Below are 57,671 nucleotides of genomic sequence, written 5' to 3'. Positions count from 1 at the left end.
GTGCAGGATGCTCGGTGGTCGGTAGATAACTGCCGACCAACTCGGCATGAGTTAGTGAATCGAGCAAAACGTGCAGCAAGCGTAAATATTCTGGATCGTGTTCAGCAAATGGATGCTGACGAATATGTTCAAGCAGCGCAGAGACCAAGGGCGCGGACAGTAAGATACCTGCTTGTTGCGGCATGTTGTGACAGAGTGATTCATGCACGTACAGGGTGCAATGGGTCACGTCATTGCGATTGATACCACTATGTTGTAAATGCGGTGGCAACCAGATTCCATAAGGTGGTGGGGTTAAATAATGAATTTGCTCAATATTGACTTCTAAAACACCGTCGAAGGCATAGATAAATTCACCCCATGCATGGGCATGTTTGGGATAAAAAGTCTCCGCAGGTGCATTGCGGATTTGTAGCCATAATGGGGCAGGAATCTCGTTGTAGGTCGGGATGGCCTGAAAATCTTGAATCCTGTGTGCTGATTTTTTCATATCATGAGAATTGCCTGAAAACACGCATCTATTGTCGTATTTTCACTATATCATGAAAATCCGACAGCCTTATATTGATGCTCAAGTCATAAAATCAGGAACGCGCAATGGATGAGCGTAAAGCATTAGATGCAACCGCATCGGGTCTGATGATCGTACTGTGTATGATTTGGGGACTGCAACAGGTCATTTTAAAAATGGCAGCGCCTGACATTTCTCCCTTAATGCAGATCGCGTTGCGTTCAGGGCTGGCTGCACTGCTGTTATTACCACTGTTATATTTGGATAAAAGCAGTCAGCTCTTCAATCGCCAGAATTTAAAAGCGGGTTTAGTGGTTGCTTTTCTATTTTCTTTGGAATTCTTTTTATTGGCACAGGCCTTACAGCTGACCTCGGCTTCGCATGCCGTGGTACTGCTGTATACTGCCCCGATTTTTGTGGCCTTGGGCTTACATTGGAGGCTTCCTTCGGAGCGTCTCAGTCTGTTGCAATGGACAGGTATCGGGATTGCATTTTTTGGGATTGCCGTGACTTTTCTACGTGCAAATTCAGGCGTATCGATTGTGGATCAACAGATGTTGTGGGGTGACTTACTGGCTTTGGCTGGAGGGATTGCCTGGGCAGCCACCACCATTACCGTCCGTTTATCTTCACTGGCACAAGCCGCAGTGACACAAACGTTGTTTTATCAATTGGCGGGTAGTTTTGTATTGTTGTTTGGCCTGGCGCTTGTTCTGGGGCAAGCGCCCATTCACTTTAGCCCACTGGTGATAGGCAGTCTGGCCTTCCATACTTTGGTGGTTTCTTTTGCCAGTTTCTTGGCATGGTTCTGGTTATTAAGGAATTACTTAGCATCACGGCTGGGCGTCTTTTCCTTCCTCACACCCCTGTTTGGGATGGCTTTTGGTGTCTGGTTGTTGGGTGAAAAAATTGAGCTGAATTTCATTATCGGCTCAGCTCTGGTCTTGCTCGGCATTGTCGTCGTGAGTTTACAAGGTTGGTTAAAGAAATAAAAAAGGCCTCTTAAGAGGCCTTTTTGCTTACTTTTGTTCAAACAGCGTGGAAAGTGGAATCGACAGTTTGGCAGCTAAATAATCATTGCTTTCAATCAGAGAAGGGCCAATCCGTTCCATCCATTCATCATCTTGATGGATATGTTCAACATCGGGACGTAAAGGCAGTGGATAAGGCAGGGCAGTGAAGAAACTCCAGAAATCCACCTGAGCCAGATTACGAACCAGGACATATTCGTCCTTGTCTGTTCGCATAATTAAATTTTGAGCTTCGAGCTGTAGGATATATGAAGGTAAACGGCCTAGCTCGCCACGACCAATGATTCCTAAAAGCTCTTTTTCACTGACACTTTTTCCGATTTGTTGTTTCTTATAAAACAATTCCAGAATATCCAGCAGCATTAAAATAGGATGACGTTTTTGTTCTTTGCCCGAATGAAAAGCGGTCAGGGCATAACTGATTTCGACACCCAATAAAATAATGTTCCAAGATAAGTAAATCCACAGCAGGAAAATAGGCACTGCGGCAAAGGCGCCATAGACGATTTCGTAGCTGGTAAAATTACTCATCACCCAACCAAAAAAACGCTTCAAAATTTCGAAGATGGTCGCACTAAAGCAGGCCGCAATCAGGGCTGAAAGTACAGGAACAATACGATTGGGAATGGTCCAATATAAAATGAAGAAACCGATAATGGTTAATAAAAATGAAATCAGCCACAGAATAAAAGAACCATCGAGTTGATAACCCGCAAAATTATTACTGAGTACATTGATTGAGGCGACCGTGGAGGACAGTACAAAGGCACTGCCTAAAACAATCGGTCCTAATGAAATGATGGTCCAGTAACGCATAAAACCGACCAGACCCGTTCGGGTCTCCTTCACTCGCCAAATCCGGTTAAATACATTCTCAATTGAAGTCAGCATCAGCACGGTGGTGACAAACAGGAACAGCACACCAATAATGGTCAGGTTACTGGATTTTTCGGTAAAGGCATTTAAAGCCTTGTCAAAAGCGATGGTACTTTTCGGTAAGAAATTACTATAAATCAATTGTTGTAGTTGCTGTCTGGCAGGCTCCAAAGCTCTAATCGAGGAGATAATCACTAAAAAAACGGTCAGCATCGGCACGACGGCAAACAGCGTGGTATAGGTCAATCCTCCCGCTTGTTCACGGCAGCGATCTGCCTCAAAACGGCGTAACACAAATACAATAAATTGAAACCATGTTTTTTCTAAAAAAGGCAGTTTTTTTAGATAACGATTTAGGGTCATGGGTTCTATCCTAGTTATTTTTAATAAAAATCCTGTGTTATCACAGGATTTACTACAGCTCAAAAAGTAAAAAATGTCGTATAGTGTCCTTTTTAACAAAATTCTTGAAAGTGATGCAACCTTACGTTCTTGTTCTTTATTACAGTAAATACGGTGCAACCAAGCAAATGGCGCATCTGATTGCCAATGGAATTGAAGCGGCAGGTGTGACTGCACGCATCCGAACTGTGCCGAATTTGGCCACCGTGGTCACAGAGGCCGCAGCGAGTATTCCAGCCGATGGCGATATTTATTGCACTTTAGAAGATCTTAGTCATTGTTCAGGCTTGGCTTTGGGTTCGCCAACACGATTTGGCAATATGGCCAGTGAGATGAAGTATTTTTGGGATCAAACCACCAGCTTATGGTTGAATGGTGCTTTGCATAACAAACCTGCCTGTGTATTTACTTCATCCGGCTCAATGCATGGTGGTCAGGAAAGTACGTTACTTAGTATGTTACCTCCCTTGTTCCATCATGGCATGATGATCATGGGCTTACCAAACTCAATACCTGCTTTGTCGAATACCAAAACAGGTGGTACGCCGTATGGGGCCAGTCATGTCAGTGGGCCGCGTCATGACCAAAGTTTGAGTCAAGATGAGAAGATCTTGTGTGAAGCACAAGGCAAGCGTTTAGGTGATGTCGTGCAAGCATTGGCTGGAAAGTTTTAATGTTGCGAAAGTGGTATCGTTGTCCGATGGAGACCAGTTTCCAGAACAGCAGATGATCAGTTGGATAGGGAATTGGAGCTAAAGCAGGATTCAACAGCTGTATTTCCCCGGTACGTTGCTTTTCCGAGCTTAAGATTGCATAGACATAATCTACGAGATCAACTGCGCTAAATATCTGTTTATACGCATCTTGTAATTCAGTGTTTTGCTTGGCGAAACAAACCTGAGATGCTGCTTCTTGATGGATAAAAACCAACCGAGACTTTTTTCTAGGGCAAGGATGATGTCCTTATTCAGCGTTAACGGTGCAAGAGAGAGAATGAGATCAGAACTTTTAACCTAAGATTGGCTTTGATTATGCTCAGGCAGGCGTGCTTATCCTGATAGAGACAAGATCGATATATGCTTTATCTTGGTTTATAAATTTACTGATTGCCATAATAAAAAAGGGAGCTATTGCTCCCATTTTTATTATTTCTTTAACTGCCAGTCATAGATATTTTTACGGTAAGCGTACCAGATCATCCACAGACCAATAATAATCATTGGGAAACTGAGAATCTGACCTTTGGTCATCCAGCCAAATAAGATATAGCCTTGGTCTGCATCAGGTTCGCGGAAGAATTCCATAAAGAAGCGTGCGACCCCATAACCGACGAGGAATAAGGCTGAAACGGCCATGCGTGGGCGAGGCTTAGAACTGAACCACCACAGTACAATAAATAGAATCAAGCCTTCACAAAGGGCTTGATAGATTTGTGACGGATGGCGTACCAATGCCAATGGGTCCGTTGGAAAAATCATCCCGAATGGATAGCTTGGATCTTGTACTGGGCGACCATACAGTTCTCCCCCGATAAAGTTACCAAAGCGGCCAAACATCAAGCCTGTTGGTACACAGGGTGCGATAAAGTCCAAGGTTTGGAACCAGGTTTTTTGGTATTTTTTACACCAAAATAACATCGCAATCATGACACCGAGGAAGCCGCCGTGGAAGCTCATACCACCAGTCCAGACTTGGAATAACCACAGTGGATTTTCTAAGAATTTACCAAATTCGTAGAACAACACATAACCAACACGTCCGCCAAGCACAACGCCCAATGCGCCATAGAAGACCAGATCTGACACCATGTCGGCTGTCCAGCCATCACGTTGTTTAGCGCGATACGATGCTAAGCCCCATGCACAGAGAAAAGCCAACAGATACATGAGTCCGTACCAGTGCACTTTGACTGGTCCTAAGCTCAGTGCAACTGGATCAATATTTGGATAGGTCAGCATCGCTGCTCCTCAATTTTATATTTTGAGCAGATTGTAGCGGAATGATATGAAAAATGTTGTACATTCAATGTGAAAGATCAAGGTCCCAAAAGGCGGGAGAAAAGGATTTATGTGTATTGTCGCTTTTGCATGGCAGGTGCTGGATGAGATGCCTCTATGTTTAATTTCAAATCGTGATGAGTTTTACCATCGACCAAGTTCTGCCTTGCATGCATGGGAAAATAGCAGCATTGTGGCAGGACAGGATTTGCAATCAGGGGGGACTTGGATGGGGGTGACGGCTTCTGGTCGCTGGGCGATTGTGACCAATTTTCGCAATGGCCGGGAGCAGAAAGCTTATGCCACTTCTCGTGGGTATTTGATTCAATCCTTTTTAGAAAGTGACTTGGCGCCGATTCGATTTGCCTGGCAACTGGAAAAACAGCAACAGGACTATGCGGGCTTTAACTTGTTTGTGGGGGATCGAACACAAGCGGTATATATGAGTAACCGTGGTGAAGCGCCGCAACTGCTCGCCAATGGCGTGTATGTGGTATCCAATGGCCTCATGTCTGAAGATTGGGAGAAAACCCGACATTTACGTCAGCGTTTTACCCAAGAATTTTTACCGATGTTGCAGCAAACACAAATGACTGAATCCGCAATCGATGCCGCCGCTTGGGATATTTTGGAGGATGAACGAAAGGTGATTCCAGATTTGTTACCCGATACGGGAATCAATACAGAAATGGAAGAATTATTGTCCTCTACTTTCATTCAGAGTCCAGTCTATGGAACACGCTGTTCAAATTTTTTAAGACTTAGCCCGACACAGTGGCATTGGCTGGAAAAATCCCAGCAAGGGCCGTCACGAGGTGCAATTGTTGATCTTCAGTTAAAATTAGCGCCTTGAATTGATATGTTATAACATAATTTCAATATAAAACAACAAGATGAAATAATACTGTCATCAAGGTGACATAAAAGGGTCACCCAGCATTGTTAAGGTGTAGCCAATCGAGTTACGTCCAAACAAATAGATCTGGGGATATTTTATGTTCTTATCAAAGATGAGCTTTTCCAAAAAGCTCTTGGCGGTCAGTTTAATGGCAGTTCTGTCAGCTGGCATGACTGCGTGTAACGACAGTGATAAAAACGACAAAACGGAAGTACCTACAACACCAAAAGCTAAAAATGTGATTTTCTTTTTGGGTGATGGTATGGGGATTACCACTTTAACGGCATCACGAATTTATTCTGTTGGGGAAGATGGTGATCTGACCATTGATACACTGCCAGAAACTGCTTTTGTACGCACTTTTTCGGAAGATGGTCAGGTGACTGATAGCGCGCCGTCTATGGCGGCTTATATGACTGGCGTGAAAATGAAAAATGAAGTCATTTCCATGCAGACCGGAACGATCGCATCTGCACCAAAAGCAGATGGAACCAGTACCTGTGATGATGTTGCAGAGAATAAAGGCAAAAAACCTGTTGAAACCTTACTTGAACTTGCCAAAGCGCAGGGGATGGGCACAGGTGTCGTGACTACCACGCGTATTACCCATGCAACGCCAGCCACAACCTATGCCCATGTTTGCCATCGTGATGCAGAGAATGATATTGCGGCACAGCTTGTTCCCGCAGGTAAAGGGACCGGATGGGGCGCTTATAACAGCAAGCTTAAAGATGGTGTAGATGTAGTATTAGGTGGTGGTTTACGTCAGTTTAAACCGACGACTGTTGCAGGCGGTAAACGTGCTGACGGCCGAGACCTAGTAAAAGAAATGCAAGATCAAGGTTATAACTTTGTTTCAAGTGGTACTGACCTTGCAAAAATTGATCCAAGCAAAACTAAAAAATTATTGGGTCTCTTTAATGCCAGCCATATGAATTATGACTTGGATCGTACCAATAAGAAGATTGATGAACCTAGCTTAGCGGATATGACTACCAAGGCGATTGATGTCCTACAGGCAAAAAACAAAAGTTTCTTCTTGATGGTTGAGGGTGGCCGTATTGACCATGCACTACATGACACCAATGCGAAACGTGCGTTGCAGGATACGGTTGCTTTTGACAATGCGATTAAGGCAGCGATTGATAAAATTAAACTGACCGATCCAGAGCTAAAAAATACCTTGATCGTGGTGACTGCTGACCATGACCATACCATGGTCTTGAATGGTTATGCGAAACGTACAGGTAAATATGTAAAAGGTGCTGAGACCAGTGTCTTGGGCCTAGTGAAGAACTATAACAAAGCGGGATTCTCAACCGATGTCAACGGCAATCCATATCCGATCATTGGCTTTGGTACAGGTAAAAAACGTTTAGATAATGACCGTATTGAAGCGCGTGGTGTTTTAGCTGATAACGATAGTTGTAATCCAGCTGCAGGCCCAGCAGGTAAATATACCGATAGCCGTGGAACGGATATTGATAAAGAGGGTTGGTGTACGGGTACAGCTTCAGATGATTTCCAGCAAGAAGCAGTGGTGCAGACTGGTTTCGCTGATAGTGAAACGCACGGCGGTACCGATGTATTCCTTGGCGCGATTGGTGTGGGGTCAGACAACTTCCACGGCAGTCTAGAAAATATCGAAGTATTTAATTTAGTTCGCAAAGCCATTGGCCTAGATAAATAACAACAGACTGGAGAATGATGATGTTAAAACAATTTAAATTAGGTCAGTTGGGTATGAAAGCATCTGCTTTAACTGTTGCACTCTTGGCTGCAAGTACAGGTGTACAGGCGGCGGGTGAAGCTAAAAATATCATTTTCTTTTTAGGTGATGGTATGGGGCCAACTACGGTCACGGCAAGCCGTATTTATGGCTATGGTGAATCTGGCAAATTAACCATGGACACCTTGCGCCGTACCGTACGCATCAAGACCTATTCTGAAGATGGTCAAACCACAGATAGTGCGCCGTCAATGGCAGCCTATATGACAGGGAAAAAAACCCGTAATGAAGTGATTGGCATGACACCGGGAACTGTTGCTGTTGAGCCAAGCTCAGGTACGGCACCGGATGGAACGAAAGTGTCGAATGCCGTGAATAACTGCCCAACGCCTGGTTCGAGTGTAGCAGCAGGCAGTCCTGCCGAGACGATTCTTGAATTGGCCAAGGCCAATGGCAAAAAGGTAGGGGCGATTACCACCACAGAATTAACCCATGCAACCCCAGCTGCAACTTTTGCTCATGTGTGTAACCGTAATGCGCAATTTGAGATTGCGCGTCAAGTGATTCCTGGTGGTGCAGGATATAACCCTAAACTGCTTGATGGTGTAGATGTGCTCATGGGCGGGGGACGTAACCACTTTACCCCATATAACGCGACTGACAATAAAAAGGGTCGTATTGACGGGCGTAATTTGCTGGATGAGCTAAAAGCGAAAAATTATACCGTCGGTGCAACCAAAGCAGACATGGATGCTGCACCACTGAATAAAAAATATATCGGTCTTTATTCGGCAACTTCACATCTGGAATACGATTTGGATCGCCCTAGAACGGCACCGAATCAACCAAGTTTGGCTGAAATGACCGCGAAATCGATTGATTTATTGCAGGCACAAGATACCGCAGGCAAAGGCTTCTTCTTGATGGTTGAAGGTGGACGTATTGACCATGCATTACATGGAACCAACGCCAAACGTGCCTTGCAGGATACTATTGCCTTTGATAATGCGATCAAGACCGCACTGGATAAAATCAAGAAAACTGATCCTGAGTTAAAAAATACCTTAATCGTCGTCACGGCTGACCATGACCATACCATGACGTTTAATGGTTATACCGCACGTACTGGCAAAACCACGGCGACGAATCCAGGTATCTTGGGTTTAAGTTATAGTTATCAAGAGGCAAAAGCATCAGATACGCGTAGCCGCGTGTTAGAGGATGGCAAGAAACATGCCCCTAACTTTGATGCGAAAGGCAAGACCTCAACCACTTTAGTGTTTGGTAATGGTGGTGGGCCACGTCCAACCTCACGCATCGATATTACGGACAATGAGGCAGCAGCCGATGATTATTTACAAGAGGTTGGGGTAAAACTTGGTAGTCCTGGCTCTGAAACACATGGTGGTGGAGATGTCTTATTGTTTGCTGAAGGTGCAGGTTCACAAGTCTTTAAAGGGACGAGAGAAAATGCATGGGTATTTAGCAAATTAAAAGAAGCATTTGGCTTTAAATAAACCTTTTATTGAAGTTTTTCATCATATTGCAAGAAACCTCAGTCACTATGACTGAGGTTTTTTTATGTAGGAAATAACATGCGTCTTGTGATTAGTTCGGTCTTACTCTGTTTGGGGATGACTTGTTTGCATGCGGCACCCTTATTAAGCGCCAGTATTATGCGTGAGACGCAAACCATTGGGAATGATGGTGTGACACGTACCAGTGTGTTTCAGGAGCGTATGTATCGTAATACACAGAATATCTGGATTGAGCGTGTATTGCCTAAACATCATCAACATGGTCAGGAGAAAGGTGGCCATAAACATTTAGATTTGGCTGAAGCAGCGCAGCATTATTTTATTGATCATAAAAAACAGCCAAAACTCAATTTAGTGTTAATGGAAGATAAAACAGTTGTGCATTTACAGGATGCCGATGTTGATATGTTAGGCTTAAGTAATTGCTGGTCATGCGTTTATTCATTGATCGACCCTAAAAGTCTAAAAGCAATGACAGTGAAGAAAAAGGATGCAAACACGACATGGTATGAGACTCAGAATAAGAAAAATAAAATGAGTATTGAATGGGATAATCGCAATAACATTGCCAAACGTGTTGAAGTGCGTAGTCTGGATGGTTTGCGTTATGACATCTTAAAAGCCAATATTCAACAGGTGAATATTGCCGAACCTTGGAAAACATATAGTAAGTTTACAACGAAGGACTATTCCGATTTTGGGGATTAACTGAACTAAAATTGCATGTTTGAATTTAGCCCCTTCTTAAAGGGGCTTTATCATAATAAGACGCATCAAAATAGATTTAGCCAAGTAATCAGTATAAATGAGCCAGATCACTCCAATATAATCAGTCGAACATTGCGATATTGCTTATTTGTGTCCGAACGGATCATGATGAATTGATCTAGACATACAAAAGCCGACATGATGTCGGCTTTTGTATTTTCAATGCTTGCTTATTTCGTTGTTGTAGCTTTCTTTTCTACGGAAGGTGCAATTGGATCTGCAGTAATATAACCCACGGCAGCAGCAAAACGGTCTTTGTAGTTTGCACGGACTAAAGGATCAAGCGTTTTTTGTACTTTGTCGTGTAATGGAGATTCCCAGTCACCCGGGTGCTGGAAGTTGCTCATGATATAAGTCCAACCATTCACCGCATCTACAGCATGTAGACCTGTTGATTCAGCACCAGCAGGTGTGGATAAGATACGGCTTAATTGTTTGGTATCGACATGATAAGCCCATAAGAAGTTATTGATGTGCATGCCACTATCTTCACCAATGAAGAGGGTACGTAAATTTTCAGAGAACTTGATGTTATCTGGGTTGGCAATTTTATCTGCATTGGCAAGGTTACCTAGGGCATCAGCAGTGGCAAGGTCTTCACCAACCAAAGCCACTGGAGCTTCCATGTGTACCGAAACCCATTCACTATTAATCAACTGGTTTTTTTGATCAACTTGGCTACCTTTTAAGGTGTGAGCATACACGGCACCTGCTTTCGGACCTTGGACTTGGATATCAGTGGTTTTGTCAATCATAGAAGACTGAACATAAGACATTGCAGAATAAGCAATTTTATCCTTAATGTTGACCGTTGTACCTTCCATTTTGGTAAATCCCATACTTGCACCGACTAACGCTGCATAACGATGGGTTTCAAGGAATGCAGCCTCGCGTTCTTTACCTGCAACTAATTTCACCCAGTTATCTTTGCCACTGAAGCGAATCTTGGTATAGCTTGCATCTTTAGGATCAGCAGTTTTGACATCCATAAGATCAGAAATTTTATATTGATCAGCCCAGCCTTTTACTTCATCGCTTGTTGCATGACCAAGATTGATCCAGCTGATATCCCCCGCACCTGGGCCTACGCCAGATGTTTGCTTCCATTTAGCAACATAGAGCGTGCCTGCAGATAAATCTTTTTCTTTATCTGCAACGAACATAAACAAGCCGCCATTGGTTGCATCATCACCCATTAACGCCGTGCGATTATCTGGCATGACTTGTACCAGCTCATGTGAAATACGACCTAAACAGTAATGTTTTTTAATTGAACCCGTACCATCGGTATTAACCGTCACTTCTGGTAAATGACCGTAGTGGTAAGGATTGCCTTTATTGCTGTCGCCAAATAGGTTTTGACTGAATACAGGTAGATAGCTTGCTGCAACGTTATTTGCATCAGGCTCGTATTCTTCACTCGAAAGATGTGTTCCCCATGGCGATAAGCTGGCACCACAAGTAATCCATAAGCCATTGACCTTGGAGGTATCCACATTGTGATATTTCACCAAAGATAAATGACCTGTTTTAGGGTCTTGATCCAGAGTTAAAATGGCGATGGGGGAAGGTAAAAGACCATACATAGATTTTAGATTTTGATCACGAGTAGTGTATTCAAATTGCACCACATGGAAAACAGGATTTCCTGTAACACCTAAGGCTTTCTTATCTGCATCAGTAAAATCTTTACCTGTCGCTTGTTTAAAGCTGATCAACGAACTTCCATCTGGACAGTCTGAAAAGAATTGGCGTTCTTGCCCTGCTTTTGATTTATCGATAATCGGTTGGTTATTGATATCAACATAACCTCCAGCAAGAATTTTGCCGCCTTTGCCATCTGTTACCAAGTCCCCTGTGGTGAAGAACGGCTTATAAGCAAGGGTGTAATCGGTTTTTGAACCATCATCCCAATTGATACTGAGCGTTGAGGCAACGCTGGTCGTTGCCATTGCGGCAGGGTCAGTTAGATTAGGTGCTGCCATGGGGGTAAATGTTGCATTTTTAAATTTGGCAGCCAGAGGTGCAAGGGTGGCAGAGTCATTATTGTCATCATTGCAGCCGGTTAAAACGGCGGCGGTACTCATTGCTCCGAGGGGTAAAAAGGGAGCGCCTGCGAACCATTTTAAAATATCACGACGACTTGGCTGATGGGTATTGGCTGTCATAGTAAATCCATTTCTTTAATATAGGGCAAATAAATCCTGATCGATTCTATGAAGCAGAGATGACATTTTTTTGACAGTTTTAATGCAATTTTAAGAAAGTTAATTTTTATAAATAATTAAAAAATATGAAATTAAATAAAAAAATCCCTGAGGTTTTTCAGGGAGCTGTAGCCAGTTTTCAGTCAGTTACTTTTCTTTTTTCCAGTATTTTTCCGAACAGTAAACCCAGTTCAAACAACATCCACATAGGGACTGCCAGCATAATCATCGACAAGGCATCGGGTGGCGTGACAAACATGGCCAAAAAGAAACAGCCCACAATAATGAAGCGGCGTTTTTCAACCAGACTCTGGGTACTCACCACACCAATTAAAATCAGGACGAGGGTAATAATCGGGATTTCAAAGGTAAAGCCAAACACCAAAAACAGCTTTAAACAGAAGCTTAAATAACTATTGATGTCAGTCATCGGTGCTACAGTTTCAGGGGAAACACTAATAAAGAAATGTAGAATTGCAGGCAGTGTAATAAAATAAGCAAATGCCACGCCTAAATAGAACAGCACAATACTGCCGAATAAGAGCGGAATGGCCAGATGACGTTCTTTTTCATACAGTGCAGGTTTGATGAAAGACCAGATCTGATAAATGATATAGGGCATTGCCAGCATAAATGCGACGAATAGATTCAGCTTAAACGGTGCCATAAATGTAGCAGTGACATCGGTTGCAATCATGGTTGATGTTGCGGGTAACTGCTGTCTTAACGGTTCAGAGAGCCATTGATAAGTGGTATTTCTAAATGGCAATAAGCAGAAAAAAAGAAGAATCGTTACCCCAACAATCTTAAACAGATATTGTCGCAGCACAATTAAATGCTGCATCACCGGCATCTGTTGCAGGGATTCTTCAGTACTGGCTGAGGTTGATGGTAATTGGCTCATACGGCAATCTTTAATTCTGTATCAAACTTTGGTGCCGATAAGGGCAACTCAAGCTTATGAGGTAAATACTTTTGATAGCTAATACTAAACGGTACAATATGTTGCGTTGAACAAGGGCTATAAGTCACGGGTGACTGAGTCTTGGTTTCTGCAACTTCTATCTCTGATGTTGGTGTACCTTTTAGCGCATCGAGTTGTTGTTGCATCCTGCGTTCGAGCTCAGTAATTTTATCAATTTCTTTTTGCATTTCTTCACGGAACTCAGAAAGGCGGAGTTCTCGATCAATTTCGTTCTGAATGTTGTTGATAAATTTTTTAATTTTTCCATACCATTTTGCTACGAACCGTGCAGCTTCTGGTAATTTATCCGGGCCAAGCACCAGCAATGCAATCACTGCAAAGCAAAATATCTCGGTCATTCCCAAATTCAGCATAGTCGTGCTCGCTTAGCCTTTTACTGAGTTTTCAGTATTTTTAACTTGAGCATCAATGGTGCGAGGTTCATTTAAAGGAGCAGTTGTTTCTTCTTCTTTCATGGACTTTTTGAAGTCTTTTACTGCACCACCCACATCTTTACCCAAGTTTTTAAGCTTCGATGTACCAAAAAGTAAAATCACGACAATTGCAAAAATCAGTACATGCCAAATTGATAAGCCAGCCATTCTTCTATTCCTATAAAACTTTGCTATATCTCAACAGTTGGGCATGACAAAGATGTGACACTTGTATTGCAGTTTTAAGACAAAGCAGCTGTTTTCCTGTAAATAGTGCTAGCATAAGCAGCGTATAAATAAGTGATCAAAACTAGATTGATATGACTTTTATCCTCCCAATAGGTGCCTTGTTTTTCGGGTTTTTGATCGCTCAATTCAAAGTCTCAGAACAGACCAAAAAAATCTTGTCTGCTTTATTGGCGCGGTTATTTATTCCTGTCGTGATTATTTACAATATGGTGTTCTATCAGGCAGGTAGCTTTGCACTTATTCTATTTAGTTTCATTTCATCGATCTTGCTGTTTTACTTATTTGCGTATTTCTCTAAAGACCGTTTGCAGGCACTTTGTTTGAGTTATAGCAATATTGGTTGGCTTGGTTTTCCATTCGCCATAGCCTTATTTGGCGAGCAAGTCAGTGCAGCGATGATTGCACTGTATATTGGCGGATCTTTATTTGGCAATATTTGGGCGGTGACTGCCGTTTCAAAAGAATCATCAAACGCCTCTATGATTTTCCAGAAAGTTTTAAAATCACCGCCAGTCTTGGCCTTGTTGGCAGCATTGATTTTATGGCTATGTGGTATTCAACGTTTACAGGGGAATCTTGTTCTAGAAGGGCTGTATGATGTTGCCAAATTTGGGATGAGCTTTGCGGGCATGTGTATTTTAGGGATGTGGCTCCGATATACACGGGTACATCGGGCTGACTTATGGCTCAGTACGCGCACACTGATGCTGAAATTATTGTGTGGTCTGGTTATTTGTAGCGTGACTTATTATTGCATTGAGATTCCACAGATTAACTTCTTGATACCTGTGCTGTTCCTTTTATTTTGTCTGCCGCCTGCCGCTAATATTGTTGCTTTGGAAACGCATTACCAAGGTACAGGCATTTCAGCCCGTTATATTGCTGCAGGAACTATCGTAAGCTGTGTGGTGATTGTGATCTATGGTCTATTGCTGCATATAAAAAGTGCCCTCATATAGGAGAGCACTTTAGGGTTTTAAACCAAACTGGCTTTAAATAGCTGCATCGCTTGACCACGATGGCTGATCTTATTTTTCTCAGCTTTGCTGAGTTCAGCACTCGAAACATTGAGTTCTGGCAGCCAAAATAAAGGGTCATAACCAAAACCGTTTTCACCACGTGCAGCGGCTAAAATCTCACCCTTCCAAATACCTTGGAAAATTTGTGGCAAAGGGTCTTCTGCATGGGTGACCAATGCCAAAACACAAACAAACATGCCTTCAATGGTTTCACCTTCTTTACGCAAAGGTGCAAGATCAGCCAACAGCTTTTGATTATTGGCAGCATCATTGCCATGTTCGCCTGCATAACGTGCTGAGTAAATCCCAGGTGCACCACCTAAGATCGGGACACATAGTCCAGAATCATCTGCCAGTGCAGGTTTACCTGAAAGTTTAGATGCATGACGTGCTTTGATAATGGCATTTTCAACAAAGCTAAGACCATCTTCAATCGCATCTTCAATATCGAGTTTGCCTTGCGGAATAATCTCGACAGGTAGATTCAGTTGTTGAAACAGATGTTCAAATTCAACAACTTTGCCTTTGTTGTTACTTGCAAGGACAAGACTGCCTTGGTTGAGCCATGCTTGGGTAGACATGCTGAAAATCTCAATATTTTAAATCAGATGAATTGTACTCGATTTGGTGGTCTAAGTCGGTTGTATATCTTTGTGATTAAACACCGATAATAGTAAGTCCATCAACATCTTGTTCTAATAGTTTGCTGAAGAAACGTATAAGATCATCCATCATTTTGATCACTTCCACTTTATATTTTGGATATTTTTTCTTAAAAATTTTTGTTTCTTGTTTAAATAAAAGACGAACATTATCGTTATAGCGTAAATATTTTTTAGCTTCTAAGTAAACTTTATATGTATCAAGTTTTGCAATCACTTGCACTATTTCTGCTGCATCAAGATATGTATTTTCCCAGTGTGACCAAGGCTTTTTATCCCCTAAAAATAAGTGTTCAACTAAAGAAAATGCGATCTCATCAATGACAATTGAATGATCACAATTCGGATTTCGTTGCAAATCATAGGGAATGATCTGCATGTTAAGACCAGCATAAATTCCATTTGAATAGGATGTAACGGTAAAAGAAAATTTCATGCTAAAGTTTTTTCAAAATCAGTGTGTGGAAATTCCAGAATTTAATTTTTCCGTGAGCATTTGGATGTTCTGTTCTGGTTTCTTGATTCAATAAAATTTCATAATCTTCAATGAACAGTTGTTCAATTTGCTGGCGATTAAATCCTTGCATGGTCTGAGGCCGTTGTAATAACCAAGCATCATCTTGACCTAAAAGTTGTATTAATAAAATCCCGCCTTGCGGCAAGGCATGTTTCATCTTTGCGAGTACATGATCAATTTGGTTAGGGGCGCAAAAGAACAGACTGAATAGGGCAATGATAATACTGGCTGATGGAAACGGATAATTTTCAAAAACATGATTTGAGAAAAAGAATTTAGGATGATTTTTAAATCGATACTGACATACCCGTTGTGCTGCTTCAGAGGGATCAAAGGCATAAACCCGATAGTCATGTTTCAGTAAGAAGGCTGCTTCATTGCCTGCGCCACATCCACAATCAATGGCAACACGAGGGAGGGTCGCATCAACATACTGGAGTGCATATTCCAAGATCGGACGATGTGATTGATCTTGGGTGAGTTCCGCAAATATCTGAGACATGAGTACTAAAAAATGAACAATTTAAAATAAATAACAGCTTAAGATCTCTTTGTAAAAGTAGAAATTGAACTACATTTAAATCAATTTGGAATAAAGCCAATAAAAAACCGACTCTCACAAGTCGGTTTTTATATCATCCAATAGATCTAAATCAGATTATTGCGCTTGAATCCATTTATCAGCACGGTCACGTGCAGTACGGATCTGATCTTGAGTCAAGTTTGCAGCCAATGCGGTTTTCTTCCCTTCAGATAGGCTGATGACTTTAGTATCCAGCATGCCATCACGGGTAGATAACTCATACCATTGATAAGCGCCAACAAAGTTTTTCTTTTGCTCTTCCATCATTGCAAGATTGAAGCTGGCACGGTTATCGCCGTTGCTTGCTGCTTTCTCGAAATATTTACGCGCTAAAGCTTCGTCTTTTTTGGTACCAATACCATCGGCATACATACGACCGACATTCAACTGCGCTGCAGATAAGCCTTGATCTGCTGCTGCCTTGAATAAAGAGAATGCTTGTTTCTCATCTTTAGCAACGTCTTTACCAAATTGGTAGCGGGTTGCTAAATAAAACTGTGCCCCAGCTTGACCAGATCTTGCTGCGCTTTGTAATTCACCGATACTCATGACTGAATATCGCGCTGCCTGTGTTGCCACAGATTGTGGTTGAGCAACATAGTCAGCGTGCGCTTGTATACTGATCAGACCAAATAAAAATGTGCTGATTAATGTCTTTTTCATAGAGCGCTCACTCGATAAATTGCGACTTCACCAAATAGGTTCGGCATATGCTTACTCAGCACACTACCTTGTTGGTCACCATTAACGGCAAGTCGATTAATAATTTTAATCCGATTCTCAGCACATAAGGCTTCAAAGTCACGGAAAGTACATAAATGAATATTCGGGGTGTTATACCACATATATGGCAAAGCTTCCGAAACAGGCATTTTCCCTTTCAAGGCAAGAAAAGAACGTGTCTTCCAATGCGCAAAGTTTGGAAAAGTAATAATGGCCTGTTTGCCGACACGCACCATATCACGAAGTAATACATCGGGGGCATCTACAGCTTGCAAAGCTTGTGCCATGACCACAGAGTCAAAAGACTGGTCGGCAAAACGGCTTAAACCGAGGTTTAAGTCCTGTTGGATAATATTTAACCCCCGACTGATGGCAATTGCAATCTTTTCTTGATCAATTTCTAGCCCATAGGCACGAATATTGTGCTGTTTACTCATATGAGCCAGCAGTTCACCATCACCACAGCCTAAGTCTAACACGCTAGAGTTCGGGTTGATCCATTTTTCAGCGAGTCGTTGATCTATACGCATTAGTGCTGCTCCTGCGATGTCGATTGCAACTGTTGTTCTCCACCTAAAAATGCGCGTAGGGTTTTCACATACAGTGGAATAGGGAAGAGGAAGGAGTCATGACCTTGTTCAGCATCAATATCTAAGTAGCTGACAGGCTTATGATTATCAATCAAAGCATCCACCAGTTCCTGTGAGCGACTCGGACTAAAACGCCAGTCTGTGGTAAATGAAATCACCAAAAATTGGCACTTCGGTTGACTCATGGCTTTCGTTAAAGAATGTTCATATTCACGTGAAGGGTCAAAATAATCCAAGGCCTTGGTCATAATCAAGTAAGTATTTGCATCGAAATTGCGACTAAATTGTTCACCTTGGTAACGCAAATAGCTTTCCACTTGGAATTCGACATCAAAGCCATACATAAATTTGCCCGATTTTAAATCGCGACCAAATTTTTGTTTCATGGCTTCTTCAGACAGGTAGGTGATATGACCGACCATCCGTGCCAGAATCAAACCGCGTTTGGGATAGCTGTCATTTTCAAGATAACGGCCATGATGGAAATCAGGATCGGAAAGAATTGATTGGCGCGCAACTTCGTTGAAGGCAATATTTTGTGCGGAAAGCTTGGGTGCACTGGCGATAATGGCACATTTTTTTAAGCGGTCTGGATAATCCAGTGACCATTGTAGTGCCTGCATTCCCCCCAAAGAGCCGCCAATCACTGAATACCAAACTTTAATCCCTAAACGATCTGACAGCATGGCTTGGGTTTTGACCCAATCGCGAACTGTGACCAATGGAAAGTCTGGGCCATAAGGACGATTTTCATTTTCAGGATTGGGTGAGGTTGGTCCCGTTGAACCGCTGCAACCCCCGATATTATTTAAGGAAACGACAAAGAAGTGATTGGTATCAATCGCTTTTCCTGGTCCAATACAACTGTCCCACCAACCTGCTTTTTTGTCATCATCATGATGGTAGCCTGCCGCATGGTGATGTCCTGACAATGCATGACAAATCAGAATGGCATTGGATTGATCTGCATTGAGTGTTCCATAGGTTTCAACCATTAAATCGAAACGCGGCAATACTCGGCCACATTCAAGTTCTAAAGGTTGTTCAAACTGAAACTTTTGTGGTGTGACTAAACCCACTGAATCCGATGGAAAAGACACTGGAATGATTCGCCCTATAATAAATCATTAATAATAAAAGGATACCAATTCAGGTATCCTTTCCAAAGTCATTTTTTCTGATATTACAACTCAGCTTTACTGACGATTATATGATATTTCACTGATCTAAACCGCGGCAGCAACCACTTGATCTGTGGTCAAGACGCCTTGTTCAATCAAACGGTTGGTACAGGCAATAATGGCCTCGATTGATGACGTCACGATGTTGTCATGCACACCGGCACCGAATGCACTCTTACCTGTGCCTTTGACTTGAAGCTCAATCAAGGCAAGGGCTTTGGCATTGGCACCAGAACTGATGCTGCGCTCTTCATAGTTCACCACATCAATTGGTAACTGCAAGGCATTGAGCATGGCTGAAATTGGGCCATTACCTTCACCACGGAGGCGTTGAATTTCGCCGTCGATTTCAACGTCTAATTCAATGATTTGTGTACCATTAATATCCGACAATTGATAATGTTTGGTGTGATAATGACTGTTTTTCACATCCACATAAGTCTTTTCAAATAATGACCAGATTTCATGTGCACTAATTTCAGTCCCGTTTTCATCAGTATGTTGTTGTACGATCTGACTGAATTCGATTTGGACACGGCGTGGCAAGGCAACGTTGTAGTTCGATTCCAATAAGTAAGCGATACCACCTTTGCCTGACTGGCTATTGACACGGATGACCGCATCATAGTCACGACCCAAGTCTTTCGGATCGATTGGCAAGTAAGGCATATCCCAGATCTCTTCGTTTTTCTGGAATTCAAAGCCTTTTTTAATTGCATCCTGGTGCGAACCAGAGAATGCAGTAAAGACCAAGTCACCTGCATATGGATGACGAGGGTGTACTGGTAAACCTGTACATTCTTCGACGGTGGCAATCACTTCGTTGATATTTGAGAAGTCTAAGTTTGGTGCAACACCTTGGGTATACATGTTCAAGGCAATTGCAGCAACGTCGACATTACCTGTACGCTCACCATTCCCAAACACACAACCTTCAACACGGTCAGCACCCGCCATGATCGCCAATTCAGAGGCTGCAATACCACAGCCACGGTCATTGTGGCAGTGAACTGAGATAATCACGCCATCACGACGCGCCAAGTTACGGTGCATCCATTCGATTTGATCGGCATAGACATTTGGTGTAGACACTTCGACCGTTGCAGGCAAGTTCAAAATGACTTTATTGGTCGGTGACGCTTCCCAGATTTCCGTGACAGCATCGCAGACCTCTTTGGCAACCTCTAATTCAGTTGCAGAGAAACATTCTGGACTGTATTGGAAAATCCAGTCGGTTGCCGGGTATTGTGCTGCATATTCTTTGACTTTTGTTGCGGCATTAATCGCAAGTTGTTTTGAGCCATTGGCATCGACATTCAAGACTTTCTTACGGAAAGTAGGCGAGTTTGAGTTGTAGATATGCACAATGGCACGTTCTGCACCAACTAATGCTTCAAAAGTACGTTCGATCAAGTGATCACGTGCTTGAACCAAAACCTCGATGTAAACATCTTTAGGGATCAAATTTTCTTCAATCAACTTACGGGTAAAATCAAAGTCGATTTGTGAGGCAGAAGGGAAGCCAATTTCAATATGTTTAAAGCCGATTTTAACCAACATGTGGAACATTTTTAATTTTTGATCCATATTCATCGGTTCAAAAATCGCTTGGTTACCATCACGAAGGTCGGTACTCATCCAGATCGGTGCTTGATTGATTTCATTATTCGGCCACTGGCGATCGGGTAAATCCACGCGCTGGTACATACGGCGGTATTTTTTGCTTGGGTCAGCCAACATCATGAGAGAACTCCTTGTCGTAGCCATGGTTGCTGATTCAAATTTAAGGCAACATGCTACAGATATATATGGTGTCTAAAAGAAATAATTTAAAGAGAAGGTGCAGATTGGGCGCCTAAAAGTAGAGGCGAAAAAATTATATGCGCGCGAGGCGCAGCATCAGGAGAAGTGCAGCGAGATGTGTTGTATGAGACGGGTGGGTAAAGCCGCAATTTGTTTTCATCATCTACCATCATTCATATTTGTCATTTAATTTTGCAGTTATCTTAATCATCTAACTAGACTCAGTCTAGGTGAAAATACAGACGACTGCAAAGGGCTGTAAAATATTTTAATTTGAATGAATGGAAAATATTTCCCTGTTTTTTGCACTATTTTGTGGAACAGGGGAAATATTTTTCGTTAATTTTATTAATATTGGAAAATAATGTGAGGATCGACTCTAAATGTGACGAGAACTGTTAAATTATAACTCAGCCCATTTACGCATGAGATTATGATAAAGATTGGTGAGTTTAATCACTTCTGCATGAGTGTCACCGAGTTGCATACGTAGATTTTGAATCGTTTGATCTAAGGTGAACAGCATATTCCGATCAGCGTCATCACGCACCATACTTTGCACCCAAAAGAAGGAAGCAGTTCGGCAGCCGCTACGAATCGCAGTGACTTCATGCAGACTTGATGACGGATAAAGTACCATATCACCCGCAGGTAATTTGGCTTCATGGTAGCCATAAGTATCTTCAATGACTAACTCACCCCCTTCATACTCATCCGGTTCAGATAAAAATAGAGTACAGGAGAGGTCTGTACGTAAACGCTCTTTAGTACCACGAATGCGACGGATTGAATTATCGACATGGAAACCAAAAGATTCCTGATTTTCATAACGATTGAAAAGAGGAGGGATAATATCTAGGGGGAGAGCTGCTGAAAGGAAGAGAGGGTGTTTCCCCAATTCCTCTAAAATAATATTACTCAGATGGTGGGTTAAAGGGTGATCTTCAGGCAGTTGCTGATTATTTTTTACTGTGGCAGACAGGGTGCCTGCGGTAACTTTGCCATTGGCCCATTCGATTTTATCCATTTCTTCGCGAAAGTACTGAATTTGTTCTTTGCTTAATACATTTGGAATATGATGGATCACAATGATTACCTTTATAAAAACAATGAATGATAAAAAATAGCCTCATTATTATGAGGCTATTTTTGCAATAAAATCCATAATTAAATTATGGGTTTTATTGGTGAGATTAGTACTTAAAGTTTACAGAGAGTACCGCACTGCGGCCTTCAGCCTCTGATGCATAGTGTGATGCATAAGCTTTGGTGAAGTAGCGTTTATCAGATAAGTTGTTGATGTTTAATTGTAGGTCAACATTTTTATCTACATTATAACGAGCCATTGCATCGTAGCGAACATAGCCTGGAACCCATTTGGTATTCGCTGCATCACCATACACTCTATCCATAGCCACTGCACCAGCGCCTAAAGTAAGCTGTGGCAAGACTTTATAGGTTGTCCAAAGTGTTGCTGAGTTTTTTGCAACGTTTTGAACTCGGTTACCATTGGTTGGGCTTGGTTGATAATCTGGTGCAGTTGCAGTTCCCTTATTAACAAAGCCAGCATCTACGATTTCACTGTCTAGATAGGTATAACCAGCTGATACAGCCCATTTATCTGTGAGGTTACCATTCGCACCAAGCTCAATACCATCCACACGCGTTTTACCAATGTTTCTTGTGAAACCATCCGTATCTAAGGCACGTGTATTATCTTTCTGTGTACGGAAAATAGCAGCGGTTAAATTTAATTTATTATTTAATAAATCCCATTTAGTACCAATTTCGTATGTTTTCACTTCTTCAGGTTTTAAGTTGTTGATTGCACGTGACTGTTCATCCGTAGTGCTTCGCCCTGGAACGCTAATACCCTCTGAACCATCACCAGCATCCACACCGACAGGGTTGGCAGAAGTTGCATAGCTGATATAAACAGCACCATTCTCAGCTGGTTTGAAAGTAAGGCCAGCCTGATAGTTGAAGAAATCATTGCTTGAACTATATTTTGTCCCAGCTTTGACAAGTGTCGCACCTGAACCCGAATCTTGATTGTATTTCATATCAGTTTCGAATTTGTCCCAACGAACACCCAGATCAAGTAACCATTGTGGGGTGATCGTGATGTTGTCCAGCACATAAACCGATTGAGTTTTTGAGGTAATATTGGTGACATTCGGATTTGCTTTGATATTGCCTAACCATGCATCACCCGAATTAGGATTGTTTAGGCTAGTACACCAGCCATTTGAATTTGGTAATGAACAAGCATTGTTTGCACCACTTCCTCCAATTTTTGAAGTATTTGGATCGGTAACAATATTGGTTCCACGATCTGAATCTTGCTTAGAATATTCAACGCCAGTATTGAAACTATGTTTAAGTGAACCCGTATCAAACTTACCAGTTAATGCAAGTTGATCCGTAAAGGTATCCGTATTGGTTAAATTGGTATTGACTCGACGCCAAACTTGACCATTTACAATATTGCCTTGGCTGTCATCTGGTTGAGTCCATAAATAATCGTTTTTAGATTTGCTATAGACGGCTGTGTTACGAAGCGTCAAATTTTCGCTTAAATCATGTTCTAACTTGATGGTACCAATCTGATTTTCTTGTTTTTGGAAATCACGATCTTTCCAACCATAATAAGTACCCTGTTTAACATCTACAGGTTTTCCCGCAGTTGTTTTCTTAGTCGTATCATATTGATATGGGATACCAGAATCTGGCTCATCATTTGTTTTTAAGTAGTAATAGCTCAAAGTCCCACGAGTGGCAGAATCTAAACCGAAGCTAATACTTGGTGCGATACCTGCACGTTTATATTCAGCCCCATCATGTTGGCCCGCTTTTTCATTTTGGTGACCCATCACAACGACACGAGCTGCAACACCATTACCAAAATCTTTATTACCATCTAAAGTAATACGAGCGTAATTGTCTGTACCCCCAGAAATAGAGCCTTCTAAAGCATCACCTTTTTTAGCGACTTTAGAAATCATGTTGATGCTACCGCCAGATGTACCTGCACCACCTAAAGCAGATGCTGAACCTTTGGTCACTTCTACTTGTTCGATGGCGAACATTTCGCGGTTTTGAGAGGTTGAGCTACGAATGCCATCTACATACATTGAACTTTCAGAGTTATAACCGCGAATGAATGGACGGTCACCATTTGGGTTACCACCTTCACCCGCACCGAGGGTAATGCCTGGAACAGTACGTAAAGCATCACTTAAGGTTGTAACTTGCGTGTCTTCAATCAATTGTTTTGAAATCACAGAAACCGATTTTGGTGTATCCAGAAGCGGGGCAACAAATTTGCTGTTTGCAGATTTATCTACTTTGAGACTTTGTTCTTGTTCAGCTTGAGCATGAATTGTTGGGAGTTGCACTGCTTGGTCTTGTGCAATAGCAGGTACTGCAATCACAGAAAGTGAAGATGCAATTGCAGAAGAAACGAGTTTCTTCCGTGATTTAATAAAAGACATTTGGATAAATCCTGTTACAGACCTTAATGGTTTTGTAAATAATAATGATTTCTATTTTTATTGCAGCGATTCTTAATTTGTTTTTGCTATTAAAAAATAGATTGTAATTTGTAAAAAGAATGGTGAAGATGATTAAGTTATACGTAAATATTTGATTTTATTTTTATATTAGAAAAAATTCTTATTTTTTAAATTTTTATGGTTATTTTGGATGGATCGTGAATTGATTGTAAAACTATATCTTTTGATTGTTGTGTTTGGGTGAATTTTCTTCATTTAGAAATATAAAAAAGGGCTTTCACGAATGAAAGCTCTAGAGCCGATTGATTAGAAACGATAGGTTCCTTTAATTGCAAAAGAGCGACCTGGTGCAACGGTTGAGAAAACACCAACATGAGACGCATCATAAATGCGTTCATTGCTTAGATTGTTGATATTCATTTGTAGGCCAAGCTCAGGCATAACTTGATAACTTGCAAAAGCATCAAAACGAGTGTGTTCTGGTAAGTAATAAGTATTGCTGTCATTTACATAGCGTTTACCAACATAGGTCGCGCCACCGCCTAAACGCAACTTATCGGTCACCGCATAGGTTGTCCATAAGTTTGCATTATGTTTTGCAATAAATTTCATCTGATTGCCATTATCAGGGTTGCTGACATAGTCAGAGCCTTGTTTAACAAAACCGCCATCCAGTAATTCGCTATCTAAATAGCTATAGCCAGCTGAAATATCCCAAAGTGGCGTGATTTGGCCAATCGTGCTGAGCTCGACACCACGTACACGGTTTTCGCCATCAATGGTTACAAAGCCATGAGGGTCTGTGGTTCTTGCATTGGTTTTACGCGTTTCAAACAAGGCAGCATTGACGGCTAAACGTTGGTTTAAAAGCTCCCATTTTGTACCCAGTTCAATACTACGACTTTTTTCAGGATCAATATTGTCAGCTAAACGGTTACCACTCGATACGCCATCCGCACCACCAGCTTGACCTAGATTATCACCACTTGGGTTTAGTGAGGTGGCAAAGTTTGCATAGACGCGACCATTGGGTGCAACTCTGTAAACACTACCAACTTGATAACTAAACATGTTTTCTGAAACAGTATCTTTAAAGTTGGTCGACTCATAGTCATCGAAACGTAAGCCAAGATTCAAGTCCAGTTTATCGTTTAGACTCACTGTATCAGTAACATAGATCCCCGTATTTTCGATTTCACCATCTTTCTTTTTAGCTGCATAGGTGATGTGGAAATTTGGGTGGGTGTTACGGCTTGGATTGTAAAAATCAATAATTTCTTTGCCAGCACCGGTAACGGTCATGGCTTTACTGCCAATGCGCTCTTTACTGTAATCGACGCCCGTTACAAGATTATGTTGAATTCCCCAAGTATTGAATTTCGCTTGTAGGTTTAACTGTCCACTATTGACATGGCTGGTCCGATAAGAGGTACGATCATTTTGCTCATAGGTCAGACCAGAACCTTCCGTTTTACAGGCAGCACCGCTGATTGCACTATCACAGCCAAAACTTAAGCGAGTAAAGAAATAGTCTTGAATGGTTTCTAAATCACGGGCAAGAAAGTTCAACTTTAAGTTTTCATTAAAGTCATGTTCTAAGCGTAAGTCGAAGCTTTCAGAGGTGTAATTTCTAAAATCAATGTCTGGGCGACCAAAATTGGTCTCAAATGGCATGCTTTCAATTGGGGTTTTACGATTAGGGTTTTTGGCATTGCTGAAGGGTAATCCCATATCAGGCGTGTCGTTAAACTCTAAACGGCTATAGCCTGCAGTGAAGCGGGTAGGGGTATTGAGGCCAATGGTAATTGATGGTGCAACACCCCAACGATCAACTTCAACATTATCACGGCGGGCAACTTCACCTTGATCCAGCATGGCATTAAGGCGCACTGCAATATTGTCATTTATTGCAACATTATTATCTGTGGTAAAGCGATATTTGGTGTGACCTTTACCTGAGTTCTGGTATTCAGAGGTAACTGTCGATTCAGTTTTATCTTTTGGTTTCTTGGTGATCAGGTTAATTGTGCCGCCCGTAGAGCCACGACCCGTATAAACTGAACCTGGTCCTTTAGTCACTTCAACGCTTTCTAGGTTAAAGACCTCATGTGAACCACGTGCATAATCTCGCATACCGTCAATCAGAATATCTGTACTGGCTTCATAACCACGAATAAATGGGCGATCTCCCATCGGTGTGCCACCCTCACCTGAACCCAAGGTAATTCCTGGTGTGGTACGTAATACATCTTGTAGCGAGCTTGCACCACGCTCATCAATTTCTTCTTTTGAAATAATATTAATGGTACGGGCTGTATCTAAAAGCGGGGTGGTAATTTTGGAATTACTGGATTCCTTAACGTAGTAAGACGTGTGTTCAGCTTTTGTTTTAATGGTTTCGAGTGTGTGTACGACTTCTTCGTTGGCCATTGCAAAAGGCGTTGCTGTCATGCCAATGAGTGATGCAACTGCTAATTTGTTCTGTTTTTTCCTACTCTTAATATAACCCATACCCATTTACGCCCTATTTTAACCAGAATCAAAAAAAAGGAAAATAATAATGATAAAGTTTATCATTTACAATAAAAATAATTATTTTTTAAGGTTGTTTTAAGAAAACTATGATTTTGGCTAAAATGAGAAATATATGTGCTTTTTTAGCATCCGATTTTGTATATCCAGAAAGTTGTCATATAATGTGGCACTTTAAAAATTGTTATTACTAACTAATATCGAGGAAGCCATGCAAGTAACGACTGAAGCGGTTTCGGGCGTTGCCCGTCGTTTAAATGTTTCTGTACCGACGAGCCGTGTTAACGAGCAGTTTGAAGCTCGCTTACAACGCACTGCCAAAACTGTGAAGATCAACGGCTTCCGTCCAGGTAAAGTGCCTTTGAATGTTGTTCGCCGTGAATATGGTGCGAGCATTTATCAAGAAGTTGTGAATGACATCATTCGTGACACTGTATTTGAAGCAATTCAACAAGAAAAAATCAATGCGGTCGGTATGCCGAACATTGAGAAAGTTGAAAACAAAGATGATGCTTTAGTTTTTGAAGCGACTGTTGAAGTTTATCCAGAAGTAGAAGTGAAAGCTTTTGCTGATCTAGAAGTTGAACGTAAATCATCAGAAATCAACGACAAAGACGTTGATGTAATGATCGAAAACTTGCAAAAACAACGTCAAACTTGGGCTGTAACTAAAGGTATGGCGAAGAAAGACATGCAAGTAACTTTCGACTTCGAAGGGACTGTTGATGGTGAGAAGTTTGAAGGCGGCGCTGCTGAAGACTTTAAACTGGTACTTGGTTCAGGTCGTATGATCCCAGGTTTTGAAGACGGTATCGTTGGTATGAAAGCTGGCGAAGAGAAAGTGATTGATGTCACTTTCCCTGAAGATTACCAAGCTGAAAACTTAGCGGGTAAAGCGGCTCAATTCAAAATCACTGTGAAGCAAGTTGAAAAAGCAAAACTTCCTGAGATTGATGCTGAATTCTTAAAAATCTTCGGTTTGACTGAAGAGGAAGGCCTAGACAAGTTAAAAGCTGACGTTCGTAAGAATATGGAACGTGAAGTTCGCAACGGTCTTCGTAACCAAGTTAAACAAGCTGCATTTGATGCGCTTGTTGCTGCAAACGAAATTGAAGTGCCAGCTTCAATGGTTGCTCAAGAAGTTGACCGTCAACGTCAACAAATGATCCAGCAGTTCACGCAACAGTTTGGTGCTCAAGGTGCAGGTGCATTTGACAGCAGCATGCTTCCAGATGAATTGTTCAAAGAACAAGCTGAAAAATCAGTTAAGCTTGGTGTATTGGTCAGCAAAGTATTGGCTGACGCTAAACTTGAAGTGGATCAAGCACGTGTTGATGCTTATATCGATGACATGGCTTCTTCTTATGAAGACCCAACAGAAGTTGTTGAATACTTCAAAAATGACAAACAACAACGTGCTCAAATCGAAGCAGTTGTGTTAGAAGATCAAGTGGTTGATCACATCTTAGCTTCGGCTAAAGTAAAAGATGTTGCGATCAGCTATGAAGACTTATTAAAAGAGCAACAAGCTCGTCGTGGCTAAGCTTTTAAAAGTTGATTAAAGAAAAAGGCGCTTAATGCGCCTTTTTCTTTAGAAGAAGATCGCGTGCCTTCATATCTTTTGTGAGATGCAAAAGCATTCATGTCAGCTCTTTAAACCCTCTGTTATGAAAGTGTTAATTTAATTCGAAATTGCCAGATTTTAGTCTAAATAATCGAATATTTCAGATTGAACCTTTTGCAATTTCATTGATTATCCCTCATATTGTTGGCATAGATCGAGTCACAATAATTTAGGAATAAGTAAACGTATGTATGTTCCAACAATTGAAAATGCTTTAGTTCCTGTTGTCGTTGAACAATCCTCTCGTGGTGAGCGTTCATTTGATATTTATTCACGTCTATTACGTGAGCGTGTTATTTTTCTAACGGGTGAAGTTGAAGATAACATGGCGAACTTAATCGTTGCGCAGATGTTATTCTTAGAAGCAGAAAATCCAGAAAAAGATATCCATCTCTATATTAACTCACCGGGTGGTTCTGTGACTGCGGGTATGGCGATTTATGACACCATGCAGTTTATCAAACCTGATGTTGTAACTTATTGCATGGGACAAGCAGCATCAATGGGTGCATTCTTATTGAATGCAGGTGCAAAAGGCAAACGTTACTGTCTGGAAAATGCACGTGTCATGATTCACCAGCCACTTGGTGGTTTCCGTGGTCAGGCGTCTGATATTGAAATTCACGCACGTGAAATTCTGTTTATCAAAGAGCGTTTAAATCGTTTGATGGCTGAACACAGTGGCCAAGATTATGAAACGGTTGCACGTGACACAGATCGTGACAATTTTATGACTGCTCAAGCAGCCAAAGAATATGGTTTAGTTGACCAGGTACTAAGCAAACGTCCGTAATTTTTAGGGCCTAAGTTTAAGATTTAAGTTGTGGAGTAAATATGTCCGAACATCCTCAAGGACAAAAACATTGTTCATTTTGTGGTAAAACGCAATCTGAAGTTGGAAAGCTGATTGCAGGTGAGGACGCATATATTTGTAATGAGTGTGTAGATGTCTGCTTGGACTTGGTTCAAACCAGTCAACAAGTGGAAGCAGGGGATTGGGCAACCAAAGCCTTGCCGAAACCACATGAAATACGTGCTGCCTTAGACCAATATGTGATTGGGCAAGATGTTGCGAAGAAAACCTTATCGGTTGCAGTATATAACCATTATAAACGTTTGAAAGTGGGTCAGTCGACTCATGGGCATCAAGAGATTGAAATTGCGAAAAGTAATATTTTGCTGATCGGGCCTACGGGTTCAGGTAAAACATTATTGGCGCAAACATTGGCTCGTTTGCTCGATGTTCCCTTTGCGATGGCAGATGCCACCACTTTAACCGAAGCAGGTTATGTCGGTGAAGATGTTGAAAACATCGTGCAAAAGTTATTGCAAAAAGCGGATTACGATGTAGAGAAAGCACAAAAAGGCATTATCTACATTGATGAGATTGATAAGATTACCCGTAAATCTGAAAATCCATCGATTACCCGTGATGTGTCAGGTGAAGGCGTACAACAAGCCTTATTGAAAATGATTGAAGGTACGGTTGCGTCTATTCCACCACAAGGTGGTCGTAAGCACCCACAGCAAGAATTTATCCAAATCGATACGGCCAATATCCTGTTTATTTGTGGTGGTGCGTTCTCTGGTCTGGAAAAAATTGTCCAACAGCGTCAAGAGAAAGGTGGGATTGGTTTTACTGCAGATGTGAAAAATAAAGATGACAGCAAAAAAGTCTCTGAATTATTCCGTCAGGTTGAAGCAACAGACTTGGTTAAATTCGGTTTGATTCCAGAATTTATTGGTCGTTTGCCTGTGATTGCGACATTAGAGGAACTGGATGAAGAAGCCTTGATGCAGATTTTGACAGAACCGAAAAATGCATTAACACGTCAGTATCAATATCTGTTTACCATGGAAAATGTAGATCTGGTCTTTGATGAGTCTGCGTTACGTGCCGTGGCCAAAAAAGCACTTGACCGTAATACAGGGGCACGTGGTTTACGTTCAATTCTGGAAAATGTATTGCTGGAAACCATGTATGACTTACCAAGTCGTACCGATGTTGGAACTGTGATTGTGGATGCAGCTGTGATTAACGGAACAGCGAAACCAACATTTAAAGCAGAGCGGTTACCGCAGGTTGGGACGCCAGAAGTGATTGAAAAGAAGGATTTGAAGGTAGTTGATTCTAAATCGGCTTAATTCACATTCATCTAAAAAAGCATGAAAGGCTTAGCTTTTCATGCTTTTTTTATTTGCAATTGAACGTTGAGGTGTTAATCTTAAAAAATTGAAAAAATCCGCATAGTTTTGCGCAGTTAAAAATAAATCCAAGAAAACGCCTTGAGGGATGTCATGCGTTATTTAATATTGTCATTATGTTGTGCAGGGGTGTTGGCTGGCTGTCAAAGTCATAAAACAGTTGAAGAAAAACCAACCGCACTGACTGCAACACTACCATCTGTTGATACAGCAAAAGAACCAGGCCTATTGGATCAATATCATGTTGGTGGTTTCAGCGCTGGTGGTTGGGTCAATCAAAAGTTAGGCCAATATTACGCACCAGTCAAACCACAAAATGAACAAGCAGCGATCGTTTATCTGTATCGTCCCGATACCCGTTGGAATCGTCAGGAAATTGCCGCAGCAAATTTATTTGTTAATGGCTATCGTATCCCCAGTCTGTTACATAACCACTATTATTGGCTGGAACTTCCTGCAGGTACCTATCGTCTGAGTGTAAGTCGTCCACTGGTGGGACTGCATTTTCAAAAGCCAAAATATTTAGACTTTACTGTGGATGCTGCACAAACCTATTTCATTAAATATGATGAAGAAAATAAGATTTCACGCAGTGAGCACACGGGCCCTTTTATGATTACACCAGAAAAAGTGGCCCATCAGGAAATTGCATTTACCCGTTTAAAATCATCGAGCTATAACTTCGTGGCACAAGATGCATCAGGTAAGGTGCGTTCCAAACCACAAGAATTAAAGCCAGCCAGATATGATGAGAAATCAGAAGTACATTTGGTGAAACCGTTTAAACTCTGGAATCCTTTGACTTGGTAATCACCATCAAGAAAACAGCAGTTTATTCCGCTTGAATTAAGGGTTGAAGGATAGTGAGGAACTGCGCTTTCAATTGTGAGCTTTGCTCTGGATCGCTTAAGGTTTTTTGACTGATGTTGCTCATATATTGAAAAATATTGGTGCTAATCAGCAACGTTTTTTGATTGATGGATTGGCCTTCGGGTGTTTTTAAAAACTTTAAATACGCCTGTACTTCTTTTTCGCTCAAGGCATCGGCATAAATTTTCTCAATTGCCTGTAGGGTTTCCGGACGAGCAAATACTTTGGAGCTGGTCTCTTTGAGAAGTTGGCTCAGTTCTAAAACCGCGAGATGCTCTTGAGTTGTGGTGAGTTTTTCTTTTCCCAATACCCGCAATAAAATAGTTTCAGCTTCAAGGTCAAGCGTTGGTTGCATTTCATCAAGTGACGTATTTAGCACATGTTCAAGGTCACTGAGTTGAACCAGTTCTTTGACCGATTTGCTTTGAGCGGGGGATGCAAATGTATTTTGTATGCCTGCGAGAAGGCAAAGTCCAATCACTAAGCTGAACATCGATTTATTCATCTCTATATCGCCTTATTCTTCTCATCTTTTTTATAATCTAGCAGAAGCTTTAGGCAAAAAAATAGCCGAATACGATGATTCGGCTATTTGAATTGTATGAATATTATGACGCAGCAGCATCAACCACTGGAATCTTGCCAATCTTGGCTTGCCAGATTTTTGGTGCAGTGGCATGGATTGAAGTACCATTTACATCCACCGCAACGGAAACAGGCATATCTTCAACCACGAATTTGTAGATGGCTTCCATACCTAAATCAGCAAAGGCCACGACTTCCGCTTCACGAACTGCTTTAGACACGAGGTAAGCCGCACCACCAACAGCCATCAAGTACGTTGCCTGATTGTCTTTGATTGCTTCAATTGCCGCAGGACCACGATCCGCTTTACCAATCATACCGAACAAGCCAGTTGCTTCTAACACTTGGCGAGTGAACTTATCCATACGGGTTGCAGTGGTTGGGCCAGCAGGACCAACGACTTCATCACCCACAGGATCAACGGGGCCAACGTAGTAAATAAATTTACCTTTTAAGTCGACTGGAAGTTCTTCGCCATTGTTTAACATGTCAACCATACGCTTATGCGCAGCATCACGACCTGTATAAATGGTACCGTTCAATAATAAGGTATCGCCTGGTTTCCAAGCATTCATTTCTTCTTGAGTAATGGTATCGAGGTTGACACGCTTCGATTGTGAAGAATCCCAAGTCACGGCAGGGTAGTCTTCAAGTTTTGGTGCTTGAATATGTGCAACACCTGAACCGTCTAACTGGAAGTGTGCGTGACGAGTCGCGGCACAGTTCGGAATCATACCGACGGGTTTACCTGCTGCGTGGCATGGGTAATCCTTGATTTTAATATCAAGGACTGTAGTTAAACCACCAAGACCTTGTGCACCAATACCCAATGCATTGACTTTCTCGAAGATCTCGATACGGAGTTCTTCCATCTTGCTTTGTGGGCCACGACGAAGTAATTCGTCCATGTTGATTTCTTCCATGAGTGCTTCTTTTGCAAGCATCATGGCTTTTTCAGCAGTACCACCAATCCCGATACCGAGCATACCTGGTGGACACCAGCCTGCACCCATAGTTGGAACAGTTTTAAGTACCCAGTCCACAATTGAATCAGATGGGTTGAGCATTGCAAGTTTAGATTTATTCTCTGAACCGCCACCCTTCGCTGCAACGGTAATATCAACTTTATTACCAGGAACGAGTTTGTAATGAATCACGGCAGGGGTATTGTCTTTGGTATTCTTACGACCAAAAGCTGGATCTGCTAAAACTGAGGCACGCAGTACGTTTGAGTTTTCTAGGTAACCTTGGCGTACACCTTCGTTGACTGCATCATCCAGACTCATGCTTAAATCAAATTTAACATCTAAGCCGACTTCAAGGAAAACGTTAACGATCCCTGTATCCTGACAGATTGGTCGGTGACCTTCAGCACACATACGTGAGTTGATAAGGATCTGGGCAATAGCGTCTTTTGCAGCTTTATTTTCTTCACGATCGTAAGCACGGCTCATCGCTTGGATGAAGTCTTGTGGGTGATAGTAAGAAATAAACTGCAGGGCATCCTTGATTGATGTAATCAAGTCATCTTGTTTGATGATCGTTGTCATATCAAATTTCTCTTGAGCGGGCGATTAGCTGGCGGGCTAAATTATATGACAAAAAGCAATGAATGTGGGAGTTTTAGCTTAGATTTGGCGAAAGGTCTAAAGCGAATTTGAGCTTAAGAAATATTCGAAAAACAACACGGTCTGGATTTTAGTTTTTCCTGATGTGTGAAGGTGAATAGCCAAACTGCTTTTTAAAGCGATGGCTGAAATGACTGCTGGAGCTAAAGCCAAATTGTACGGCAATCTCAGTCAAATTGGCTGTACTCAGTTCAAGTGCTTGATGGGCTTGCTTAAGACGGCGCTGCATCACGTATTGGTGTGGTGGCATCTGCATCGATTGTTTAAACATATGCGCAAAATGATATTCGCTGAGTTGCGCTTGTTGCGCCAGATCAGACAAGGTCAAACTCAAATGGAGATGTTGATCAATCCATTCCAAGAGCTGTTTCAGTACATATGGGGACAATCCACCTTTAACCTCAGGTGCTTGCCATTGTGCATGACTATAATTCTTGATCAGATGATTGAGTAATAGCGTGGTCGCCGTACTCATCTGTAAATGATTTTCACGATGTTGCCAAGCACCATTGAGTAAGAAGTGCCGGTAGATCATGGAAATGTGCGGGTCAGCCACAAAAATTTGCGGATTTAATATGATCTGGCTGGGCTCGCGATCCCAGACTTGTTCTGCGACGCGGTGTAGATGTTGTTCGGTATAGTAAAGATGCACAAAGGTCAGTGGATCACGCAAATCCCAAGTGGATTCAAAATCTTGTGGCATCAGGCACATACGATCTGGCCCACCACCATTGTGCCAGCCTTGAGCCGTCTTTTGGTAGCTTTCGTAGCCTCCTTGAATATACATGCTCAAGGTATGATGATTACTACAGACGCTGACACGGTCTTGGTTATTTTGCCACATGGCGAGCTGCATACCCGAACCCAGTTCTACCGAGTCGAGCAATTGTGCTTTATATTGCTGTAATTGATCTAGAATCTGATATTTCATCTTCTATATGCAGTGCCGAATATTCTCCAGTTTAGTGTAGAACTTTCAGCCAGCTTTGTCATCTGCTCAACAAATTCATCTAAAAAACGCAAGGTGATGACAATCACCGCAAGATTATGCAAGCAGAGAGAGGGCTCAAACTCGCAAAATAGCCGCTATAGAGATTGAGTTTGGTTTTAAGAATATGAATGCGCTGTTATATGCGTTGGTTGTGGTGATCTGGGGAACCACATGGATTGCAATTACCCTGCAACAGCAAAGTGGAATTTCGGCCAGTGTGGCGGTGTTTTGGCGCTTTTTTATTTCTGCCATGGTGTTGTTTGCTTTTATTGTATTGAGTCGGAAGTTACAAAAACTGACAGGCAAAGATCATCTGTTTTGTATGTTGCAGGCTTGCTGTATTTTTGGCTTTAACTTCGTCTGTTTTTATTATGCGGTGCAATATATCAGTAGTGGCTTGGAAGCGGTGATTTTCTCCATGGCGGTGATTTTCAATACCATCAACGCCAGATTATTCTTTGCCCAGCAGGTGTCGACGCGTTTTTATCCTGCTGCTTTACTTGGTGTACTTGGGATTATTGCCTTGTTCTGGCATGACGTGGTGGGAACGACTTTAAATAGTCATACTCTGCTCGGTATCGGGCTGTGTATTCTAGGCACTTATGGTTTCTCTTTGGGCAATATGATCAGTACTCGCCATCAAAAGCATGGCTTGGATATTTTTACCACCAATGCTTATGCCATGTTGTATGGCTCATTGCTGATGGCGTTGATTTCATGGTTTAGACAGGATGAGTTTTTGCCGAGTATGCCATTCAGTGCAATCAGTGCTTTATTGTATCTCGCCATTTTTGGTTCTGTGATCGGTTTTACTGCGTATTTCTATTTGGTCGGACGGATTGGTGCAGGCAAAGCGGCCTATAGTACCTTGTTATTTCCTTTGGTCGCTTTAGTGATTTCAACAGTATGGGAAGGCTATCACTGGCAAATGAATGCGGTGATCGGCGTGATTTTGATTTTATGTGGTAATGCGATTTTCTTTGTGAAAGGGCCGCAAACCAAGAAAATTCAAACATTAAATAAGCCAGAGTCTTGTTAAAATTTTGTTGCATGGCTTTAAAATGAATGACTTATAATAGGCAATCAAATGGTACAGGAACATCTAGCGCAGCATATTATTGCACTTTATCAGAAGCATGCTTGTGAATGGATTGAACGACGGGGCAAGGTTCTTTCTGAGAAAGTCTGGCTCGATCGTTTTCTCAGCCTGCTACCAAACTCGGCGCATATTTGGGATTTGGGCTGCGGTTCAGCGCAGCCGATCGCTGCGTATTTTATTGCACAAGGCTGTCAGGTAACGGGTGTAGATGCTTCCGAACATATGATTGAAACAGCACGGCAATCTTTCCCAAAGCATGTTTGGCTGCAGCAAGATTTTCGGGAGTATCTTCCTGAACAAAAATTTCAGGGCATTTTTGCGTGGGATAGTTTCTTTCACTTAACCCAAGACGATCAACGCAACATGTTTAAGCGTTTTGCTGAATATGCACAATCAGGTACGGCTTTAATGTTTAGCAGTGGCCCTGCACAGGGGGAGGCGATTGGTGAACTCGGTGGAGAACCGCTATACCATGCCAGTCTCTCAGCAGAGGAATATCAAACCTTGCTGCAAGACAATGGGTTTAAGTTAATTAAAATGATTGCTGACGATATTGAGTGTACAGGACATACCATTTGGTTAGCTCAATACCTCGAATAAAAAAGCCCTTTCAATGAAAAGGGCTTTTTTAACTTTAATCAAAGCGCAGGTTTAATATCATTGTGCCTGAATCGCAGTCAGGGCAATGGTAAATACAATATCATCGACCAAAGCACCGCGAGACAAATCATTCACCGGTTTATTTAAACCTTGTAGCATTGGACCGACACTGACCACATTAGCAGCACGCTGCACCGCTTTATAGGTGGTGTTACCTGTATTTAAATCCGGGAAGATAAATACATTGGCACGCCCAGCCACTTGAGAATCAGGGGCTTTTTGGCGACCAACACTTTCAACTGAAGCGGCATCGTATTGTAATGGGCCATCAATCAGTAAATCAGGGCGGCGTTGCTGTGCAATTTTAGTCGCTTCAGCAACCTTCTCAACATCGGCGCCAGCACCTGAGGTTCCAGTCGAATAACTGATCATGGCGATACGCGGATCTAGACCAAAGGCTTTAGCTGAATCCGCAGACTGAATCGCAATCTCGGCAAGCTGTTCAGCATTTGGATCAGGATTGATCGCACAGTCACCATAAACATAGACTTCATCAGGCAGTAGCATAAAGAAGATGGATGACACCAGTGAGTAATTTGGTGCAGTCTTGATCAGTTGAAATGCAGGACGTACGGTATTGGCGGTGGTATGAATGGCACCTGAAACCAGACCATCGACCTGATCCAGAGCCAACATCATGGTGCCCAGCACCACGGTATCTTGCAGTTGCGCTTTGGCTTGTAGTGCATCCAGTTTACCTTTACGTAACTCGACCATGGGTTCGATATATTGATCACGAATGGTATCTGGATCAATGATCTGTAAATCATCTGGTAACTGGATACCCCGTGCTTTTGCTACCTCAGCGACTGATTCCGGTTTTGCCAATAAAATACATTGTGCAATGCCACGAGTTTGACAAATCACAGCCGCTTGTACCGTGCGTGGCTCATCCCCTTCAGGCAGGACGATACGTTTTTTGGCTGAAATGGATTTTTGTACCAATTCATAGCGGAATGCTGAAGGCGAGAGACGTGGATGTAGATTATTTTGGGTATGTTGATCAAGCCAGTTATTGTCAATATGGCTGGAAACAAAACGCGTCACTTGCTCCGCGCGTTCAGTATCATCAATAGGAATTTCATTTCCAAAGCGCTGTAATAGCTGTGCGGTTTCCAAGGTGTCGAAAGGGGTATGTAAGATCGGCAAACCTTGCTTAATCGCACTTTGGCAAAATTCCAGTACATTATTTGGGGGCGCTGTTTGCTCGGTTAAAACCAAACCCGCCAAGGGCGTACCATTGCTACTGGCAAGACTGGCTGCCAGAATCGCATCCGTTCTTTGTGAGGCACTAATAATCAGTTCACCGGCAACGAATTTATGCAGTTCGGATTCAATATTTGATGCAATCAAACTGGTGTGCAAAATACGACGTTGTTTGGCTTCACCTTGATGTAACCACGTGCCATTGATGATCGAAGCAATGTCCAGACTACGTGGCACGCTCAGAATATTACTAAACGGAACCAGGCCGATAATTGGCAGTTCATCGGTTCCCATATAGCGGTTATAGCGTTGTAATTCTAGCGCAAAGGTTTCAATATGCTGGTCTAAACGTAGACTTGGATCAAGTGTCACTGGAATTTCAGCTGTTCCCTCAGGTAGACCTTTTGTCCGCATGAATAATACGCCTGTGGTGCGGGCTGAAGCGGCACCGCCGAATTGACGTAAATGTGCATCGACTTTTTCTGCTGTTTTACGTGGGTCTGCTAAATCTGCAGTGCTGACCAAGACCACTTGTGCATCCAGTGCTTGTGCAAGTGCGGCATTGATTTCACTGACAAAATGATCTTGCCCATTGGGTACCAGACCTTCAACGATAATGACATCATGATCGGCAGCGATTTGACGATGTAGGGCCACGGCCTCTTCAAGCAACTCATCGGTTTCACCTAGGGCAATCAGTTGTGTGAGTCGTTCATAGCTGATCGGTTCAACAGAAGGATGTTGAAATAAATGACGATACAGTGTGGTGGTGCGGTCTACTTTGGTATCTGCAATCTGAGAACATGGTTTTAAGAAACCCGCATTAATCCCTTTACAATCCAGCGCGTAGATCATACCTAAACAAGCTGAGGTTAAACCAACGCCTTCACCTGTGGGGATGAGTAAAATTGTATTCATAATGACCTTAAATATATCTAATCGGTTGATTAAGCAATTTTTTCAACTACTTGGCGGGTTTCCTTGGCAATACGGCCTTCTTCGTCGGTTGGAATCACCCAGATTTGTGGACCTGTACCATCGTCGATACGACCTTCACTACCGCGAGCCAAAGCATTATTTTTTTCTTTGCTAAATTGCAAACCAAAGTGCACTAAATAAGCCAAAGTCTTTTCACGGACATAAGCCGAGTTTTCACCAATACCACCTGTAAAGACTAAACCATCTAAACGTGGTAGACCGCAACTTAAAGCCGATAAAGATTTGGCCAAACGATAACAGAATACTTCAATGGCAAGGGTTGCACCTTCATGACCCTTTCCAGAAGCTTCAACCAAGGTGCGCATATCATTGGATAGACCTGACAAGCCCAGTAAACCACTTTCTTTATTGAGCATGCTGTCAATTTTCTGGATATCCCAACCGAGATTGCTGGCAATGAATAAATGCAAACTCGGATCGACGTCACCGCTACGCGTGCCCATCACCACACCTTCAAGCGGGGTCATCCCCATCGAGTTATCGACACTATGACCATTCCAGACAGCACAGGTCGAACTACCATTACCTAAATGGGCACTGAGCCAGCCACCTTCATTTTTATGGCCTGCCAGTTCGCTGGCGCGTTCAGTCACATAAGCATGGCTGGTGCCGTGGAAACCATAGCGACGCACTTGATAATCGGTATATAAGTATTGTGGCAGCGCATAACGATAGGCACGTTCAGGCATGGTTTGGTGGAATGCGGTATCGAATACAGCCACTTGTGGTAACTGGGGGAACAAGCGCAAGGTGGCTTCAATCCCAATCAAATGTGCTGGGTTATGCAAAGGCGCAAGTGGTGTTGCGGCCTCAATACGCTCAACCAGTTCGGGGGTCAGGAGTTCTGCTTTGGTGATGTCACCGCCGTGAACCACACGGTGACCAATGGCTTGTGGATTGTAATTGGCTAAGCGTGCCAATAGGGTCTCAAGGGCTTTGGCATGATCTGCATAGGGAATTGACAGTTCCAGTGGTTCGCCACCAATGGTTACCCCTTTAATACGGGCATCTGCGGCGCCCAGATTTTCTGCTAAACCATAAATACGGTCTTCACGGCGTTCCGAAATGAGCGCGTATTTGATGGATGATGAACCACAGTTAATTACTAATACCGATATAGCCACGTTTGAACACCTAACAGATTTTAAATTTTATGATGAACACTTTGATCTTGCTGCAATGCATCAGGCAATGGGATCAAGCGCAATGTTTTAACATGGGATGTCATCTTGGCGAAGATAGACTTTAGCCTATATAACCCGTCTATAAATCAATCTATTCAGTATAGTTTGGAAATCATCTGTTCTTTTGATTGATCTGTTGGTTTTATCATTATTTTTGTATGCAAATATATAAAAAAACGAGAAAGATCAAGTAAATGAACTTCCTCGTGTTTCTGTGAGCAAATGCCCGATTCTGCTATTGGCGGATTTGCCCGTCACCAAAAACGATCCATTTTTGTGAGGTTAAGCCCTCTAGACCGACTGGCCCACGTGCATGGATTTTATCGGTTGAAATCCCGATTTCAGCACCTAAACCATATTCAAAACCATCGGCAAAGCGGGTTGAGGCATTGATCATGACTGAGCTGGAATCCACACGTGCCAAGAACTCACGAGCTAGACTAAAGTTTTCAGTAATAATCGCATCGGTATGGTGTGAACCATACTTATTGATATGCTCAATTGCTTCATCCATCCCGGTCACTACTTTGACTGCGAGAATTGGACCGAGATATTCGGTATACCAATCTTCTTCTGTGGCTGTTTTTACCGATACACCTAAAATACGTTGGGTTTCGGCACAGCCACGTAGCTCAACCTGTTTTTCTGCATAGAGTTCAGCAATACGCGGTAAGAACTCTTCGGCAATGGCTTCATCGACCAATAAGGTCTCCATGGCATTACACACGCCATAGCGATGCGTTTTGGCATTGAGGGCAATCGGTAAGGCTTTTTGCAGGTCTGCTTGTGCTTCAACAAATACATGGCAGTTACCATCTAAGTGTTTAATCACAGGAATACGTGCTTCATTGCTGATACGTTCAATCAGGCTTTTACCGCCACGTGGCACAATCACGTCCACAAATTCGGTCATGGTAATCAGATGACCGACTGCGGCACGATCTGGCGTATCAATCACTTGAACCGCATGTTCAGGCAGACCTGAAATTTGCAGACCGTGTTGAATCGCCGTTGCAATCGCTTTATTCGACTCGAGTGCTTCTGAACCACCACGTAAAATAATAGCGTTACCTGATTTTAACGCCAATGAAGCAGCTTCAAGTGTCACATTCGGCCTAGATTCATAAATCATGCCGATCACACCCAAAGGCACACGCATTTTTCCGAGTTGGATACCTGATGGGCGATAAGCCAAATCGGTAATTTCACCAATTGGATCAATCAAGGCAATTACATCTTTTAAGCCTTGTAACATGCCCTTAAAGCGAGCAGGGGTCAGTTCTAAACGGTCAAGTAGGGCACTGTCGAGTTGACGTTGACGACCACTGTCCATGTCAATTTGATTGGCTGCCAAAATTTGGGTTTGATTATTTTCCAAAGCCGTATAGATTGCAGATAGGGCATGATTTTTTAAATGCGTCGATGCACTCGTTAAAATACGAGAGGTCTGACGTGCCTGAGCGCCGACTTGTTGCATATAATTTTGTATAGAGTCTTGCATAGCAGTTTGGTATTTGCATGTATTTATAAAGATAGTAACAGTCAACGGCTGAACAATGAATAGGCTGAACTGACAATTCAAAAAATTATCAAGCGTTAATTGGCACAAATTTTTTTATTTTAGTGCGATGAAGATATTGAATCTAAAGTCGAGATTACATATTTTGCAAAAGATTATGGAGCGAAACAAGATAAGTGGTTAAGGAAATGATTGCGTATAAAACGTGCATATGTATAGAATGAAAAAGTATAGGATAAATGTAATACAAATTTTATAAATTTGTTAACTTGCAAGTAGAAGTCATAGAAAATGAGATGCTTGCAACACAAAAATAAACAAGGATGGAGGAAGGGCATGAATTCCATTATCCAAATGGACTCGGATATCAATCATACCTACACAGGCTTTGGTTTTTTCGACATTTACAATAAAAACAGTTTTAAACAACCAGCGCGTACCACGTGGATTGATGGTTGGAAAATTGAATATATGGCAATTGCAGATCCGAAAACGATCTACAACACGCCGATTGTAATTGTCGGGGGCGCATTTCAAAATTTTAACTCTTATAAGTATTGTGTTGAGCAACTTTTCGAGAGTGGGCCCGTTATTTTAATTGATTTACCTTCGATGGGTGCGAATCAGCAAATTCGTAATGTTGATACAGGTGAATCTGCAGGTATTTTAGAACTGCCAGATTTATCTAAAATGCTAGGTCAATGGCTGGATATTGTTGGGATTGATAAAGTTTCAATGATGGGCATGTCATTGGGTTCCGTGGTGGCTTCGTCTTTTGCAGACCAACGACCTGAGTTGATTGACCGTATGGTTTTGATGGGAGTGATGCAGAAAACCCGTAAAAGCTGGCGGATGTTGCTCGAAGAATCACTGCACTTAATGCGCGAAGATCGGATGGAAGAATTTGGTCAGGCCGTGATTCTTTATCTGGTCAATCATGCCAAACTTGATAAAACACGGATGTCACCTACTGCAAAACGTTTGTTCTTTAAACAGATGGCTGAGTTCAGTGCAACTGAACGCGAACGTTATGAAATCAACTGCAATCGCTTGTTGCGCTTAAGTGATGTACCTGTACCACAGTGTAAAACCTTGGTGGCAGCGGGGCAGTATGACAGTTTTACTTTACCGCATGAAAATGCAGATTTTGCTTTGCAATGTCAGGATATGCAGTTTGCATTGATTGCCAATGCCGATCATGTACCGCAATTGCAGCGCCGTAAAGAAACCATGAACTTGTTTACCACCTTTTTAAAAGGCGAATCCATTGACAATCTGGATGGCATTATCTCTATGACACGGGAACAAATGCAGCAGATCGAGCGGCGTGGTGAAGAACGTATTACGGTCTTACAGCCCGAAAGCAAATTATCGCATCGCCATCTTGCGACAGAAGCTGCTGTGAAGATTGTTGATATCACTTTCTTTGGCGTGTACTTAACGCTTCAAGATGTTGAACAACTTGATTTTATCAATCAACATCCACGTGATTTAGCCTTACATTTAGCTGATGAAGAGGGTGAGTTTAAAATTGAATGTTTAATCTTTGATGCAACTGAGCAAGGACTGCGCATCTTATTTAAACACGGCAGTTTTGATATCGCAGAGCGTTTGACTCGTTTTATTCAACGCCAACAGCCAACTGAATAACGAGCATTACAAGATTAAAAAAGTGGCAATTTGCCACTTTTTTTGTGCGCTTATTTGTTGGTGGCTTGAATCATCCAGACTAGGTCGCCTAAGTGTTGCTGCGTACTTTCTAAAGTGACTTGTTGAAAAAATTGCTTGGGTTGTAGCACCTCAACGTGATTAAAGCCAGCTTCATGAAAAAACTGTTCAACTTCGGCAGGGGTTTGAAAATGAAAGCTAAACGCACTGCGCGACATCCATTTTAATAAACGGCTGCTGTTCCAGATAATGGTAGCGAGTTTATTTTGAGTCGGTTCTGGATAGATGTCTGTTAAATAATGCAGCGTTTTAAAGCCTCGGCCGTAATTGGCAATGGCTTGAATCAGTTGCTGTAACATCGGTTTTTCAAAGTAATTGATCAGTCCCTCACTGATAATCACCAAGGGCCGTTGAGGATCGAACACCTCAAATGCGGCAGCAAAAGCATCGGTAAATAAGTCGACAGACAGTACAGCATCGGTATTGCTTTCAATTTGTTGCAGTGCCGCTTGTTTGGTGGCAGCCATGTCAGGCAAATCCAGTTCACGGTAAGTGATCGTTGCATAATGTTGTCTAAACCACCAACCACGTGGTGATAAGCCACATGCAATTTCTAGCACTTGCAGGTCAGGATGTTGCTCAATCAGTGCTTTTAACTGGTTGTCGAGCATGCTGTGACGTTGTTTCAGTGTAGTGCGCATGCTACCACCGACATATTTTTCTGCCCAGCTCTCAATCGGATGAACGAGAGCGGCTAAAGTTTTTCCTTTGGCGGTTGCCAGCGCTGGATGTGAAATCCCCATTTGATACCAGATATAGCCGGTGTAGTGTGCGGTAAATGAAATGTGGCGGTGTTTTGAAAGTTGTTGTGTCATCTGTCCTAGACTCTATTTTCCTAATTCTTATTTTTAACGATATCTATAACGGTGTCTTGCTAAGTCCTCATCTGATATCAGGATAAGCTTTCAGCTGGAGTTACTTTGGTTTCGCCCAAAGTAACCAAAGGCATTGTCATCCGCAAAACCTGTTCATTCCTTGCATGTGATTAATTACAGCATATAGACAGACTATATCTATCTTTTTGAAATCACGCAGGTTGCGGATGACATTACCGGGTATCGTATATCGGCAAAAATATTTTTTAATATGAAGTAAGTTAGAACGAATTCTTAAACTCTTCAATGACTTTTCTGACGTTGTGCCAGTTTTCATCATCTAAAGTCAACGTCGTGCCGACTTGGATATTTGGAATTTTACCGCGCATACGTTCTAAGCGTTGTTGATTTGGTAACGCCAAGGTTTGGATGCCATCCAAAGCGGTACATGCTGCGGCACGGTCATTACAGACCAGCCCCATATCACAACCTGCTTTTAAAGCGGCTTGGATACGTGCATCGGCACCACCTGCGACACAGGCAGCCTGCATGCTCAAGTCATCTGAGAATAATACGCCGTCAAATTTAAGCTGTTGACGTAAGATTTGCTGTAACCAGAACGGTGAGAAACCTGCTGGGTTTGGATCAACTTGATCATAGATCACATGGGCTGGCATCAAGGCATCCAGTTGCGGCATCAGCTTGATAAAGCTTTGCATGTCTTTGTCGTAAATTTCTTGGTATGAGCGGTTATCAATTGCAGCGGCCACATGTGAGTCAGCCTTGACTGAACCATGTCCTGGGAAATGTTTACCTGTGGTGGCCATGCCTGCTTTTTTCATACCACGCATAAAGGCATCTGCCAGAGGCACGATGTCTTGCATGTTTTTGGCGAAACCGCGATCACCAATTACATCGCTGACATCATTCAGGTCAAGAACTGGAGCAAAACTAAAATCAATCCCTACGGCCAGTACCTCAGTCGCCATTAACCAGCCGCATTGCTCAGCCAGTTCAATCGCTTGTTGTGGCTTGCTGAGGTAGCGCTCACCCAATCGGCCCATGGCTGGAAGTAAGGTAAAGCCTTGTCTTAAGCGTTGGACGCGGCCCCCTTCCTGATCAACGGCGATCAGAATCTCTGGGCGGATTTGGCGCATATGGTCGGTTAAGGCTCGAACTTGTTGAGGGGATTCAATATTTCGTGCAAATAAAATCATGCCGCCGACTTGCGGAGCTTGTAAGAGTTCAATATCTTCTTGGGTAAGTTCTGTGCCAGCAATATCCAGCATCAATGCGCCGATCATAAGGATTCCGTTTGAATTTTGATAAAAAATTGATGAAAAAAACGATAGCTAAATTGTGCAATGATTTGCTACATTTTGTCAGTACAGAATATGATAAAACTAGATGATATTGATGATAAGTGCTTGTTGGTCATTTATTTATAATGACTTATGAGTTTTACATGTTGTGATGGAGGTGAATGAAAGGTGTTCATATTGATCAGATCAGCGTGTAATAATTGCCATATCCAAGGAAGTACCAAAATTTTATGAAACTTCAAATGATAGCGTGTGCAGTTGCAATTGCGACTGGTGGTTTATTTTTCTCTCATACCATAAATGAGGCATTTGCAGCGACTGAGACACCTCTTGTTTCAACAGTCATCAAGCCATCTCAGGAACAGGCCTTGGTTGCACGTCAGTTAGCGACCTTGGTTGATCGTCAGCATTATTTAAATATGCGTCTGGATGCAACCACGTCAAACCGTATTTTGAATATGTATCTGGATAGTCTTGATCCAGATCATTCATTATTTTTAAGTGGTGAAGTGGAAGACTATCAAAAGAAATATGGCGCTACGTTTGGCAGTTCATTAAAAGCGGGTAACCTGACGGGACCGTTTGCGATTCATGCACAATACCGTGATCGTTTGAAACAATTCTATGAGTTTATGTTGGCTGAATTGAAGAAGCCGCAAAACCTGAATCAAAAAGATGTCTATCTTGATACGGATCGTGAAAAGGCCGCATATTTCAAAACTACGGCTGAACAACAGGCGCACTGGCAAAAAATGCTGGTTTCTCAGCTCATTAACTTAACCATTAGCAAAGAAGAAGAACAGGCTAAACAAAAAGCATTAAAAGCAGATCCATCGCTTGCCAATGGTCAGGATTTAACTGGACCCGAAGATTTAACCCCAGTTCAGACCTTGACGAAACGTTATACCCGTCAGTTAGAGCGTATTGGACGTGTGAAAAGCGATGATGTGTTGGAAAAAACCTTGAATGCCATGTTGGCCACCTATGATCCACACAGTAATTACTATCCGCCGATTGATGCGATGGAGTTAAACCGCCAAACCACTTTGCAGTTAGAAGGGATTGGTGTTTCGATTCGTCCTGAACGTGGCAATGAAGACTACACCAAAATTGAAACCATTGTTGAAGGTGGCCCGGCAAGTAAATCGGGGCAGGTGAAATCAGGTGATCGCATCATTGGGGTGGCTCAAGACGGCGAGAAAATGGTTGATGTGATTGGCTGGCCAAGTTCGGAAATCGTGGGGCTGATTCGAGGTAAACGGGGGACCAAAGTCGTGGTACGGTTACTAGGTGCTGGTGCATCAATGAGCCAGGCACGTAATGTGACCTTAACCCGTGACATTATCCAAGAAGAAGATGCTGGAGTCCGTTCCCGTACCATTGAAATTACTCGTGATGGTAAAAAACATCTGTTTGGTGTACTGGAAATTCCATCTTTCTATTTTGACTATCGTTCACGCCGTGCAGGGACCGAATATCGCTCAGTATCGGAAGATACAGCTAAAGCATTAGAGTCGCTAAAAGCACAAAAAGTAGAAGGCATCTTGGTCGACTTGCGTAATGACCCAGGCGGCTCACTGGAAGAGGTGGCGCGTATGCTTGGTCAGGTGATCAAGTCTGGTCCTGTGGTGCAGATCCGTGATGGTAATGGTAATGTCAATGTCTTTGAAGATACCGATGGTGGTGAACAGCTTTATGCTGGCCCAATGGCGGTACTGGTCAACTTGGCTTCTGCTTCTGCAAGTGAGATTTACTCTGCTGCGATTCAGGATTATGAGCGCGGTATTATCATTGGTAGTACCACTACAGGTAAGGGGACCGCGCAGGTTCAGCTAGATTCACTGGCTTATGGTCAGGCAACGTTAACACAACGTAAGTTCTACCGTATTACGGGTGGCAGTACACAAAATAAAGGTGTGATTCCAGACATCAAATTGGTGGATATTTACAATGAGGAGTTTGGTGAGCGCAAAGCGAAAAATGCCCTGAAGTGGGATACCATTCCAACAGCACCATTTAAGCGCGAAGGCTCTGTACAACCTTATATTGCTAAATTGACAGAGTTTTCTCAACAACGTGTTGCAGCAGATTCTCAGTTTAAATATCTAGAAGCACGAACCGCAATTGCCAAGAAAACTTCGGATCAAAAGAAAGTATCGCTGGATATTGGTCAGCGTCGTGCTGAGTTAATTGATCTTGAAAAGCAAACCTTGAACGCGGAGAACCAACGCCGTAGTGCAACAGGCTTAGCACCTTATGCAAACTGGGAGAGTTATCAAGCTTCTATCGACGCTCTGGTTGAGTCGCGTGCCAAAATGAAAGCACACTTGCGTCCACCATTGCCGGAAGAAGAAACCTTCATCACTGAAGCTGCAAACGTCCTTTTAGATTATTCTAAGTTGCAGTCTCGTTAAGCCTTATCACGTCCAAGCCATAAAAAAGCCCTGCATCTGACAGGGCTTTTTTATGGCTTGGACTCGGTAAATTTAATTGACTCGGATCCAGATTTGGCTTCGTCCTAATGCAGAGACACCAACATAACCGCGTAAATGTAAGCGCTGCCCATTAGAACTTAGTTTGGCAGTCAGGCTATAAACACGAGCTCCATTGGGATCAAGGATCTTGCCACCTGTATAGGTCAGGTCATTTTTATGCTTGAGTTGAGTGATAACATTTAGGCCTAAAATTGGCTTGTTGGTATAAGGCGCAGGGCAGCCTGTGCAAAATTCTTTGGGGGTATAACCTGTACGCGGGGTAATTTTAATGATTTTACCTGTATAAGAACCATCGGCTTCTTTTATGATTTCAACCTGTCCTTTGGGGGCACCTGTCACATCATCAACACTTTGCCAAATCCCGGTAATATCTTGAGCAAAAGCAAAATGACTGAAGGTCAATAGAAAGAAAAAAGAAATCAGTTTTTGGGACAAGTTCATGTTTAAGCCTCCTTGCTGCCATGGTTGTATCCTATTATTTCTGATTTCTAATTAGAGATTCAATTGTTATTTTACAGTTGTAAATTATTAATCGTTGACGTTTCAATCAAATTTTTGAACGGAAAATAAAAAAAGCTTCTTCATTGTAATACAAGATGAAGAAGCTTTTTTTGACGACAACCGAGATCTGTATGATCAGTGCAATGTGCGCATCGTGGCGCTAAATTTTATTTAACTTACTCGGCGCGAATCCAGATCTGATTACGGCCTAAAGCAGAAACCCCCAGATAACCGCGCAAATGCAAGCGTTTACCATTGGCACTGAGTTTGGCTTTCATACTATAAACTTTACCTGAGTTTGGGTCGAGAATACGGCCGTTGGTATAATTCAGACCTTCACTATGTTTTAAGCCTGTCACCACATCCAAACCAACAATCGGTTTGTTGGTATAAGGTGCTGGACAATCTACGCAGGTTTCTTTTGGTGTATAGCCCGTACGTGGCGTAATTTTAACTACTTTGCCTGCATAAGTTCCATTGGCTTCTTGGCGGATTTCAACCAATGCTTTAGGCGCCCCCGTTTTGTCATCAATACTTTGCCAGAGCCCCGTAATATCCTCTGCAAAAGTAAAACTGCTCACCGCAGATAAAAATAACGCACCTAATAATTGTTTGCTCATCATTAAAAATCCTTTTAACGTTTAAGCTTACATTATGGAGGATATCTGACAACTAGTTCAATCTTTATGTGATATTTGTGGCAAATTTTAAGATAAAGAGAGAATGAATGTAGGGAGCCAAATGGCTGTAAATACACCATTTACTGCCATGCCAAAGGCCGCATAACGTCCTGTAACAGGGCCACGTTGCCATGCTTGCGCCGTACCGATCGCATGTGCAGCTAAACCTAAGGCTAGACCAGAAGCACGCTCATCGTGAATATGTTTTAAGATCCATGGCGAGAATGCAGCCCCAATCACTCCAGATAGAATCACAATCAGGGTGACCATCATTAAAGGAGCATGCAGGAGCGTTGCGATGTTCAAGGCAATGGGAGTCGTCACGGCACGGGTGGCAAAAGCCATAATGGTTGGTTCAGACATATGCAGCAAATAGGCCAAGCTCATCGGTAAGGCAACCGCACTGATGCTGGCAAAACCAAGGATGCCAATCATTGATTTGAGCGGCAAATCGTCATAACGCATGGCAGCCAATGGAATGGCCAAAGTAACCGTGACATAGCCAAGCAGGTGACTAAAAACGTTGTTCACATTATCCATATACTGTTGATATGGAATACCAAAAATGGCTAAGAATGCGATGACAATAAACATGCCAAATACAATTAGTGGAATCTGTGGAAATTTCTGATTCAGTGGTTTAGCAATCAGATAACTAATCAGGGTAATAATGAAGCCATAGATAACCATTGACATAGATCAGCTCCTTATAACCAGCGTTTCGCCATTTTGGCATAGACCCATAATGGCAATAATGTACTAAAGGTTAGGATAAATAAGAATGCAGGAATTTCTTTGCCCATATGTACCAGCATAATTAATGAGCCTGCACAAATCGGCAAAAAGGCGAAGCCGCTTTCTTTCAGGATTTTATTATTGGTGTCTGTCAGGCGATTGGAAATTTTTCTAAACCGCCTCCAGATCAGTAATGTGATTAATAAACTAATGAGACCAACCAGATTGCCCAGTTCTGGGTGACCAAAAAGTTTTGTGATCGCAACAGCCCCTTCACGATAGACAATGATTAAGAGAAGTGTGCCAAACCAAGCTGTCCAATCTATATTTTTCATTTTTTTACTCTTGTCTATCTAGATGATGGCTGACCACAATTAAGGTGTTGGGTGATCAATCTCAAATTCTTCCAAAGGTCGATGGAATAGGGAAGCTTTTTTCCCAAGAATTTCGTCTAATGGTAAATGTGCTTGTTTAATGAGTTGTTCCAATTTGTGTGGCGCGATACAGACGGATAAATGTAGATCACCTTGATCATCATAATGCTCCGATTGAATCACATTCAAGCTGTAGAGTTGGGTACGTAATTTACCGTAAGCCGCTTTGAGTACCAGATCAAATTGTTGTAGCTGTCCCATTAAGCATTGTTGCACTGCTTCGCTGAGTTGTTCAAGCCCTTGTCCTGAATGTGCTGAGACATAGACGCGATCAGGCAGACCCGGCGCTTTATAAATGATTTTGGCTGCATCGCCACTTAAGTCAATTTTATTGTAGACCTGCAAAACTGGGGCATCAGCACCGATTTCCTTGAGTACCGACTCTACGGCTTCGATCTGTTCAGGCATATTCGGGCTGCTGCTATCAATTACATGTAAGAGCAGTGTTGCCTCTAGCGTTTCTTCTAATGTGGCTTTGAAAGATACAACCAGATCATGTTGTAAATTTCGGACAAATCCAACGGTATCAGCCAGTACAACCGTACCGACACCATCCCAGTCTAAACGACGTAAGGTTGGATCGAGGGTTGCAAACAGTTGATCAACTGCATAAACATCGCTTTTAGCAAGGATATTGAATAATGTCGATTTTCCAGCATTGGTATAGCCCACTAGTGAAATGGTCGGAATGGCGGCTTTTTGACGAGCAGCACGACCTTGTAAGCGGGTTTGCTGAACTTTGGTCAGTTTATCTTTGAGTTGGGTAATACGGACACGGATTAAGCGTCGATCCGTCTCTAGTTGCGACTCACCTGGCCCACGCAGACCGATACCGCCTTTTTGTTGTTCTAAATTGCCGGTAAAACCACGAATCAAACGGGTAGAGAGGTGTTTTAGCTGAGCCAACTCCACCTGTAATTTACCTTCATGGGTACGTGCACGTAAGGCGAAAATATCAAGAATCAAACCAGTGCGGTCAATCACGCGGCACTTAAGAATACGTTCCAAATTGCGTTCTTGCGCAGGCGAGAGTGAATGGTCAAAAATCACCAACTCTGCTTCGTGGCTTTTCACTAACTCTGCAATCTCATCAACTTTGCCAGAACCAATAAAAAACTTTGGATCGGGTTTATTGCGCTGCACAATGAGATGTTCAAGGATTTCAGCGCCAGCAGATTGGGCGAGCAATCGGAACTCTTCAGCATCCAGATCATCGAGCAGGTGAACCGATACACTGACTAAAATTGCCCGTTCACCACTTTGACGCTGCTCAAAATTTTCCACGCTGTTCTGAAATCCTTATTTTTAAAGTCTTATTCTAGAATAAACCTCAAGCAAAGGGCAAAGACTTCGTGGATTTATATGATATTACGACGTAATAGCTCAATGAATCCAACCAATGTACCCATGTATAAAATTGACCATCCCAGAAACATTCTTAAAGCATAGCCATAAGGAATGGTGGTTTGTGGTTCGGATGTTGTGCTTTGCTGATTCATCACATCACCTTTTGATCAGTAAATTCGATCTATTTATAATATTTGATCTGATAAATCTTTTAAAATTGGAAAAATTTATGCTCACATTCGTTTTTTGTTATGGTGAAAACTTCTATAAATTGATATCGGCATGATATAACAAGTTTAATTCAATGCACACGTGCATCTATGCGTACGGTTTTAAGAATTTATGACTCAACAAGCAACAGCAGTAAATCATCCTCCTTTAAGTTTGTTTTCAAAATTTAGTTTATACAGCAAAAAATTAGCTGCAGGTCTCGAAACCATTGGTGAGGGTTTTTATCTTATTTACCGACATGGCTTATATAAAGACCCGAATAATCCTGTAAATACCCGTTATGTACAGTATTTCTGCCGTCGATTATGTGAAGTATTCAATATTGAAGTGCAAGTGCACGGCAGCATTCCGCGTGAACCAGCACTATGGGTCAGTAATCACGTCTCTTGGCTGGATGTTGCGGTGTTGGGTTCTGGGGCACGTATCTTTTTCTTGGCCAAAGCCGAAGTGGAAAAATGGCCGATCGTTGGTAATTTAGCAAAGGGTGGTGGGACTTTATTTATTAAGCGGGGTTCTGGAGATTCGGTTCGAATCCGTGAACAAATTGCTGAGTTCTTAAAGCAAGATATTCCGGTTCTGTTTTTTCCTGAAGCCACGACGACCGATGGCAGTAAAGTTAAAAAAGTCCACGGACGTTTACTCGGCGCTGCTATTGAAGCACAACGACCGGTGCAGATTTGTGTGATCTGCTATGTTAACCAACAGGGGCAACTAGATTTGGTTGCGCCATTTATTGGTGAAATGAGCTTTGCAGAACATGTACAACGTGTTTTGGAAATGCCCAAAGTTACTGCACATTTGCTCACTTTACCCGCGATTCCTGTGGCAGGTCATACTGTAGAAACGTTGACCAAAGAAGTAGATCATCAAATGAGAGCGGGTTTGGAGCGTTTGCAGAGAAAGGTACTTACTGTATTACCAGAAGAAGCCTTAGAAACTACATGAAGCCTTCGATCGGCAGCCATGAAATCAGTTTCATACCTGCTCTTTGCCACCATTTCATTTTCGGTTCTTTGGTATAAATCAGAGGGCCGTGAGGTGTTTCACGCTGCCAAGTAATTTTATTGTTGGCATCTAAAACTAAACGATAGGCATAGGTCTTCAGGTTTTGATCCATGGTGGCATGCACTGCTTGTGCCAATGGTGGGCTATTCAGTAACACGCCAATCTCAGTATTCAGGTAGGCTGAGCGCGGATCAAAGTTAAATGAGCCGATAAATACCTGTTTTTCATCAAGTGCCATTAATTTGGCATGTAAACTGGAACGGCTTAAACCTTTAATATTGACCTTGGCTTTTTTGGCTAGCTCTTCGGTATGTTTGTCTAAATCACTTTTATCGAGTGCGGGCAAAAATTCATAGAGTTGTACACCATTTTCAAGTAATTCCTGTCGATATTTACCATAGAACGCATGCACGACAGCAACGTCATTGGCTTTAAATGAATTTGTCAGGATTCTGACTTTAATTCCATCTTGTGCCAAATCACTTAAAATTTTTGCCCCTTTTTTTTCTGGAACAAAATAGGCAGAAATTAAATCAATATTTTTTTCGGGCTGTTCAAGATGATTGATCAGCTGAAAGTTGAGATGTTCTTCTTTTTTAGCTTTTGATTTAATTTTGTCGGGGGAGTCTTTCACGACTTCAGCTTTGACCCAATCGAGTGAAATATCACGATTCATTAAGGCATTAATGGCGACCGACTGGCTGGTTAAATCCAAATAGTTTTGAACAGTAATACGTTTGTAGTGTTCATCGAGTTGTTGTTTAAGGCTTTCATAGCTTAAACGATGAGAGCGCTGTTTGACGACTTCCCGAACATCATAGGCATATTCATGATTCCAATAATCATCAAATGATTTGGAGATATCTTCTACAGCTGTACCAAACAACATCACATCCACATCGGAAAATTGGTAATTATCACTGACGTTGTAATATTGATTAGTCATATTGCGTCCACCGATCAAGGCAACCTGATGATCAGCAATAAAACTCTTATTGTGCATGCGACGATTGATACGTTTTAAGTCTAGCACCATATCTAGCGCACGATATTTACGAAAACGATAGGGATTAAAGAGCTTAACTTCTATATTGGGATGTTGTGCGAGTGCAAGAAAAATGCCTTCGGTATGCTTGGCATTATTATCATCAATCAAGAGGCGAACCCGAACACCTCGATCTGCAGCGCGAATCAAGGCATGTAAAGCCAAGGCACCAACTTTGTCGTTATCCCAAATATAATATTGTAAATCAAGAGTCTTTTCGGCCTTGTCAATCAGGCGAAGTCGTGCTGAAAGAGCTTCTAATGGTTCATATAAAACATGATAGCCAGTTAGATCGGGATGCTGTTCTTGCAAAGGCTGAATGACCTGTGCGAGTGAAGTATGAGAGGTATCAATCTGGGCAGATGTTTGGATGATCGGTTCAATTTTATGCTTGGGTAAGGTGCTACAACCTGTAACGGTCAGCGCAATTGAGCAATAAATCGCAATCATACTTTTATTGTAAGCACTTGTACTTATCTTTGTATGTTTGTTATTTAAATGAGAAAATTGCGTCATAATCGTCACTGATTAAAAGTTGGGCTTGAGTATACCACTTCATCGAAAAAGATAAATATAAGATGAGATGGATGGCCCTAAAGTGAAGTTAATGAGGGCTTTAATGTCGAATTCGGATACTATTATTCTTGGTTTTTATCTTATTTTCGCTGTTCTGGCGCTCTGGGCTTTGATTCAGGCCTGGGTACACCAATCCCGTACAGAAACCATTCATCCATTTAAAGCTTTTATACATTTATTGGCGTTTTATCTGTCTTATTTATTGATTCCACTGTGGTTTTTTAGTGTTTATGCGGGATGGGTCGAATATTACAGCCTGCATCAGGCTGGCTTCATCTTTTTACTCAGCAGTATCTTGATCTATGCGCGTTTTATCGAGCCGCATCAAATTCATGTAAAACATCATCAATATCGACTGAATTCAGAGCGTGAGTTTCGCCATCCAATCAAAGTTGCTTTGGTTGCAGATATGCATGTCGGATTATTTTCTGGACACGAACGTCAACTGAAAAGTATGGTCAAGAAATTGAACCAAGCGCAACCGGATTTGGTGGTGGTTGCAGGGGATTGGACCTATGAACCTGAAAATCGACTGGTGCAGGAATTGGCTGTTTTAAAACAAATTCAGGCTCCCGTTTACTCAGTCCCAGGTAATCACGATGAACAATATCCAGGTCCACCGATTCAAGAGCTGCTAAAAAAAGCTTTAGAACTAAACAATGTTATTGATATTGAAGGCAAGATTGTCGAATTTGATGAATTTCGCCTGATTGGAATTGGTGATTTGTGGGCAGGCAAGGCCAATATGCGATTTATGCCCGATTTACCTCAAGATAAACCTTGGCTGATTTTGTCGCACAATCCAGATACGGTAGATATGGTTCCAGAGCTGCCAACGCGACCACTCATGTTATCTGGTCATACACATGGCGGGCAAATTGAGTTGCCATGGATTACCAGTTACATCATGAAACGTGTCTCTATTTTAGGCCATAAAAAGGGCTTTTATACACATGAACATGCAGAAGTTTTTGTGACCGTTGGTACGGGGATGGTCGGTGTACCATTTCGGTTTCGGGTTCCACCAACGATTGATATTATTGAACTGATCTAAAAAAAGCCGACTGCATTGCGTCGGCTTTTTTATGCTATGGAGCAGTAATTGTTAAGGAATAATAATGACATTCACACGACGATTGCTGGCACGATTTTCATCAGAGGTATTTGGAACAAAAGGCTGACTCGCACCACGACCGACTACAGTTAAGTTATTCGGCTTGAACCCTTGTGTGATAAAGATTGTTGAAACACTCTGAGCACGTTCTTCTGAAAGCTTCTGGTTATACTCAGGATTGCCGATATCATCAGTATGTCCTACAATTTTTAACTTTTGTAAGTCATATTTGTTCAGCTGGTTTGCTAAACGGACAATTTCCTTTTGATGTTCAGGTTTGATTTCTGCTTTATTAAAGTCAAACAGCAAACGTTCTGGTAGACCTAGGGTCCAGCCCTCATCGGTCAAAACGAAGCCTTCTTTCTTTAGCATTTTGACCTGACGATACTTTAATGGACCAAAACTCAAGCAGCCAGCCAATGTTAGGCAGAGTAACGCAATAAATGAAATTTTAATGGTGTGAGCGCGCATAACATGTCCTAAATTTCTGGTTTATAAAGAAACCAATGTGGGTTTAAATGTTTAGCTCTATACATAGCTTGATCGGCCTGCATGATCAAATCCTCTGGATTCTCTGCAAACTGAGAAAAAGCAACCCCTAAGCTAAAACTGAAATGAATCATTTGACCATTAAACTCTAAAGGTTCTCCACAACTTGCAAGAACGCCTTCAGCAATTGTTGTTAAATGATCGGTATGATGAATTGAATGTAAGATGATGGCAAATTCATCACCTCCTAAACGAGCAATAAAATCCTCATGACGAACTGAAAGCCTTAAGCGTGTAGCCATTTCTTTTAAAACTGCATCTCCAGCTAAATGTCCAAACTCGTCATTGATGTATTTAAACTTATTATTGTCGATAAACAATAAAGCAGAGTTGTGACGATACTGCGGGTTTTCAAAGATATTAAATAGCTCTTGGTAAAAATAATGGCGATTTGGCAAACTGGTGAGTTGGTCGTGATGCGCCTGAAATGAAAGTTGACGATTTTCTTTTTGCAGATGTGTGTGCCAGATCTGGATTTCTTCTAACAGTTCATTGAAAACCGTGTTTAAGTTCTGAAACTCATGAATGTGGTTATTCGGGAAACGTAAATTATAAGCTTTTTGATCACTGACCAGTTGTGCAATATGCGTTAATGGTTTGATCGCTTGCATAATTTGGCGGTAAGTAATGTTCACAGACCAAAGCAGGGCAATCACAATGAAGAACATTGAAATGGCGAGACCAATGATAATGGTCTTTAAAAAATGCAAAATATTTTCAGAACTGCCATACAGTACCAACTCGCCTACTTTTTTCTTATGATGCACAATCATGAGTTTAACAGGATCATGAAGAAACCAGCGATCCATTAAATCTTGCATGACGGAGGTATGAGCAACTTTCTTGCTACTTTCAGCTAACAACTGTTGTTGAGGATCATAGACATGAATACTGCGAATGGCATGTTCACTGGTATAGTCATCAAGAATTTGATCAATGGCACCTTTATCCCTAAATACTACGGCAGGCTGAACACGCTCCAAAACGGTTTGGCTCAATAACTGTAAATTTTGCTTTGCATAAGTTTCCATGGTGAACATGGAGATGGTGGCGAAGGTAAAAGAACAGATCACAAAGGTAATTGCAAAGATTGCAAATTGTGATTTACGAAATAAAGCATGTAAGGATGTTGATTGGTATAAGTTTGGAATCACAGTGCTTACCCCGCATTCTTTGCTAAAAGTAAAACACGTGGGTCGATATGCACTTTGGAATAGCTTAAAGCCTCCAAATTCACCTTGAAGGTAGAAAAGGTCTTTTTATTATATAAGCAGAAAATACTTCCTACTTCGCATGCCGGGTTATTGGTACTTAAAGAAAGCAAAGATCGAGAAGGGTAGGCCTGAATTAAATTCTGCTGTTGCTGTGGAGAGGTGGTGGTGAAATAGGCAACATGACACTCCGTTTTTGGAAAGTCTTTAGCACTAACCGCTTGTACCTGATATTCATAAGCCAACTGACGGATATTAGATTGAAACTGATTTGCAGCATCCTGATTGTCAATCACACAAATGGTTGGACGATTGGTATTGGACCATTTGCTATAACTTAAAATAGATAAAGCCAACTCATAGAAATTATGTGTTGAGATGGCATAGCAAAGCGGGCTCGCTGCAAAGGATGCAGCAAGCAATAAATATCGAGCCTTTTTACTAGCAAACCGTATTTTCAATCAAAAGTGCCAAAAAATGTGAAGCAAGAGACATATTCTACTGGACTTAATTGTTTAAAAAAAGTTCTTGAACACAAAGAAAAAGCATTAAAAGTAACTGGGGTGTTTAAAAAATACTCACTT

The 57,671-nt window shown here is 42.0% G+C and carries 52 protein-coding genes and 1 pseudogene (1 of these 53 running past the window's edge); 17 read left to right on the top strand and 36 right to left on the bottom strand.

The window, feature by feature from the left end:
* Positions 1-490, bottom strand: the 5' portion of a protein-coding gene (locus tag Aba26S_RS12135; RefSeq protein ID WP_043972258.1) for a helix-turn-helix domain-containing protein. The gene continues 311 nt to the left of window position 1, outside the view; the window shows 490 of its 801 coding nt (coding positions 1-490); its start codon is at positions 488-490; its stop codon lies off the left edge, out of view.
* Between the two features lie 107 nt (positions 491-597).
* Between Aba26S_RS12135 and Aba26S_RS12130 the strand changes: the two genes are divergently transcribed.
* Positions 598-1,503: a DMT family transporter gene (locus Aba26S_RS12130; protein ID WP_005238619.1), complete on the top strand. Its 906-nt coding sequence runs from the start codon at positions 598-600 to the stop codon at positions 1,501-1,503.
* 27 nt (positions 1,504-1,530) lie between these two features.
* On the opposite strand, the gene Aba26S_RS12125 is transcribed toward Aba26S_RS12130, so the two are convergent.
* Positions 1,531-2,781 (bottom strand): YihY family inner membrane protein, encoded by a 1,251-nt coding sequence (locus Aba26S_RS12125; RefSeq protein WP_043972255.1) that lies wholly within the window; start codon positions 2,779-2,781, stop codon positions 1,531-1,533.
* Between the two features lie 113 nt (positions 2,782-2,894).
* On the opposite strand from Aba26S_RS12125, the gene wrbA reads away from it, so the two are divergent.
* A complete protein-coding gene (gene wrbA / locus Aba26S_RS12120; protein ID WP_043972253.1) occupies positions 2,895-3,494 on the top strand; it encodes an NAD(P)H:quinone oxidoreductase in 600 nt (199 codons plus the stop codon).
* Here wrbA and Aba26S_RS21420 read toward each other — a convergent pair.
* Both Aba26S_RS21420 and lgt read right to left on the bottom strand, forming a co-directional pair.
* A pseudogene (locus Aba26S_RS21420) lies at positions 3,491-3,815 on the bottom strand (type ISP restriction/modification enzyme). The gene wrbA and the pseudogene Aba26S_RS21420 sit on opposite strands and share 4 nt — an antisense overlap.
* A 150-nt stretch (positions 3,816-3,965) precedes the next feature.
* Complete coding sequence (gene lgt / locus Aba26S_RS12115) at positions 3,966-4,778, bottom strand: prolipoprotein diacylglyceryl transferase (protein WP_005238626.1); 813 nt, start codon at positions 4,776-4,778, stop codon at positions 3,966-3,968.
* Between the two features lie 109 nt (positions 4,779-4,887).
* On the opposite strand from lgt, the gene Aba26S_RS12110 reads away from it, so the two are divergent.
* From Aba26S_RS12110 to Aba26S_RS12095, 4 genes are all read left to right on the top strand, one after another.
* Entirely contained in the window at positions 4,888-5,670 is a 783-nt protein-coding gene (locus tag Aba26S_RS12110; RefSeq protein WP_043972251.1) for an NRDE family protein, read from the top strand.
* Between the two features lie 142 nt (positions 5,671-5,812).
* On the top strand, positions 5,813-7,405 hold the full coding sequence (locus Aba26S_RS12105; RefSeq protein ID WP_005238629.1) for an alkaline phosphatase: 1,593 nt from the start codon (positions 5,813-5,815) through the stop codon (positions 7,403-7,405).
* Positions 7,406-7,425: 20 nt separating this feature from the next.
* Positions 7,426-8,961: an alkaline phosphatase gene (locus tag Aba26S_RS12100; protein WP_005238630.1), complete on the top strand. Its 1,536-nt coding sequence runs from the start codon at positions 7,426-7,428 to the stop codon at positions 8,959-8,961.
* Between the two features lie 78 nt (positions 8,962-9,039).
* Complete coding sequence (locus Aba26S_RS12095; protein WP_005238631.1) at positions 9,040-9,690, top strand: hypothetical protein; 651 nt, start codon at positions 9,040-9,042, stop codon at positions 9,688-9,690.
* 230 nt (positions 9,691-9,920) lie between these two features.
* Here the strand turns inward: Aba26S_RS12095 and Aba26S_RS12090 are convergent, their stop codons facing one another.
* The 4 genes from Aba26S_RS12090 to tatA all read right to left on the bottom strand — a co-directional run bounded on the left by Aba26S_RS12090 (position 9,921) and on the right by tatA (position 13,523).
* Positions 9,921-11,918 carry a PhoX family phosphatase gene (locus tag Aba26S_RS12090; protein ID WP_043972249.1) on the bottom strand — a complete coding sequence of 666 codons (1,998 nt, stop codon included), beginning with the start codon at positions 11,916-11,918 and terminating at the stop codon, positions 9,921-9,923.
* A gap of 178 nt (positions 11,919-12,096) precedes the next feature.
* Entirely contained in the window at positions 12,097-12,861 is a 765-nt protein-coding gene (gene tatC / locus Aba26S_RS12085; RefSeq protein ID WP_005238633.1) for a twin-arginine translocase subunit TatC, read from the bottom strand.
* A complete protein-coding gene (tatB, locus tag Aba26S_RS12080) occupies positions 12,858-13,295 on the bottom strand; it encodes a Sec-independent protein translocase protein TatB (RefSeq protein ID WP_043972248.1) in 438 nt (145 codons plus the stop codon). Before tatB ends, tatC begins: the two co-directional genes overlap by 4 nt.
* Positions 13,296-13,307: 12 nt before the next feature.
* The gene (gene tatA / locus Aba26S_RS12075) at positions 13,308-13,523 is read right to left on the bottom strand and encodes a Sec-independent protein translocase subunit TatA (protein WP_005238635.1); all 216 of its coding nucleotides are present in this window, start codon (positions 13,521-13,523) and stop codon (positions 13,308-13,310) included.
* A gap of 152 nt (positions 13,524-13,675) precedes the next feature.
* Here tatA and Aba26S_RS12070 point away from each other — a divergent pair, with 152 nt between their 5' ends.
* On the top strand, positions 13,676-14,563 hold the full coding sequence (locus tag Aba26S_RS12070) for a hypothetical protein (RefSeq protein ID WP_005238641.1): 888 nt from the start codon (positions 13,676-13,678) through the stop codon (positions 14,561-14,563).
* A gap of 17 nt (positions 14,564-14,580) precedes the next feature.
* Here Aba26S_RS12070 and rdgB read toward each other — a convergent pair whose 3' ends face one another.
* The 10 genes from rdgB to Aba26S_RS12020 all read right to left on the bottom strand — a co-directional run bounded on the left by rdgB (position 14,581) and on the right by Aba26S_RS12020 (position 26,708).
* Positions 14,581-15,204, bottom strand: a complete 624-nt coding sequence (gene rdgB, locus Aba26S_RS12065) for an RdgB/HAM1 family non-canonical purine NTP pyrophosphatase (protein ID WP_004757126.1) — start codon at positions 15,202-15,204, stop codon at positions 14,581-14,583.
* Between the two features lie 76 nt (positions 15,205-15,280).
* Positions 15,281-15,721 carry a hypothetical protein gene (locus Aba26S_RS12060; RefSeq protein ID WP_043972244.1) on the bottom strand — a complete coding sequence of 147 codons (441 nt, stop codon included), beginning with the start codon at positions 15,719-15,721 and terminating at the stop codon, positions 15,281-15,283.
* A gap of 1 nt (position 15,722) precedes the next feature.
* Entirely contained in the window at positions 15,723-16,304 is a 582-nt protein-coding gene (locus tag Aba26S_RS12055) for a class I SAM-dependent methyltransferase (protein WP_043972243.1), read from the bottom strand.
* A gap of 156 nt (positions 16,305-16,460) precedes the next feature.
* Positions 16,461-17,048 carry a tetratricopeptide repeat protein gene (locus Aba26S_RS12050; protein ID WP_005238646.1) on the bottom strand — a complete coding sequence of 196 codons (588 nt, stop codon included), beginning with the start codon at positions 17,046-17,048 and terminating at the stop codon, positions 16,461-16,463.
* Entirely contained in the window at positions 17,045-17,638 is a 594-nt protein-coding gene (gene metW, locus Aba26S_RS12045) for a methionine biosynthesis protein MetW (protein WP_005238649.1), read from the bottom strand. The genes Aba26S_RS12050 and metW overlap by 4 nt, the downstream gene beginning before the upstream one ends.
* Positions 17,638-18,798 (bottom strand): homoserine O-acetyltransferase, encoded by a 1,161-nt coding sequence (locus Aba26S_RS12040; RefSeq protein WP_005238651.1) that lies wholly within the window; start codon positions 18,796-18,798, stop codon positions 17,638-17,640. Before Aba26S_RS12040 ends, metW begins: the two co-directional genes overlap by 1 nt.
* A gap of 126 nt (positions 18,799-18,924) precedes the next feature.
* On the bottom strand, positions 18,925-20,622 hold the full coding sequence (leuA, locus tag Aba26S_RS12035; RefSeq protein ID WP_005238653.1) for a 2-isopropylmalate synthase: 1,698 nt from the start codon (positions 20,620-20,622) through the stop codon (positions 18,925-18,927).
* A gap of 463 nt (positions 20,623-21,085) precedes the next feature.
* Positions 21,086-21,769, bottom strand: coding sequence for a Fe2+-dependent dioxygenase (locus Aba26S_RS12030; protein WP_005238654.1), 684 nt, complete (start codon positions 21,767-21,769; stop codon positions 21,086-21,088).
* Positions 21,770-21,875: 106 nt separating this feature from the next.
* On the bottom strand, positions 21,876-24,176 hold the full coding sequence (locus Aba26S_RS12025; RefSeq protein WP_043972242.1) for a TonB-dependent siderophore receptor: 2,301 nt from the start codon (positions 24,174-24,176) through the stop codon (positions 21,876-21,878).
* Positions 24,177-24,503: 327 nt separating this feature from the next.
* Positions 24,504-26,708, bottom strand: coding sequence for a TonB-dependent siderophore receptor (locus tag Aba26S_RS12020; RefSeq protein WP_227541415.1), 2,205 nt, complete (start codon positions 26,706-26,708; stop codon positions 24,504-24,506).
* 232 nt (positions 26,709-26,940) lie between these two features.
* On the opposite strand from Aba26S_RS12020, the gene tig reads away from it, so the two are divergent.
* The 4 genes from tig to Aba26S_RS12000 all read left to right on the top strand — a co-directional run bounded on the left by tig (position 26,941) and on the right by Aba26S_RS12000 (position 31,368).
* Positions 26,941-28,272: a trigger factor gene (tig, locus tag Aba26S_RS12015; RefSeq protein ID WP_005238659.1), complete on the top strand. Its 1,332-nt coding sequence runs from the start codon at positions 26,941-26,943 to the stop codon at positions 28,270-28,272.
* Between the two features lie 268 nt (positions 28,273-28,540).
* Positions 28,541-29,146, top strand: coding sequence for an ATP-dependent Clp endopeptidase proteolytic subunit ClpP (gene clpP, locus Aba26S_RS12010; protein ID WP_004877521.1), 606 nt, complete (start codon positions 28,541-28,543; stop codon positions 29,144-29,146).
* 41 nt (positions 29,147-29,187) lie between these two features.
* A complete protein-coding gene (clpX, locus tag Aba26S_RS12005) occupies positions 29,188-30,498 on the top strand; it encodes an ATP-dependent Clp protease ATP-binding subunit ClpX (protein ID WP_005238662.1) in 1,311 nt (436 codons plus the stop codon).
* 153 nt (positions 30,499-30,651) lie between these two features.
* The gene (locus Aba26S_RS12000; protein ID WP_005238663.1) at positions 30,652-31,368 is read left to right on the top strand and encodes a DUF2846 domain-containing protein; all 717 of its coding nucleotides are present in this window, start codon (positions 30,652-30,654) and stop codon (positions 31,366-31,368) included.
* Between the two features lie 22 nt (positions 31,369-31,390).
* On the opposite strand, the gene Aba26S_RS11995 is transcribed toward Aba26S_RS12000, so the two are convergent.
* From Aba26S_RS11995 to Aba26S_RS11985, 3 genes are all read right to left on the bottom strand, one after another.
* A complete protein-coding gene (locus Aba26S_RS11995; protein ID WP_043972233.1) occupies positions 31,391-31,933 on the bottom strand; it encodes a DUF2059 domain-containing protein in 543 nt (180 codons plus the stop codon).
* A 103-nt stretch (positions 31,934-32,036) separates the two neighbouring features.
* Positions 32,037-33,563: a fumarate hydratase gene (locus Aba26S_RS11990; protein WP_005238666.1), complete on the bottom strand. Its 1,527-nt coding sequence runs from the start codon at positions 33,561-33,563 to the stop codon at positions 32,037-32,039.
* Positions 33,564-33,711: 148 nt separating this feature from the next.
* Positions 33,712-34,572 carry an AraC family transcriptional regulator gene (locus Aba26S_RS11985; protein WP_043972231.1) on the bottom strand — a complete coding sequence of 287 codons (861 nt, stop codon included), beginning with the start codon at positions 34,570-34,572 and terminating at the stop codon, positions 33,712-33,714.
* Between the two features lie 184 nt (positions 34,573-34,756).
* Between Aba26S_RS11985 and Aba26S_RS11980 the strand changes: the two genes are divergently transcribed.
* Together Aba26S_RS11980 and Aba26S_RS11975 are read left to right on the top strand one after the other, a co-directional pair.
* Positions 34,757-35,671, top strand: a complete 915-nt coding sequence (locus tag Aba26S_RS11980) for a DMT family transporter (protein ID WP_043972229.1) — start codon at positions 34,757-34,759, stop codon at positions 35,669-35,671.
* Positions 35,672-35,719: 48 nt separating this feature from the next.
* Entirely contained in the window at positions 35,720-36,331 is a 612-nt protein-coding gene (locus Aba26S_RS11975; protein ID WP_043972226.1) for a trans-aconitate 2-methyltransferase, read from the top strand.
* 57 nt (positions 36,332-36,388) lie between these two features.
* On the opposite strand, the gene pta is transcribed toward Aba26S_RS11975, so the two are convergent.
* The 3 genes from pta to Aba26S_RS11960 form a co-directional block, all read right to left on the bottom strand.
* Positions 36,389-38,515 (bottom strand): phosphate acetyltransferase, encoded by a 2,127-nt coding sequence (pta, locus tag Aba26S_RS11970; protein ID WP_043972223.1) that lies wholly within the window; start codon positions 38,513-38,515, stop codon positions 36,389-36,391.
* 29 nt (positions 38,516-38,544) lie between these two features.
* Positions 38,545-39,720 (bottom strand): acetate/propionate family kinase, encoded by a 1,176-nt coding sequence (locus Aba26S_RS11965; protein WP_043972220.1) that lies wholly within the window; start codon positions 39,718-39,720, stop codon positions 38,545-38,547.
* Between the two features lie 295 nt (positions 39,721-40,015).
* Positions 40,016-41,281: a glutamate-5-semialdehyde dehydrogenase gene (locus Aba26S_RS11960; RefSeq protein ID WP_043972217.1), complete on the bottom strand. Its 1,266-nt coding sequence runs from the start codon at positions 41,279-41,281 to the stop codon at positions 40,016-40,018.
* Between the two features lie 354 nt (positions 41,282-41,635).
* Between Aba26S_RS11960 and Aba26S_RS11955 the strand changes: the two genes are divergently transcribed.
* Positions 41,636-42,949 carry an alpha/beta fold hydrolase gene (locus Aba26S_RS11955; RefSeq protein ID WP_043972214.1) on the top strand — a complete coding sequence of 438 codons (1,314 nt, stop codon included), beginning with the start codon at positions 41,636-41,638 and terminating at the stop codon, positions 42,947-42,949.
* Positions 42,950-42,999: 50 nt separating this feature from the next.
* Here Aba26S_RS11955 and Aba26S_RS11950 read toward each other — a convergent pair whose 3' ends face one another.
* Complete coding sequence (locus tag Aba26S_RS11950) at positions 43,000-43,842, bottom strand: class I SAM-dependent methyltransferase (protein WP_043972211.1); 843 nt, start codon at positions 43,840-43,842, stop codon at positions 43,000-43,002.
* A 281-nt stretch (positions 43,843-44,123) separates the two neighbouring features.
* Complete coding sequence (nagZ, locus tag Aba26S_RS11945) at positions 44,124-45,146, bottom strand: beta-N-acetylhexosaminidase (protein WP_005238681.1); 1,023 nt, start codon at positions 45,144-45,146, stop codon at positions 44,124-44,126.
* Positions 45,147-45,394: 248 nt separating this feature from the next.
* On the opposite strand from nagZ, the gene Aba26S_RS11940 reads away from it, so the two are divergent.
* On the top strand, positions 45,395-47,578 hold the full coding sequence (locus Aba26S_RS11940; protein WP_043972208.1) for a carboxy terminal-processing peptidase: 2,184 nt from the start codon (positions 45,395-45,397) through the stop codon (positions 47,576-47,578).
* A gap of 72 nt (positions 47,579-47,650) precedes the next feature.
* Here the strand turns inward: Aba26S_RS11940 and Aba26S_RS11935 are convergent, their stop codons facing one another.
* From Aba26S_RS11935 to Aba26S_RS21140, 6 genes are all read right to left on the bottom strand, one after another.
* Positions 47,651-48,100 (bottom strand): DUF2147 domain-containing protein, encoded by a 450-nt coding sequence (locus tag Aba26S_RS11935; RefSeq protein WP_043972204.1) that lies wholly within the window; start codon positions 48,098-48,100, stop codon positions 47,651-47,653.
* A gap of 236 nt (positions 48,101-48,336) precedes the next feature.
* Positions 48,337-48,783 (bottom strand): DUF2147 domain-containing protein, encoded by a 447-nt coding sequence (locus Aba26S_RS11930; RefSeq protein WP_005238686.1) that lies wholly within the window; start codon positions 48,781-48,783, stop codon positions 48,337-48,339.
* An 84-nt stretch (positions 48,784-48,867) separates the two neighbouring features.
* The gene (locus Aba26S_RS11925) at positions 48,868-49,536 is read right to left on the bottom strand and encodes an LrgB family protein (RefSeq protein WP_043972202.1); all 669 of its coding nucleotides are present in this window, start codon (positions 49,534-49,536) and stop codon (positions 48,868-48,870) included.
* An 11-nt stretch (positions 49,537-49,547) separates the two neighbouring features.
* Entirely contained in the window at positions 49,548-49,910 is a 363-nt protein-coding gene (locus tag Aba26S_RS11920) for a hypothetical protein (RefSeq protein ID WP_043972199.1), read from the bottom strand.
* A gap of 39 nt (positions 49,911-49,949) precedes the next feature.
* Positions 49,950-51,293: a ribosome rescue GTPase HflX gene (gene hflX / locus Aba26S_RS11915; protein ID WP_043972195.1), complete on the bottom strand. Its 1,344-nt coding sequence runs from the start codon at positions 51,291-51,293 to the stop codon at positions 49,950-49,952.
* Between the two features lie 74 nt (positions 51,294-51,367).
* Positions 51,368-51,508 carry a hypothetical protein gene (locus tag Aba26S_RS21140; RefSeq protein WP_005238698.1) on the bottom strand — a complete coding sequence of 47 codons (141 nt, stop codon included), beginning with the start codon at positions 51,506-51,508 and terminating at the stop codon, positions 51,368-51,370.
* A 190-nt stretch (positions 51,509-51,698) separates the two neighbouring features.
* Here Aba26S_RS21140 and Aba26S_RS11910 point away from each other — a divergent pair, with 190 nt between their 5' ends.
* Positions 51,699-52,532: a 1-acyl-sn-glycerol-3-phosphate acyltransferase gene (locus tag Aba26S_RS11910; RefSeq protein WP_005238700.1), complete on the top strand. Its 834-nt coding sequence runs from the start codon at positions 51,699-51,701 to the stop codon at positions 52,530-52,532.
* Here the strand turns inward: Aba26S_RS11910 and Aba26S_RS11905 are convergent.
* On the bottom strand, positions 52,525-54,087 hold the full coding sequence (locus tag Aba26S_RS11905) for a phospholipase D family protein (RefSeq protein ID WP_370538960.1): 1,563 nt from the start codon (positions 54,085-54,087) through the stop codon (positions 52,525-52,527). The genes Aba26S_RS11910 and Aba26S_RS11905 overlap by 8 nt on opposite strands.
* A gap of 169 nt (positions 54,088-54,256) precedes the next feature.
* Between Aba26S_RS11905 and Aba26S_RS11900 the strand changes: the two genes are divergently transcribed.
* Complete coding sequence (locus Aba26S_RS11900) at positions 54,257-55,267, top strand: metallophosphoesterase (RefSeq protein ID WP_005238703.1); 1,011 nt, start codon at positions 54,257-54,259, stop codon at positions 55,265-55,267.
* 51 nt (positions 55,268-55,318) lie between these two features.
* Here Aba26S_RS11900 and Aba26S_RS11895 read toward each other — a convergent pair whose 3' ends face one another.
* The 3 genes from Aba26S_RS11895 to Aba26S_RS11885 are packed head-to-tail and all read right to left on the bottom strand — an operon-like array spanning position 55,319 to position 57,509.
* Positions 55,319-55,798, bottom strand: coding sequence for an OmpA family protein (locus tag Aba26S_RS11895; RefSeq protein WP_005238705.1), 480 nt, complete (start codon positions 55,796-55,798; stop codon positions 55,319-55,321).
* Between the two features lie 8 nt (positions 55,799-55,806).
* Entirely contained in the window at positions 55,807-57,030 is a 1,224-nt protein-coding gene (locus Aba26S_RS11890; RefSeq protein ID WP_026040180.1) for a diguanylate cyclase domain-containing protein, read from the bottom strand.
* Positions 57,031-57,035: 5 nt separating this feature from the next.
* Positions 57,036-57,509 (bottom strand): YfiR family protein, encoded by a 474-nt coding sequence (locus Aba26S_RS11885; RefSeq protein WP_005238710.1) that lies wholly within the window; start codon positions 57,507-57,509, stop codon positions 57,036-57,038.
* Positions 57,510-57,671 lie beyond the last annotated feature (162 nt).

It is taken from the genome of Acinetobacter sp. NBRC 110496, assembly GCF_000876115.1.
Taxonomy (GTDB): Bacteria; Pseudomonadota; Gammaproteobacteria; order Pseudomonadales; family Moraxellaceae; genus Acinetobacter.
Note: the sequence above shows the minus strand (reverse complement) of the source record. Positions and strands in the feature narration are given on the sequence as shown.

Coding starts and splice junctions, on each gene's coding strand:
- Aba26S_RS12130 (WP_005238619.1), top strand. CDS start 598: ATGGATGAGCGTAAAGCATTAGATGCAACCGCATCGGGTCTGATGATC.
- Aba26S_RS11910 (WP_005238700.1), top strand. CDS start 51,699: ATGACTCAACAAGCAACAGCAGTAAATCATCCTCCTTTAAGTTTGTTT.
- Aba26S_RS11995 (WP_043972233.1), bottom strand. CDS start 31,933: ATGAATAAATCGATGTTCAGCTTAGTGATTGGACTTTGCCTTCTCGCA.
- Aba26S_RS12110 (WP_043972251.1), top strand. CDS start 4,888: ATGTGTATTGTCGCTTTTGCATGGCAGGTGCTGGATGAGATGCCTCTA.
- Aba26S_RS12105 (WP_005238629.1), top strand. CDS start 5,813: ATGTTCTTATCAAAGATGAGCTTTTCCAAAAAGCTCTTGGCGGTCAGT.
- Aba26S_RS12025 (WP_043972242.1), bottom strand. CDS start 24,176: ATGTCTTTTATTAAATCACGGAAGAAACTCGTTTCTTCTGCAATTGCA.
- clpP (WP_004877521.1), top strand. CDS start 28,541: ATGTATGTTCCAACAATTGAAAATGCTTTAGTTCCTGTTGTCGTTGAA.
- tatC (WP_005238633.1), bottom strand. CDS start 12,861: ATGAGCCAATTACCATCAACCTCAGCCAGTACTGAAGAATCCCTGCAA.
- Aba26S_RS12020 (WP_227541415.1), bottom strand. CDS start 26,708: ATGGGTTATATTAAGAGTAGGAAAAAACAGAACAAATTAGCAGTTGCA.
- Aba26S_RS12125 (WP_043972255.1), bottom strand. CDS start 2,781: ATGACCCTAAATCGTTATCTAAAAAAACTGCCTTTTTTAGAAAAAACA.
- Aba26S_RS12095 (WP_005238631.1), top strand. CDS start 9,040: ATGCGTCTTGTGATTAGTTCGGTCTTACTCTGTTTGGGGATGACTTGT.
- Aba26S_RS12100 (WP_005238630.1), top strand. CDS start 7,426: ATGTTAAAACAATTTAAATTAGGTCAGTTGGGTATGAAAGCATCTGCT.
- pta (WP_043972223.1), bottom strand. CDS start 38,515: ATGAATACAATTTTACTCATCCCCACAGGTGAAGGCGTTGGTTTAACC.
- leuA (WP_005238653.1), bottom strand. CDS start 20,622: ATGATGTTGGCTGACCCAAGCAAAAAATACCGCCGTATGTACCAGCGC.
- Aba26S_RS12050 (WP_005238646.1), bottom strand. CDS start 17,048: ATGAAAAAGACATTAATCAGCACATTTTTATTTGGTCTGATCAGTATA.
- Aba26S_RS11975 (WP_043972226.1), top strand. CDS start 35,720: ATGGTACAGGAACATCTAGCGCAGCATATTATTGCACTTTATCAGAAG.
- Aba26S_RS11955 (WP_043972214.1), top strand. CDS start 41,636: ATGAATTCCATTATCCAAATGGACTCGGATATCAATCATACCTACACA.
- Aba26S_RS12090 (WP_043972249.1), bottom strand. CDS start 11,918: ATGACAGCCAATACCCATCAGCCAAGTCGTCGTGATATTTTAAAATGG.
- Aba26S_RS12070 (WP_005238641.1), top strand. CDS start 13,676: ATGACTTTTATCCTCCCAATAGGTGCCTTGTTTTTCGGGTTTTTGATC.
- tatA (WP_005238635.1), bottom strand. CDS start 13,523: ATGGCTGGCTTATCAATTTGGCATGTACTGATTTTTGCAATTGTCGTG.
- clpX (WP_005238662.1), top strand. CDS start 29,188: ATGTCCGAACATCCTCAAGGACAAAAACATTGTTCATTTTGTGGTAAA.
- Aba26S_RS11990 (WP_005238666.1), bottom strand. CDS start 33,563: ATGACAACGATCATCAAACAAGATGACTTGATTACATCAATCAAGGAT.
- rdgB (WP_004757126.1), bottom strand. CDS start 15,204: ATGTCTACCCAAGCATGGCTCAACCAAGGCAGTCTTGTCCTTGCAAGT.
- Aba26S_RS11985 (WP_043972231.1), bottom strand. CDS start 34,572: ATGAAATATCAGATTCTAGATCAATTACAGCAATATAAAGCACAATTG.
- Aba26S_RS11950 (WP_043972211.1), bottom strand. CDS start 43,842: ATGACACAACAACTTTCAAAACACCGCCACATTTCATTTACCGCACAC.
- Aba26S_RS11900 (WP_005238703.1), top strand. CDS start 54,257: ATGTCGAATTCGGATACTATTATTCTTGGTTTTTATCTTATTTTCGCT.
- Aba26S_RS12000 (WP_005238663.1), top strand. CDS start 30,652: ATGCGTTATTTAATATTGTCATTATGTTGTGCAGGGGTGTTGGCTGGC.
- nagZ (WP_005238681.1), bottom strand. CDS start 45,146: ATGATCGGCGCATTGATGCTGGATATTGCTGGCACAGAACTTACCCAA.
- metW (WP_005238649.1), bottom strand. CDS start 17,638: ATGCGTATAGATCAACGACTCGCTGAAAAATGGATCAACCCGAACTCT.
- Aba26S_RS12060 (WP_043972244.1), bottom strand. CDS start 15,721: ATGAAATTTTCTTTTACCGTTACATCCTATTCAAATGGAATTTATGCT.
- Aba26S_RS11895 (WP_005238705.1), bottom strand. CDS start 55,798: ATGCGCGCTCACACCATTAAAATTTCATTTATTGCGTTACTCTGCCTA.
- Aba26S_RS11925 (WP_043972202.1), bottom strand. CDS start 49,536: ATGTCAATGGTTATCTATGGCTTCATTATTACCCTGATTAGTTATCTG.
- Aba26S_RS11960 (WP_043972217.1), bottom strand. CDS start 41,281: ATGCAAGACTCTATACAAAATTATATGCAACAAGTCGGCGCTCAGGCA.
- Aba26S_RS11930 (WP_005238686.1), bottom strand. CDS start 48,783: ATGATGAGCAAACAATTATTAGGTGCGTTATTTTTATCTGCGGTGAGC.
- Aba26S_RS11980 (WP_043972229.1), top strand. CDS start 34,757: ATGAATGCGCTGTTATATGCGTTGGTTGTGGTGATCTGGGGAACCACA.
- Aba26S_RS21140 (WP_005238698.1), bottom strand. CDS start 51,508: ATGAATCAGCAAAGCACAACATCCGAACCACAAACCACCATTCCTTAT.
- Aba26S_RS11905 (WP_370538960.1), bottom strand. CDS start 54,087: ATGATTGCGATTTATTGCTCAATTGCGCTGACCGTTACAGGTTGTAGC.
- tig (WP_005238659.1), top strand. CDS start 26,941: ATGCAAGTAACGACTGAAGCGGTTTCGGGCGTTGCCCGTCGTTTAAAT.
- Aba26S_RS12055 (WP_043972243.1), bottom strand. CDS start 16,304: ATGTCTCAGATATTTGCGGAACTCACCCAAGATCAATCACATCGTCCG.
- tatB (WP_043972248.1), bottom strand. CDS start 13,295: ATGCTGAATTTGGGAATGACCGAGATATTTTGCTTTGCAGTGATTGCA.
- Aba26S_RS11935 (WP_043972204.1), bottom strand. CDS start 48,100: ATGAACTTGTCCCAAAAACTGATTTCTTTTTTCTTTCTATTGACCTTC.
- lgt (WP_005238626.1), bottom strand. CDS start 4,778: ATGCTGACCTATCCAAATATTGATCCAGTTGCACTGAGCTTAGGACCA.
- Aba26S_RS11920 (WP_043972199.1), bottom strand. CDS start 49,910: ATGAAAAATATAGATTGGACAGCTTGGTTTGGCACACTTCTCTTAATC.
- wrbA (WP_043972253.1), top strand. CDS start 2,895: ATGCAACCTTACGTTCTTGTTCTTTATTACAGTAAATACGGTGCAACC.
- Aba26S_RS11940 (WP_043972208.1), top strand. CDS start 45,395: ATGAAACTTCAAATGATAGCGTGTGCAGTTGCAATTGCGACTGGTGGT.